At 71.4% G+C, this 57,441-nt stretch carries 55 protein-coding genes (2 of these 55 running past the window's edge); 32 read left to right on the plus strand and 23 right to left on the minus strand.

Features of this window, described 5'->3' with window-relative positions:
* On the minus strand, positions 1 to 825 hold the 5' portion of the coding sequence (locus EDF51_RS02385) for an aldehyde dehydrogenase family protein (RefSeq protein WP_134193779.1). It extends 591 nt beyond the left edge of the window; only the first 825 of its 1,416 coding nucleotides appear in the window; it begins with the start codon at positions 823 to 825; its stop codon lies beyond the left edge, outside the window.
* Positions 826 to 970: 145 nt separating this feature from the next.
* On the opposite strand from EDF51_RS02385, the gene EDF51_RS02390 reads away from it, so the two are divergent.
* Complete coding sequence (locus tag EDF51_RS02390) at positions 971 to 2,068, plus strand: glycosyltransferase family 9 protein (RefSeq protein ID WP_134193781.1); 1,098 nt, start codon at positions 971 to 973, stop codon at positions 2,066 to 2,068.
* 514 nt (positions 2,069 to 2,582) lie between these two features.
* Here EDF51_RS02390 and EDF51_RS02395 read toward each other — a convergent pair.
* The 7 genes from EDF51_RS02395 to EDF51_RS02425 form a co-directional block, all read right to left on the minus strand.
* Positions 2,583 to 3,287, minus strand: a complete 705-nt coding sequence (locus tag EDF51_RS02395) for an SDR family oxidoreductase (protein ID WP_131880057.1) — start codon at positions 3,285 to 3,287, stop codon at positions 2,583 to 2,585.
* Between the two features lie 35 nt (positions 3,288 to 3,322).
* Entirely contained in the window at positions 3,323 to 4,705 is a 1,383-nt protein-coding gene (locus EDF51_RS02400; protein ID WP_134194017.1) for a PfkB family carbohydrate kinase, read from the minus strand.
* Between the two features lie 77 nt (positions 4,706 to 4,782).
* A complete protein-coding gene (locus EDF51_RS02405; RefSeq protein WP_131880059.1) occupies positions 4,783 to 5,403 on the minus strand; it encodes an SIS domain-containing protein in 621 nt (206 codons plus the stop codon).
* Positions 5,400 to 6,758: a glycosyltransferase gene (locus EDF51_RS02410; RefSeq protein ID WP_131880061.1), complete on the minus strand. Its 1,359-nt coding sequence runs from the start codon at positions 6,756 to 6,758 to the stop codon at positions 5,400 to 5,402. The genes EDF51_RS02405 and EDF51_RS02410 overlap by 4 nt, the downstream gene beginning before the upstream one ends.
* Positions 6,755 to 7,804: a glycosyltransferase gene (locus EDF51_RS02415; RefSeq protein WP_133936625.1), complete on the minus strand. Its 1,050-nt coding sequence runs from the start codon at positions 7,802 to 7,804 to the stop codon at positions 6,755 to 6,757. The genes EDF51_RS02410 and EDF51_RS02415 overlap by 4 nt, the downstream gene beginning before the upstream one ends.
* Positions 7,805 to 7,857: 53 nt before the next feature.
* A complete protein-coding gene (locus EDF51_RS02420; RefSeq protein ID WP_243833987.1) occupies positions 7,858 to 8,934 on the minus strand; it encodes a glycosyltransferase family 9 protein in 1,077 nt (358 codons plus the stop codon).
* On the minus strand, positions 8,931 to 9,497 hold the full coding sequence (locus tag EDF51_RS02425) for an HAD family hydrolase (RefSeq protein ID WP_133936624.1): 567 nt from the start codon (positions 9,495 to 9,497) through the stop codon (positions 8,931 to 8,933). Before EDF51_RS02425 ends, EDF51_RS02420 begins: the two co-directional genes overlap by 4 nt.
* Positions 9,498 to 9,597: 100 nt before the next feature.
* Here EDF51_RS02425 and EDF51_RS02430 point away from each other — a divergent pair, with 100 nt between their 5' ends.
* From EDF51_RS02430 to EDF51_RS02440, 3 genes are all read left to right on the plus strand, one after another.
* Positions 9,598 to 10,590, plus strand: a complete 993-nt coding sequence (locus EDF51_RS02430; protein ID WP_133936623.1) for a glycosyltransferase family 9 protein — start codon at positions 9,598 to 9,600, stop codon at positions 10,588 to 10,590.
* Positions 10,591 to 10,640: 50 nt separating this feature from the next.
* Positions 10,641 to 10,997 (plus strand): PRC-barrel domain-containing protein, encoded by a 357-nt coding sequence (locus EDF51_RS02435; protein WP_111084060.1) that lies wholly within the window; start codon positions 10,641 to 10,643, stop codon positions 10,995 to 10,997.
* 152 nt (positions 10,998 to 11,149) lie between these two features.
* Positions 11,150 to 12,076, plus strand: a complete 927-nt coding sequence (locus EDF51_RS02440; protein WP_165932376.1) for an SGNH/GDSL hydrolase family protein — start codon at positions 11,150 to 11,152, stop codon at positions 12,074 to 12,076.
* On the opposite strand, the gene EDF51_RS02445 is transcribed toward EDF51_RS02440, so the two are convergent.
* Positions 12,024 to 12,920, minus strand: a complete 897-nt coding sequence (locus EDF51_RS02445; protein ID WP_131880070.1) for a universal stress protein — start codon at positions 12,918 to 12,920, stop codon at positions 12,024 to 12,026. The two genes, EDF51_RS02440 and EDF51_RS02445, sit on opposite strands and share 53 nt — an antisense overlap.
* Before the next feature lie 191 nt (positions 12,921 to 13,111).
* On the opposite strand from EDF51_RS02445, the gene EDF51_RS02450 reads away from it, so the two are divergent.
* Positions 13,112 to 13,579 (plus strand): NUDIX domain-containing protein, encoded by a 468-nt coding sequence (locus tag EDF51_RS02450; RefSeq protein WP_347876519.1) that lies wholly within the window; start codon positions 13,112 to 13,114, stop codon positions 13,577 to 13,579.
* Between the two features lie 116 nt (positions 13,580 to 13,695).
* The gene (locus tag EDF51_RS02455; protein ID WP_134193783.1) at positions 13,696 to 15,780 is read left to right on the plus strand and encodes a carboxypeptidase regulatory-like domain-containing protein; all 2,085 of its coding nucleotides are present in this window, start codon (positions 13,696 to 13,698) and stop codon (positions 15,778 to 15,780) included.
* Positions 15,781 to 16,216: 436 nt separating this feature from the next.
* On the opposite strand, the gene EDF51_RS02460 is transcribed toward EDF51_RS02455, so the two are convergent.
* Entirely contained in the window at positions 16,217 to 17,569 is a 1,353-nt protein-coding gene (locus tag EDF51_RS02460) for an MFS transporter (protein WP_131880076.1), read from the minus strand.
* A gap of 211 nt (positions 17,570 to 17,780) precedes the next feature.
* On the minus strand, positions 17,781 to 18,764 hold the full coding sequence (locus EDF51_RS02465; protein ID WP_131880078.1) for a hypothetical protein: 984 nt from the start codon (positions 18,762 to 18,764) through the stop codon (positions 17,781 to 17,783).
* 95 nt (positions 18,765 to 18,859) lie between these two features.
* On the opposite strand from EDF51_RS02465, the gene EDF51_RS02470 reads away from it, so the two are divergent.
* Positions 18,860 to 19,075, plus strand: a complete 216-nt coding sequence (locus EDF51_RS02470; RefSeq protein ID WP_131880080.1) for a hypothetical protein — start codon at positions 18,860 to 18,862, stop codon at positions 19,073 to 19,075.
* A gap of 27 nt (positions 19,076 to 19,102) precedes the next feature.
* On the opposite strand, the gene yidC is transcribed toward EDF51_RS02470, so the two are convergent.
* Together yidC and EDF51_RS02480 are read right to left on the minus strand one after the other, a co-directional pair.
* Complete coding sequence (yidC, locus tag EDF51_RS02475) at positions 19,103 to 19,846, minus strand: membrane protein insertase YidC (protein WP_131880082.1); 744 nt, start codon at positions 19,844 to 19,846, stop codon at positions 19,103 to 19,105.
* A 63-nt stretch (positions 19,847 to 19,909) separates the two neighbouring features.
* Positions 19,910 to 20,215, minus strand: coding sequence for a DUF6412 domain-containing protein (locus EDF51_RS02480; protein WP_131880084.1), 306 nt, complete (start codon positions 20,213 to 20,215; stop codon positions 19,910 to 19,912).
* Between the two features lie 66 nt (positions 20,216 to 20,281).
* On the opposite strand from EDF51_RS02480, the gene ybaK reads away from it, so the two are divergent.
* The 17 genes from ybaK to EDF51_RS02565 all read left to right on the plus strand — a co-directional run bounded on the left by ybaK (position 20,282) and on the right by EDF51_RS02565 (position 38,615).
* Positions 20,282 to 20,767: a Cys-tRNA(Pro) deacylase gene (ybaK, locus tag EDF51_RS02485; RefSeq protein ID WP_134193785.1), complete on the plus strand. Its 486-nt coding sequence runs from the start codon at positions 20,282 to 20,284 to the stop codon at positions 20,765 to 20,767.
* A 96-nt stretch (positions 20,768 to 20,863) separates the two neighbouring features.
* On the plus strand, positions 20,864 to 23,473 hold the full coding sequence (locus EDF51_RS02490) for an ATP-dependent Clp protease ATP-binding subunit (RefSeq protein ID WP_131880086.1): 2,610 nt from the start codon (positions 20,864 to 20,866) through the stop codon (positions 23,471 to 23,473).
* A 648-nt stretch (positions 23,474 to 24,121) separates the two neighbouring features.
* Positions 24,122 to 24,355, plus strand: coding sequence for a hypothetical protein (locus EDF51_RS02495; protein WP_131880088.1), 234 nt, complete (start codon positions 24,122 to 24,124; stop codon positions 24,353 to 24,355).
* A gap of 220 nt (positions 24,356 to 24,575) precedes the next feature.
* The gene (locus EDF51_RS02500) at positions 24,576 to 25,118 is read left to right on the plus strand and encodes an adenine phosphoribosyltransferase (protein ID WP_123292807.1); all 543 of its coding nucleotides are present in this window, start codon (positions 24,576 to 24,578) and stop codon (positions 25,116 to 25,118) included.
* A 103-nt stretch (positions 25,119 to 25,221) separates the two neighbouring features.
* On the plus strand, positions 25,222 to 27,210 hold the full coding sequence (gene thrS, locus EDF51_RS02505; RefSeq protein WP_123292876.1) for a threonine--tRNA ligase: 1,989 nt from the start codon (positions 25,222 to 25,224) through the stop codon (positions 27,208 to 27,210).
* A complete protein-coding gene (locus EDF51_RS02510) occupies positions 27,210 to 27,779 on the plus strand; it encodes an HIT domain-containing protein (protein WP_123671781.1) in 570 nt (189 codons plus the stop codon). The genes thrS and EDF51_RS02510 overlap by 1 nt, the downstream gene beginning before the upstream one ends.
* A 13-nt stretch (positions 27,780 to 27,792) precedes the next feature.
* Positions 27,793 to 28,713 carry a pyridoxal 5'-phosphate synthase lyase subunit PdxS gene (pdxS, locus tag EDF51_RS02515; RefSeq protein WP_123292809.1) on the plus strand — a complete coding sequence of 307 codons (921 nt, stop codon included), beginning with the start codon at positions 27,793 to 27,795 and terminating at the stop codon, positions 28,711 to 28,713.
* Positions 28,703 to 29,314: a pyridoxal 5'-phosphate synthase glutaminase subunit PdxT gene (gene pdxT / locus EDF51_RS02520; protein ID WP_131880090.1), complete on the plus strand. Its 612-nt coding sequence runs from the start codon at positions 28,703 to 28,705 to the stop codon at positions 29,312 to 29,314. Before pdxS ends, pdxT begins: the two co-directional genes overlap by 11 nt.
* A 141-nt stretch (positions 29,315 to 29,455) precedes the next feature.
* Positions 29,456 to 30,223 (plus strand): YebC/PmpR family DNA-binding transcriptional regulator, encoded by a 768-nt coding sequence (locus EDF51_RS02525; protein ID WP_111084044.1) that lies wholly within the window; start codon positions 29,456 to 29,458, stop codon positions 30,221 to 30,223.
* Positions 30,224 to 30,225: 2 nt separating this feature from the next.
* Complete coding sequence (gene ruvC / locus EDF51_RS02530) at positions 30,226 to 30,870, plus strand: crossover junction endodeoxyribonuclease RuvC (protein ID WP_111084043.1); 645 nt, start codon at positions 30,226 to 30,228, stop codon at positions 30,868 to 30,870.
* Positions 30,867 to 31,487, plus strand: coding sequence for a Holliday junction branch migration protein RuvA (gene ruvA / locus EDF51_RS02535; protein ID WP_111084042.1), 621 nt, complete (start codon positions 30,867 to 30,869; stop codon positions 31,485 to 31,487). The genes ruvC and ruvA overlap by 4 nt, the downstream gene beginning before the upstream one ends.
* Positions 31,484 to 32,527, plus strand: a complete 1,044-nt coding sequence (gene ruvB, locus EDF51_RS02540) for a Holliday junction branch migration DNA helicase RuvB (protein ID WP_111084041.1) — start codon at positions 31,484 to 31,486, stop codon at positions 32,525 to 32,527. Before ruvA ends, ruvB begins: the two co-directional genes overlap by 4 nt.
* 91 nt (positions 32,528 to 32,618) lie before the next feature.
* On the plus strand, positions 32,619 to 33,017 hold the full coding sequence (locus tag EDF51_RS02545; RefSeq protein ID WP_111084040.1) for a preprotein translocase subunit YajC: 399 nt from the start codon (positions 32,619 to 32,621) through the stop codon (positions 33,015 to 33,017).
* Positions 33,018 to 33,109: 92 nt separating this feature from the next.
* Positions 33,110 to 34,861, plus strand: a complete 1,752-nt coding sequence (gene secD, locus EDF51_RS02550; RefSeq protein ID WP_123292812.1) for a protein translocase subunit SecD — start codon at positions 33,110 to 33,112, stop codon at positions 34,859 to 34,861.
* Entirely contained in the window at positions 34,861 to 35,874 is a 1,014-nt protein-coding gene (gene secF / locus EDF51_RS02555; protein ID WP_131880092.1) for a protein translocase subunit SecF, read from the plus strand. The genes secD and secF overlap by 1 nt, the downstream gene beginning before the upstream one ends.
* On the plus strand, positions 35,874 to 36,221 hold the full coding sequence (locus EDF51_RS02560) for a rhodanese-like domain-containing protein (RefSeq protein WP_131880094.1): 348 nt from the start codon (positions 35,874 to 35,876) through the stop codon (positions 36,219 to 36,221). The genes secF and EDF51_RS02560 overlap by 1 nt, the downstream gene beginning before the upstream one ends.
* Before the next feature lie 69 nt (positions 36,222 to 36,290).
* A complete protein-coding gene (locus EDF51_RS02565) occupies positions 36,291 to 38,615 on the plus strand; it encodes a bifunctional (p)ppGpp synthetase/guanosine-3',5'-bis(diphosphate) 3'-pyrophosphohydrolase (protein WP_228505676.1) in 2,325 nt (774 codons plus the stop codon).
* A 380-nt stretch (positions 38,616 to 38,995) separates the two neighbouring features.
* Here EDF51_RS02565 and EDF51_RS02570 read toward each other — a convergent pair whose 3' ends face one another.
* From EDF51_RS02570 to deoC, 3 genes are all read right to left on the minus strand, one after another.
* Positions 38,996 to 39,586 (minus strand): type IV toxin-antitoxin system AbiEi family antitoxin, encoded by a 591-nt coding sequence (locus tag EDF51_RS02570; RefSeq protein ID WP_207913254.1) that lies wholly within the window; start codon positions 39,584 to 39,586, stop codon positions 38,996 to 38,998.
* 136 nt (positions 39,587 to 39,722) lie between these two features.
* A complete protein-coding gene (locus EDF51_RS02575) occupies positions 39,723 to 40,676 on the minus strand; it encodes an ROK family protein (RefSeq protein ID WP_123294427.1) in 954 nt (317 codons plus the stop codon).
* A gap of 137 nt (positions 40,677 to 40,813) precedes the next feature.
* Entirely contained in the window at positions 40,814 to 41,545 is a 732-nt protein-coding gene (gene deoC / locus EDF51_RS02580; protein WP_131880096.1) for a deoxyribose-phosphate aldolase, read from the minus strand.
* Positions 41,546 to 41,588: 43 nt separating this feature from the next.
* Here deoC and EDF51_RS02585 point away from each other — a divergent pair, with 43 nt between their 5' ends.
* From EDF51_RS02585 to EDF51_RS02600, 4 genes are all read left to right on the plus strand, one after another.
* Positions 41,589 to 43,121, plus strand: a complete 1,533-nt coding sequence (locus EDF51_RS02585) for an SDR family oxidoreductase (RefSeq protein ID WP_123294425.1) — start codon at positions 41,589 to 41,591, stop codon at positions 43,119 to 43,121.
* On the plus strand, positions 43,118 to 43,702 hold the full coding sequence (locus EDF51_RS02590; protein ID WP_123294424.1) for a GDSL-type esterase/lipase family protein: 585 nt from the start codon (positions 43,118 to 43,120) through the stop codon (positions 43,700 to 43,702). The genes EDF51_RS02585 and EDF51_RS02590 overlap by 4 nt, the downstream gene beginning before the upstream one ends.
* A complete protein-coding gene (locus EDF51_RS02595; protein WP_207913255.1) occupies positions 43,702 to 44,136 on the plus strand; it encodes a DUF6804 family protein in 435 nt (144 codons plus the stop codon). The genes EDF51_RS02590 and EDF51_RS02595 overlap by 1 nt, the downstream gene beginning before the upstream one ends.
* 97 nt (positions 44,137 to 44,233) lie before the next feature.
* On the plus strand, positions 44,234 to 45,787 hold the full coding sequence (locus EDF51_RS02600) for a stealth conserved region 3 domain-containing protein (RefSeq protein ID WP_131880098.1): 1,554 nt from the start codon (positions 44,234 to 44,236) through the stop codon (positions 45,785 to 45,787).
* 526 nt (positions 45,788 to 46,313) lie between these two features.
* Here EDF51_RS02600 and EDF51_RS02605 read toward each other — a convergent pair.
* The 5 genes from EDF51_RS02605 to EDF51_RS02625 all read right to left on the minus strand — a co-directional run bounded on the left by EDF51_RS02605 (position 46,314) and on the right by EDF51_RS02625 (position 51,692).
* Positions 46,314 to 47,273, minus strand: coding sequence for a phosphodiesterase (locus EDF51_RS02605; protein ID WP_131880100.1), 960 nt, complete (start codon positions 47,271 to 47,273; stop codon positions 46,314 to 46,316).
* A gap of 163 nt (positions 47,274 to 47,436) precedes the next feature.
* Entirely contained in the window at positions 47,437 to 49,125 is a 1,689-nt protein-coding gene (locus EDF51_RS02610) for a ubiquinol-cytochrome c reductase cytochrome b subunit (protein ID WP_131880102.1), read from the minus strand.
* Positions 49,125 to 50,189: a Rieske 2Fe-2S domain-containing protein gene (locus EDF51_RS02615; protein WP_133936620.1), complete on the minus strand. Its 1,065-nt coding sequence runs from the start codon at positions 50,187 to 50,189 to the stop codon at positions 49,125 to 49,127. Before EDF51_RS02615 ends, EDF51_RS02610 begins: the two co-directional genes overlap by 1 nt.
* 33 nt (positions 50,190 to 50,222) lie before the next feature.
* Complete coding sequence (locus tag EDF51_RS02620; RefSeq protein ID WP_123294420.1) at positions 50,223 to 51,032, minus strand: cytochrome c; 810 nt, start codon at positions 51,030 to 51,032, stop codon at positions 50,223 to 50,225.
* A gap of 21 nt (positions 51,033 to 51,053) precedes the next feature.
* Positions 51,054 to 51,692 carry a heme-copper oxidase subunit III gene (locus EDF51_RS02625; protein WP_111084027.1) on the minus strand — a complete coding sequence of 213 codons (639 nt, stop codon included), beginning with the start codon at positions 51,690 to 51,692 and terminating at the stop codon, positions 51,054 to 51,056.
* A 70-nt stretch (positions 51,693 to 51,762) separates the two neighbouring features.
* Here EDF51_RS02625 and trpD point away from each other — a divergent pair, with 70 nt between their 5' ends.
* Positions 51,763 to 52,827 (plus strand): anthranilate phosphoribosyltransferase, encoded by a 1,065-nt coding sequence (gene trpD / locus EDF51_RS02630; protein ID WP_133936619.1) that lies wholly within the window; start codon positions 51,763 to 51,765, stop codon positions 52,825 to 52,827.
* Positions 52,828 to 52,923: 96 nt separating this feature from the next.
* Here trpD and glpK read toward each other — a convergent pair whose 3' ends face one another.
* Positions 52,924 to 54,435 carry a glycerol kinase GlpK gene (glpK, locus tag EDF51_RS02635; RefSeq protein ID WP_111084025.1) on the minus strand — a complete coding sequence of 504 codons (1,512 nt, stop codon included), beginning with the start codon at positions 54,433 to 54,435 and terminating at the stop codon, positions 52,924 to 52,926.
* Between the two features lie 74 nt (positions 54,436 to 54,509).
* Complete coding sequence (locus EDF51_RS02640) at positions 54,510 to 55,235, minus strand: MIP/aquaporin family protein (RefSeq protein ID WP_123294418.1); 726 nt, start codon at positions 55,233 to 55,235, stop codon at positions 54,510 to 54,512.
* A gap of 318 nt (positions 55,236 to 55,553) precedes the next feature.
* Here EDF51_RS02640 and dhaK point away from each other — a divergent pair, with 318 nt between their 5' ends.
* The 3 genes from dhaK to dhaM all read left to right on the plus strand — a co-directional run.
* Positions 55,554 to 56,555, plus strand: a complete 1,002-nt coding sequence (gene dhaK / locus EDF51_RS02645; RefSeq protein ID WP_133936618.1) for a dihydroxyacetone kinase subunit DhaK — start codon at positions 55,554 to 55,556, stop codon at positions 56,553 to 56,555.
* Between the two features lie 74 nt (positions 56,556 to 56,629).
* Complete coding sequence (gene dhaL, locus EDF51_RS02650) at positions 56,630 to 57,271, plus strand: dihydroxyacetone kinase subunit DhaL (RefSeq protein ID WP_133936617.1); 642 nt, start codon at positions 56,630 to 56,632, stop codon at positions 57,269 to 57,271.
* Positions 57,268 to 57,441: the 5' end (the start) of a dihydroxyacetone kinase phosphoryl donor subunit DhaM gene (gene dhaM, locus EDF51_RS02655; protein ID WP_133936616.1), read on the plus strand. Its footprint extends 549 nt past the window's final position; the window shows 174 of its 723 coding nt (coding positions 1–174); the start codon lies at positions 57,268 to 57,270; its stop codon lies beyond the right edge, outside the window. Before dhaL ends, dhaM begins: the two co-directional genes overlap by 4 nt.

A 57,441-nucleotide genomic window follows, 5' to 3' on the forward strand; every position in this document is an offset into this window, starting at 1 on the left:
GACGCTGGTGCAGATCTGCCCGGTGTTGGCGAACGCGCCGAGCGCCACCTGGGCGGCCGCCCACGCCGGGTCGACGTCGGCATCGACGACGACCGCGTCGTTCCCGCCGTTCTCACGGACCACGTGGGCTCGGGTCGCGACGGCGACCTCGGACAGCCGGTCACCGGTCGCGGTGGACCCGACGTGCGCGTACGCGTCGATGCCCTCCTGGGCGAGCAACAACTCGCCGGTGGACCGGTCCCCGTCCACGCCGACGAGCACGCCGTCGGGCAGGACCTCAGCGAGCAGGGCGTTCAGGCGCGCGATGGTGGCGGGGGACCGCTCGCTGCCCTTGTGCACCACGGTGTTGCCGGTGACGATCGCGGCACCGAGGATGCCGCAGGCCACGGCGACCGGGTCGTTCCACGGCGTCAGGGCGAGCACGACGCCGCGGGGTTGCGGGACGGCCCAGTCGGCGGCCCCGAACTGCCCGCGCAGCGCCTCGCCGCGGTGCACCGGTCCGAGCTCGGCGTACTGCACGAGCGTCCCGACGCCGGCCTCGACCCCACCGAGTGCGTCACCCGGCACCTTGCCGGTCTCGCGGGTGTTCAGGTCGGCGAGTTCCTGGGCGTGTGCGCGCACGTGCTCGGCCGCCGCGTGGAGAAGCGCCCCGCGCTCGGCCGGGGCGGTGCGCGCCCAGGGGCCCGCAGCTGCCCGGGCGCGGGCGACCGCATCGCGGACGTCGGCTTCGGAGGCACGGGGCACGGTCGACGCGACCGTCCCGTCGACGGGGTCGGTCACCACCAGGTCCCTGGCGGCGTCGGCAGCAGCAGGTGCGATCGTCATGGTGTCCTTCCGGAGGGCGGGCGGGGGTCAGACGGTGCTCGGACACCGCTGTGTGCCGACTCGACTCCGCGCTTCGTGTCCATCGGTGGCTGTCCGCCGCCCGGTGCTGGACGTCCCACCGGGATCCGACCGGTAGACGAGAGGCGTGCAGCAGATCGGTGTGGGCGGAGAACGGTTCGACGGCGTGACCGAGATCGCGGTGCTCCGCGGCGGGGGCCTCGGCGACCTGATGTTCGCCGTGCCGGCCCTCGAGGCCCTCGCCGCTGCCTACCCGGACGCGCGCACCACGCTCCTCGGCACGCCCGCCGCGGCAGCGGTCCTGGGCGGCCGGACCGACGCCGTGCACGCCTTCGAGGAACTCCCGCTCGCACAGGGTGTCCGCGATACCGGCGACGACGCTCCTGATGCCGAGGACTTCTTCGCGCGGCTGTCCGGCCGGTTCGACCTCACGGTGCAGCTGCACGGTGGGGGTCGCAACTCGAACCCGTTCCTGCTCCGCCTCGGCGCCCGGCACACCGTCGGCACCGCGACCGAGGACGCCGAGGTCCTCGAGCGCTGGGTGCGCTACGTCTACTACCAGCACGAGGTCCTGCGTGCCCTCGAGGTCGTGTCGCTCGCGGGGGCCGCCCCCGTCACGCTCGACCCGCGGGTGCGCGTGTCCGACGACGAGCGGGCAGCGGTCCGCGAGCGGCTCGGCGTCGCCGGGGACGGCACCCGGCTCCTGGCGATCCACCCCGGAGCGACCGACCCGCGCCGGCGCTGGAGCCCCTCGCGCTTCGCCGAGGTCGCCCGTGTCCGGCTCGCCGCCGGGGACGACGTGGTGCTCGTCGGCGACGCGTCCGACGTGCCGGCGTCGACCGCCATCGTCGAGGCGCTGCCCGCCGACCTCGCCGGACGCGTGCACGACCTGACCGCCGCCGTGCCGCTCCGCGAGCTCCCCGCCGTGCTCGCCGCCGCCGATGTCATGGTCGGCGACGACTCCGGCCCGCGGCACCTGGCGGTCGCCGTCGGGACGCCCACCGTCGGCGTGTTCTGGTTCGGCAACGTCGTCAATGCCGGACCGTTCGACCGCGGGCGCCACCGCGTGCACCTGTCCTTCGTCACGCGCTGCCCGGTCTGCGGGATCGACGTCACGCAGGTGGGGTGGACGGCCGAGCGCTGCGCGCACGACCCGTCCTACGTCGACGAGATCGACCCGCAACTGGTCCTCGACGACGTCGCCGACCTGCTCCGCACCGTCTGACCGCGGCACCGTCTGACCGCACCGTGCGCACGTCCCCACCCCGTGCGCGGTTGACCGCTGCGTGCTGCGCTGCAAGCGCGCACCACGCCGTCAACCCCGCACCAGGCAACGCAAGCCGCACCGTGCGCAGGTCCCCACCCTGTGCGCGGTTGACCGCTGCGTGCGGCGCTGCAAGCGCGCACCACGTCGTCAACCCCGCACCAGACGACGCAAGCCGCACCGCGCAGGCAACGTGACAAGACCGACGGACGGGAGGCCCGGCGCATGACCGGCACCGCGCCTCCCGTCCGCACCGTGCGCACGTCCCCACCCCGTGCGCCGTTGACCGCTGAGTGCGGCGCCACAGGCGCGCACCACGCCGTCAACCCCGCACCAGTTGGCGCACGCCGCACCGCGCAGGCAACGTGACAAGACCGACGGACGGGAAGCCCGGCGCACGACCGGCACCGCGCCTCCCGGCCGCACCGTGGCGACGACCAACGCGCCTGGCAGCGGCGCGGCGCGCAGCGAGCGCCTACGGCCAGCTCGGCTCCGTCGCGGGCATGATCGACAGCTCCCGGATCTCGCAGCCGGCCGGCTGCGACAACGCGAAGAGGATCGCGTTCGCGACGTACTCGGGCTCGATGAGCTGCGCGTCCGGACCCGGTTTGTACTGCTCGGTGCGGTCGGCGAAGAAGTTCGTGCGCATGCCGGCCGGGATCACGTTGGTGACACCGATGCGGCCGGCGGTCTCGGCGGCCAGGGCCTGCGAGAAACCGCGGACGCCGAACTTCGACGCCGAGTACGCGGTGCCGTCGCCGACGCCGCGCAGGGCGAGCGACGACGAGATCGTGACCACACGTCCGTGCGCTGCCTCGAGGGCGGGCAGTGCGGCGCGGACGACCGAGGCGGTGCCGATGAGGTTGACCGCGACGATCTTCTCCCAGTTGCCGGACGAGATCGCGTCGATCGGTGCCGGGGTGTCGATCCCCGCGGCGGTCACGACCGCGTCGAGTCCGTCGTGACGGTCGGCCGCCTGGCGGACCGCCTGCTCGACCGCGTCGGTGTCCGACACGTCGACGGCCACGGCGTCGATGCCCTCGGACACCGCGTCGACGCGCAGGTCGAGGACGATCGGGGTGCCGCCGGCCTCGACGACCGCGGCGACGACCGCCGCGCCGAGTCCGGAGGCGCCGCCGGTGACGAGGACGCGGCCGATGGGGGTGGTGGGGACGGGCATGGACTTCCTTCCGTAGGGGCGTGGGTCCGTCGGGTTCAGCCGACGTGTTCGAGGGCTGCAGCCAGGCGGGTCGTCGAGCGGCCGGGGTGGAACGGGACGGTGACGACTCGTCCGCCCCACTCGGCGAGGGTTGCGGCCTCGGGCAGCTCACTCGCGGTGTAGTCGCCGCCCTTCGCCCAGACGTCCGGGCGGAAGCGGCGGAGGGCCTCGTCGGGGGTGTGCTCGTCGAACACCACGACGGCGTCGACGCAGTCCAGGGCGAGCAGGAGTTCGACGCGGTCGTCCTGGGTCATGATCGGTCGGTCCGGACCCTTGAGCGCCCGGACCGAGGTGTCCGAGTTGAGGCACACGACCAGGCAGTCGCCGAGTGCCCGCGCTGCCGAGAGGGTGCGCGCGTGCCCGGCGTGCAGCAGGTCGAAGCAGCCGCCGGTCGCGACGACGGTGCCGCCGGCGCTCCGGACCTCGTGCACGGTGCGCAGCGCGTCGCGGTCGGCTCCCGGTACCCGCAGCGGCGCGGGGCCGTCGTCGGCGAAGAGCGCGGTGACTCCGCCGGCGGCCAGGTACTCGGAGGCCGCGACCACGCCGGCGGCGACGGCGTCGGGGACGTCCGCTCCACCGGCCAGTGCGACGGCGACACCGGCCGCCAACCGGTCGCCGGCGCCGCACGGGTCGCCGGCGGTGACGGAGGGTGCCGGCACGAAGCGGCTGTCCGAACGGTCGTCGGCGAGGAGTGCTCCGCGATCGCCGAGCGTCACCGCGACGGCGCCGACGCCCCACTGCTCGACGAGGGCCGCCGCGGCCACGGTCGCGAAGGGCACGGTCGCGACGGGCACGCCGTGGCCCTCGACGTCGGTGAACCGGCGGGCCTCGGCGGCGTTCGGGGTGGCCACGGTGATGCCGGGAACGGGTGCGGCGCCCTTCGGGTGCGGGTCCCAGACCACGGGGGTGTGCTCGGCGACGCGCGCGAGAGCCTCCCGCAGCGCCGGAGCCGCAGCGACCCCGCGGCCGTAGTCGGCGACGACGATCGCGTCGGCGTCGTCGAGGGCAGCCGTCATGGCGTCGGTGGCCTCGGGCACGGGCGGGGTCGCACAGCCCTCGTCGATGCGGATGAGCGCGTGGTCGACGACGCGCACGCGGGTCTTCACCGGCGTCGGGGCACCGGAGGGCCCGGCGACCACGGTGACGTCGGGGAGCAGGTCGCGGAGTTCCTGCGCGCGGCTGTCGTCGCCCAGGACGGTGACCAGGGTGACGTCGTGTCCGTCACGCACCAGCATCGTGGCGACGAGTCCGGCACCCCCGGCGCGGCGGTCGTCGGTCGTGACGTCGACGACGGGCACGGGTGCGTCCGGGCTGAGCCGATCGCTGGTGCCGGCCACGTCGACGTCGAGCAACGTGTCGCCGACGACGACGATCCGCAGGCGACGACCCGCCGCGCGGTGCTGCGCTGCCGGTCGCTGCGCTGCCGGCGGCTGCGGCGCTGCCGGCCGCTGCGGCGTCATCGCCGGACCCCGCGGCGCAGCGCGGGCTCCATCGCCCGGCACAGGGCGTGCACGAGCACGAGCTGCGCCTCCTGCACGTTGGCGGACTGCCCAGCGATGCAGATCGCGTCGTCCACGGCCTCGGCCAGGGGGTTCGGCCGGGGCCCGGTCATGGCGATCGTCCGGGCGCCGACGGCACGGGCGGCCTCCGCGGCGCGGAGCAGGTTCGGGCTCCTGCCGCTCGTCGACAGCAGCACGACGACGTCACCCGCCCGTGCGTGCGCCGACACCTGTCGGGCGAAGACCTCGTCGAAGCCGTAGTCGTTGCCGATCGCCGTGACGGCCGAGGTCTCCGCGTGCAGCGAGATCGCGGAGTAGGCGGGGCGGTCGCCGTCGAAGCGTCCGGTCAGCTCCGAGGTCAGGTGCTGCGCCTCGGCGGCCGACCCGCCGTTGCCCGCAGCGAGCAGGCGCCGACCTGCGACGAGTCGGGCCGCGATGTCGTCGGCCCAGGCGGCGATGTGGTCGTGGTGGTCGACGAGCGAGGCGATCACGGGGACCGAGGCGGCGACGTGGTCGAGCACGATGCGCGCACTCGCGGTGGTGTGCTCGTCGATGCCGGGCTGCTGGTCGATGGTCATCGGGCGGTCCTCTCGGTCTGCTGTGCGGCACGCGGGACCCGTCCGGCGTGGGTGGCGGCGCGCTGCGGTGCGCCCGCCGTGGCGGCGCGCTGCGGTGTGCCCGCCGTGGTGGTCGGCGCGGCCACGGCGACGGCACCGGCCAGCAGCCGCTCGTACACGCGCTCGCTGTCCGCGGCCACCTTCTGCCACGTGTACCGCGACTCCGCGCGTGCACGGCCGGCCCGGCCGAGGGATCCGCGGCGGTCCGGGTCGTCGAGCAGGGCGCCGACGGCAGCGGCGACCTCGGCCTCGTCGCGCGGCGGGACGTGCAGGCCCGTGCCGTCCTCGACGACGGTGTCGATGAGCCCACCGACACTCGACGCGACGACGGGTCGACCGCAGGCCATCGCCTCGAGCGGGACGATGCCGAACGGCTCGTACCAGGGTGCGCAGACCACGACGTCGGCGCTCCGGTACACGGCGGGCATCTCGTGCTGCGCCAGCTGTCCGCGGAAGGTCACGTGGTCACGGACCCCGAGCGACCGGGCGAGGGCGTCGAGCCGCTGGTACTCGGGGTCGTCCACCAGGTCGGCCCCGGCGACACCGGCACCGCCGACGACCACGAGTTCGACGTCGCGCCCCTCGGCGACCAGGGCGGCGAGTGCGGCGATGGTCGTGCCGACGCCCTTGCGCCGGACCAGCCGCGACACGGTGAGCACCCGCTGCGGACGGCCGCGCTCCTCGACGGGTCCGTCGGGGCGGAACAGCGCCACGTCGACGCCGCACGGCACGACGGAGATGCGCTGCAGGGGGACGCCGAGGGCCTTGAGCTCGAAGGCCTCGTCGGAGCACGTCGCGACGACCTGGTCGGCGCTCCGTCCGACGGCCGGTTCGAGCCACTCGCGCTCGGCGGGACTCGTGTCGGCCGAGCCCTGGTGCCGACGCTTCACGACGCCGAGCGCGTGGAAGGTCTGCGCGACGGCGATGCGGGTGCCGCCGGTCCGGGCCTGCACCTGCGCGACGGCGTCGAGTGCCGCGTGCCCGGACATCCAGAAGTGGGCGTGCACGACGTCGGGCCGGTCCACGAACCACTCCGCGGCGAGCACCGACGCGAACGTCCCCATGAAGGGGAACAGCTCGTCCTTCGGCACGTGCCGCGCCGGACCGGCGTCGACGTGCACGACGTCGACCCCGGGTCGCAGCGGCACCCGGACCGGCGCGGATGCGTCGTCACGCCGGGTGTAGACGGTCACCTGGTGCCCGCGGTCCGCGAGCGCCCCGGACAGTTCGGCCACGTGGACGTTCTGTCCACCGGCGTCGACGCCGCCGAGCACGGCGAGCGGGCTCGCGTGCTCCGACACCATCGCGATCTTCATCGAAGGCTCCCCTCGAACGTGGCCGAAGTCGTGGCCGAAGTCGCGGCCGAAGTCGTGGCCGAAGTCGGGGCCGACGCCGCCCGGTCGCGCCGGGCGCCGCGGGTCACGGCGTCGTCGAGCAGGTCGTCCCAGTCGGCGGTGAAGCGGCCGAGCGCATGCCGTGCGAGCACGGCCTCCCGCGCCACGGCACCCCGTCGGCGCGCCTCGTCGGGGTCCTCGACGAGGATCCGGGAGGCCCGCACCAGCTCCTCGACGTCCGTCGCGATCGCGCCGGCCTCGCCCGGCACCGTGCGGGCCGCGTCCGTCGTCGCGAGCACCAGCACCGGCATCGCCAGGTGCATCGCCTCGAGGAGCGACAGGCCGAGCGAGGTCCACCGGTTCGGGTGGACGTACGCGCGGCGTTCGGCGAGGGCCGTGTGCATCGGGTCCGAGGGCACGTCACCGCGGGCGACCACGGCGTCCCCGAAGCCGAGCTCGGGCAGCCGTTCGGTGCCCATGCCCCAGACGTCGACGGGTGCCACGGCCGCGAAGCGGGGGAGCAGGTCGGTGCCGACGACGCGGTCCCGACGGACGGGCTCGTTGATGACGACGCCGAGGCGGTCGAGCGAGCCGGTGTAGCGCGGGCCGGGGTCGACGACGCCGTGTTCGACGACCGTGGTGCGCGTGGTGCCGCAGTCCCACATGAGCGCGTTCCAGTGCGTGACGTGCGCGATGGTCAGGTCGTCGCGGTCGCGGAACGGGTGCAGGCTGTTCGGCACGTCGACGCGGGGCGCGTTGTGCTCGACGAAGACGATCGGCACGTCGCGTCCGGCGAGCAGGCGCTTCGCCGCGTCGAGTTCCTCGGTGCGTTGCAGGACGACCACCTCGACCTCGGCGTCGGCGACGTCGGCGGGGTCGATCTCGATCGCCGACGCCGGCCAGGCGCGCCCGCCACGACCAAGGCCCCAGGCGTCGCGCGCCGGCGTGGTGGGGATCAGGTACTCGTGCGGGCCGCGGACGAACGCGTCCATCCAGCCGCCGTGCACGTGCCAGACGAGGATGCGCATGCGGAGCCTTTCGGTCGGTCGGGCACGAGCAGAAGGGGGAGCAGTGGCGGACGCTACGCAGCACCTTCTGGCGCGCTCCGCAGACTTCTCGGTTCCATCCGCGAAGCGCGGTCGAGCAGCCGTTCGTGGGCCGCGAGCACGTCCTCGATGCGCACCGTGGACAGGCACGGGTGCCCCGCGACGGGGCACTCCCGGGCCCGGCTGAGCCGGCACGGCGCGGCCTGGTCCCCGAGCAGTTCGACCAGCGGTGCGTACGGTGCCCACCGGACGGCGGGGACGACGGGTGAGAAGAGGCTGACGATCGGTGCGCCGACCGCCGCGGCGAGGTGCGCCGGCCCGGTGTTGCCGACGACGACGACCTCCGCACCGGCCAGGACCGCAGCGAGCTCGGCGGGCGTGGTCCGACCGCCGAGGTCGATGCCGGTGGCACCGGCGACGGCCGCGGTCAGGTCGCGTTCCCCGGGCGAGCCGGTGACGACGACGGGCACGCCACGCTCGGCGTACGCGGCGACGAGCTCCCGGTGGTGCGATGCCGGCCACGACCGGGCGGGGACGCTGGCGCCGGGGTGCACGACCACGTACCGTCCCAGCCCGGCCACGGACCGGGGTGCGACGGCGTCGTGACGCACCACGAGCCTCCCGTCGTCCTCCGGCGGCAGCCGGAACCCGGCCGCGTCGGCGATCCGCAGCGCACGCTCGGGTTCTGGGATGTCCTCGGGCAGGTCCTCGCCGGGTCGCAGGCGGACGTCGAGGAGCGCCCCCGGGTGGTCGACCGAGGCCCCGGAGACGCGGGGGACACCGGCGAGGCGCAGGAGCAGCGCCAGGGGCAGCGGCGACTGGTGGAACGAGGTGAGGACGACCGCTTCGTCGGGTCGCTCCTCGGCGACGAGCGCGCGGAACTCGGCGAGCACGGCGTCGTCGATCGGCCGCGCCGTCTCGGTGACCCAGGGCGCTGCCCACACCCGGACGCGGTCCACGCCGGGCAGCAGCTCGGCGGCCGGGGCGCCCTGCGGCCCGCACAGCATCGTGACGTGCGAGGCCCCGGCGGCGACGGCGCGGACGGCGGGGCCGGCGACCAGGACGTCGCCGAACGAGTCGAGGCGCGCCACCAGGACGCGGGGACGGCTCACGTGCGGTCCGTCTCGACGGTCGACGGTCCGGCCGCGGCGATCACCAGGGCGACGGCCTCGGCGAGGGTCGCCGCGACGGTCTCGGCGTCGTCGACCTCCTCGGGCCGCGTGCGCGGGGTCGGCACGAGCACGCCCTGCGCCCCTGCGGCCCGCGCCGCCTGCACGTCGGCGCCGATGTCGCCGACCAGCACGAGCGCCTCCGGCGGGACCCCGAGTCGCTCGGCGGCGTCGAGGACCATGCCCGGCCGCGGCTTCCGGCACGCGCAGTCGTCGCCGGCGTCGTGCGGGCAGACGCACCAGACGTCGAACGGCCCGACGAGCGCGTCCACGCGGGCGTTCGTCGCGTCGACCTGCTCGCGCGTCGCGAGGCCCTTCGCGATCACGGACTGGTTCGTGACCACGCCGAGCAGCAGCCCGGCTGCACGAGCCCGCTCCACGGCACGACGGGCACCGGGGACGGGCACCACCAGGCGCGGGTCGGCGTTGTACGGGACGTCCACGACGAGGGTGTCGTCGCGGTCGAAGAGCAGGCCGCGGATCGCGCGGTCCGGTGCGAGGGGCATGGCACCGGAGTACCGGTCGGCGGCCGCGTGCCGGCTCAGGACAGCCGGGGAACGCGCCCGCTGCCGACGCCACCAGCGGGCACCGCCTACCGTCGCGCCCGTGACCGCACTCGAGACCCTGCCCGCCGCCGACGGACGCCCGGAACTCGTCGTCCTGCGCGCCATCAAGCTCGGCGACCTCCTGGTCGCCGTCCCCGCGCTCCGCGCCCTGCGACGGGCCTTCCCCGACCACCGCATCACCCTCGCGACGACGGCGTGGCTGGCGCCCGTCGTCGAGCTCGTCCCCGCCGTGGACGTCCACCTGGCGCAGCACGGCCTCGACCACCCGATCATCTTTCCCGCCGGCACGGTCGACGTCGCGGTGAACCTGCACGGCGCCGGCCCCGAGTCGTCCGACCTGATCGCCGCCCTGCAGCCCCGTCGGGTCATCGGGCACGCCGACCCGACCCACGGACACGACGGTCCCGAGTGGCCGACGGACGTGCACGAACGCGACCGCTGGGCAGACCTGCTCACCTGGCACGGCGTCCCCGCCGACGCCGACGACGTGGCCGTCGACCGCCCGGCGGCACCGCCCGTGGTCGCCGACGCCGCGGTCGTCCACGTCGGTGCCTTCCACGGGGCGCGGCACTGGCCCACGGACCGCTTCGCCGACGTGGTGCGCGGACTGCGGGAGCGCGGTGCCGACGTGGTCCTGACGGGAGGCGCGGACGACGTCGCCCGTGCACGTGCCGTCGCGGACGCAGCCGGCCTGGCGCCGGGGGCGGTCCTGGCCGGCTCCCTGGAGCTGCAGGAGTTCGCGGGCGTCATCGCCGCGGCGCGGCTCGTCGTCACCGTCGACACCGGTGCGGCGCACCTCGCGACCGCCTACGGCGTGCCGTCGGTGGTGCTCTTCGGACCGGCGCCGCCGGAGGCCTGGGGACCGCCCGCATCGGGTCCGCACATCGTCCTCACCGATGCCTCGGTCCGGCGCGGCGACGTCTTCGCCGAGGACCCCGACCCGGCGATCCTGGCGGTCGGCGCGGCCGACGTGCTCGCCGCGGTGGACCGGCTCGACGTGCTCGGGGTGACCGCACAGGCGACCGACCGGTAGCGTCGACCGAGAGCCACCCGGACCCACCGGGCACTCGGAAGGAGTCCTTCGTGTTCGAAGCCGCCAACATCCGTGACTGGATCGGCCTGCCGGTCGTCGACGAGGCCGAGGACAAGGTCGGGACGCTCGAGAGCATCTACTACGACACCGCCACGTCCGAGCCGGCGTTCGGTGCGCTCACGACCGGGATGGTCGGCTTCCAGAAGCTCGTGTTCGTCCCCCTCGTCGGGGCGACCGTCGCACCGAAGCACCTGCGCGTGACCTTCCCGAAGAAGCTCGTGAAGGACGCGCCCTCCATCGCGACCGACGGTGAACTCGACGCCGCGACCGAGCCCGAGCTGTTCCAGCACTACGGCCTCGAGTACCGCACGGGCAGCGGCGGCGAGCGTCGTCTCGGACGCCGCTGAGGCCGGGACTGCTCCGGATCGCCCGCCGACCACTGCGCACTGCCCTGGCGGTGGTCGGCGCCGTCTGTCTCGTGGCGGCGGGCCTCGGCGGGTCCGTCGGCGCGCCGCCGGCCTCCGCGGCGCCGATGTGGCCGGTGCCCGAGCCGTACCCCGTGACCGCCGACCCCACCGAGACGCTCGACGCGATCCCGCCGGGCAGTGAGTACGTGGCGCTCGGCGACTCCTACTCGGCCGGGTACGGCCTGAGGGACCGCACCGGGCTGCCCACGAACGCCTGCGTGCAGTCGGCGCGCGACTACCCGCACCGGCTCGCGGCGCAGTTCGGGCTCACCCTGACCGACGTCACGTGCGCCGGCGCGACGAGCGACGACGTCACCACGGGCCACCAGTTCAAGGGCGTCCCGCCGCAGATCGAGTCGTTGTCCGACCGCACCCGACTGGTGACCCTGACGATCGGCGGCAACGACGCCGACCTGTTCGGCACGGCGGCCTCGTGCCTGGCGATCTCCGCGAACGGCCCGGTGTTCTCTGGCCGCGACGCCCCGTCGTGCGAGAGCACCCTCGTGCAGGACGGCGTCGACCAGCTCGCCGTGAAGATCCAGTCGCGCGTGGCACTCGGCATCGCCGACACACTCGGCGCGGTGCAGCGGGCCGCCCCGAACGCCGTCGTCGTGTTCCTCGGGTACCCGGCGATCTTCCCGGACGCCGAGGACACCCCCGCGAAGGGCTGCTTCCGGTCGGCACTCGACCTCGGCACCCTGGCGGGCTCGTTCCCGTCGGACACCTACCCCTTCACGGACACCGACGTCGAGTACCTGCACGGTGTCCAGGACGAGCTCAACGAGGTCTCCCGGTCCGCTGCCGCCGCCGCCGGGGTGCGGTTCGTCGACGTCTTCGCGAGCACGCAGGACCACTCGCCGTGCGCCGCGTCGAAGCGCTACGTGGCCGGTGTGACCCTCACTGGTTCCGGCGACCTGCGGAAGATCGACCTGAAGGCCGGCGCCCTGCACCCGAACGAGCGCGGCGTCACGTACCTGACCGCGCGGATGGCCGCCGCGATCCGCGCCCTCGCCGGCTGATCCCACCGGCGGTCTCGGTCGCCGTGGCCGCTCGGCTGTCCGGGTGCGCCGCCGGCGGGACCACGCAGACCGGGGCGGCGGTCTCGCGCACGACGTCGTGGAGCAACGAGCCCGAGAGCGCGCGCACGTGCCCGCGACCGAGCACCACCAGCGACGCCCGGCGGGTGTGCGAGGCGATCGCGTGACCCGGGTGGCCCTCGACCAGCAGCGGACGGAGGCGGAGTGACGGGTACCGTGCGGCCAGCACGGACGTCACCCGCTGCAGCAGTTCGGCGTTGCTCGTACGCCACCGGAGCGGGTCCTCGGCGAAGTCGGTCAGCCCGGTCCGGGTGAGCACGGGCATCTCCCACGCGCGCAGCAGCGTCAGCCGTCGGTTCCGCCGGACGGCCTCGTCGACGGCGATCGACACCGCACGTTCGTCGATCGGGTCCTCCACCGCGAGCACCACGTCACCGTCGATCGGGTGCGGACCCTCCGGCACGACCACGGTCGGGACGGCAGCACGCTCGGCGACCCGCGCCGGGTCACCGCCGGCCGTCGATCCGCGCCGGTGGCGGAAGCTCCCGATCACGAGCAGGTCGCCGCCGTCCGACTCCTCGACCAGGGCTGCGGCGAACGGGCCCGCGTGCCGGTGCACCTCGACCGCCACACCGGGCAGAGCGGTCCGCGCGGCCTCGGCGAGCTGGTCGGCGACCGGCGTCCGGCCCTCCAGCGCGTGGTCGGCGCCGATGATCCGCAGCCGCTCGACACCGGCGTCGGCGCGGGCCACGATCCACCGCAGGGCCTCGTCGTGGGGCATCGCCGCATCGGCGGCCAACGTCACCGTCGTCCATCGCTCGTCCATCCCGATCGGCCTCCTCCGTCGCAGGCTTCGGGGGCGTCACCTGGCGCTCCGTGCGCCACACGGTACTCCGGTCGGGGGCGGTGGAACCGACCGTGCGCAGCGGTGGAACCGGCCGTGCGCGGTGGTGACCGCGAGCGGCGGACGTGAGCCGGGCCTCCCGTCCGACGCCGCGTAGTCTCGCAGGCGTGGTGGTGAGCGCCGGACTGTTGCTGCACCGGACCGGTCCGGCCGGGCCGGAGGTCTTCGTCGCGCACATGGGCGGGCCGTTCTGGCGGAGCCGGCCACGTGCCTGGTCGGTCCCGAAGGGACTCGTCGAACCCGGCGAGGACCCGCTCGAGACGGCCCTGCGTGAGTTCGGTGAGGAGATCGGGGTCCCCGCACCCGTGGCCGCCGACGACGTCACGGACCTGGGCGAGTTCCGGCAGGCCTCGGGCAAGCGCGTCCGGGTGTTCGCCGCCCCGGCCCCGGCGTTCGAGGTCGTCGTCGTGCGGAGCAACACCGTCCGGCTCGAGCTGCCACGCGGTTCAGGACGGTTCGTCGACGTGCCGGAGGTCGACGACGCCCGGTGGGTGCCGGTCGCCGAGGCGCGGGAGCTGCTCGTCGCGGGCCAGGTCGCCGCGGTGGATGCACTGCTCGATGGGCCGGATGCGGCCCGGTGAGCGCATCGCCCGTTGCGGGTGAGTCACGATGTGGTGACGGTGCGGACAGGGTCACGGGGGCGTGGATAACCTGACCGGGTGTCGGGTGGGCCGGCGCGACCACCAGGGGAGTACACATGCGGCGCTGGCGCACGGTCACAGCAGGGTTCACCGCCCTCGCGCTCGGAGCAGGACTCGCGATCGGCGGCGCGACGAGCGCCTCGGCGGAGCCCGCGGGCAACTGGGGCACGTTCACCCTGAGCGGGGCGTCGAAGGCGTACACGGGCACGATGACGTTGCCCGGGTTCCCCGCCACGACGTTCACCTCGAACTCGCGGCAGTCGACCGTGATCAGCGGGGCGTCGACGTGGCAGTCCGCGGGGACGCCGGTCGGTGGGGTCTACGGCACGAGTCGTGCGCAGACGTACATGAACCAGCGGCCCCAGGCTGATCGTCCCAACGGGGACTCGGCCTCGACCACCACCTACACGTTCGACGGCGCGACGCCCGGCGCGCAGAGCTGGTCGTTCGTCCTCGGGGACATCGACGCCGACCAGGCGACGATCTCCGCCACGGTGGCCGGCGGTGGTGCCGCGACCGCCGAGCAGCTCGGGTACCAGGGCTCCTACAACTCGTGCTCGGCTGCTCCGACGGCCGGCGGCTGGTCGTGCACCCCCGACCCCGACGGCACCACCGGCAAGGACCAGCCGACCTGGGACGCCGCCACGCGTACGCTGACCGGCAACGCCGCCGCGTCGGACACCGCGGGCGCCTCGGCCTGGTTCACGCCGACCGCGTCGCTGACGAGCCTGACCATCACGTACCAGCAGCGCAGCGGGTTCCCGGTGTACCAGACCTGGTTCGCCAACCGCACCGCGGCGATCAGCGGCACCGCGACCCTCGACGGCACGCCGATCCCGGGAGCCACCGTCACCGTGACCGCACCCCGCGGCACCGTCTACACGACGACCACCGACGCCGACGGCAACTACGTGTTCCCGCAGTTGCCGGTGATCGCGAACTACCGCGTCGAGATCACCCCGCCCGCTGGTGCTGACGGTGACGCCACGGTGACGGGTGTCTCGCTCGCCGTCGCCGGCACACCAGGTGGCGTCGACAAGACCGCCGACTTCGCGTTCACGTCGCCGGACGACACGACGTCCGTCATCGGGACGGTGACCGACGACGACGGCAACCCGGTCTCGAACGTCCCGGTCGTCATCACCGACCCGGACACCGGCGACACGCTGGTCGACACCACGACGAACAGCGACGGCGTCTACACCGGTTCCGACCTGCCCGCCGGCACCGAGCTGGACGTCTCCGTCGCCGACGAGCCGCCCGTGTCGATCACCACCGGTGACGCCGATGCAGCACCGGTCGAGCCGGAGCCGATCGTCGCCCCGCCCGCCGTGATCGCGACGATCACCGGCGTCGTCTCCCTCGACGGGACGCCCGTGCCCGCCGGCGTGGTCGTCGAGCTCCTCGACGAGAGCGGCGCCGTCGTCGGATCGGACACCACCGACGCCGACGGCCGCTACACGTTCGCCACGTCCGCCGGTACCTACACGGCCCGCACGGTGGTCCCCGCTGCGGGTGCCACCGGTGACACCGCGAACACCGGCATCGCCGCGGTCGCGGGCACCAGCGTCACGTCGGACCTGCCGTTCACGTCCGCCGCCGCGCCCGAGGTCATCACGACCGACCAGCCCGGCACCGTGGTCGACACGAACGGCGACCCGGTCGCCGGCGTGGACGTCGTCGCGACGCCGACCGACCCGGAAGCCGGCCCGCCGGTGACCGTGGCCACCGACTCCGACGGCGCGTTCGACCTGGTCGACCTGCAGCCGACGACCGAGTACACGATCACGGTCGACGTCGACGGCGCCACCCCGGTGACCGTCGTCACGCCCGAGGACGGCGCTGCGACCCCGCTCGCCTTCGTGGTCGAGGCCGCGGTGACCCCGGTTCCGTCGCCGTCGCCCAGTGCACCGACGCCGAGCAACTCGCCGACCGCGGTGCCGACCGTGCCGGCTGCCGGAGGATCGGGCAACGCGCCGGCCGCTGGTTCGGGTGACGTCGGTGACGGCGGGCCGCTGGCCTACACCGGTGCGGACCTGAAGCCCGGGCTCATCGCGGCCGGGGTGCTCGTGCTGCTCGGTGCGGCGCTGCTGACCTACCGCGCGGTGCGCAACCGTCGCCGGAGCCACCTGCAGGACTGATCGGTCACGACGAGGGGCGGGCCCGGCGCGATGCCGGCCCGCCCTTCGTCGTTGGTGCACGACCCGAGGCCCCGCCGTCGCCCGCGACACGCCGCCGCCCCACCCCCGAGGTTCCGAAATCTGCCCATCTCGGCGTCCCGAACGGCAGTTCGTGGAACCTCAGCGCAACGCGAACGGCAGTTCGTGGAACCTCGACGCCGCGCGCATGGCATGTCGCCGCGGCCCCTCGCCACACGCCGCCACGCGCCGCCGCGACGACGCCACGCCCGGGCCTCGACGCCGAGGTTCCACGGCATGCCGCCGCTGCACCGCCGAGGTTCCACGGATCGCCGCCAGGACCGCCGAGATGCCGAGATTTCGGAACCTCGGCGCAGCGCGAGGCCGACGAGGACGACGACGACGACGCCACCCGACGCCGCGCCGCCCGCGCGCCGCGCTACTGCGTGCGGTGCGAGCCCGTGACCGTCGCGACCGAGCCCGTCAGGGTCTGGATCGCCCGACCGACGACGGGCACCGACGTGGTGACCACCGCGAGCGAGGACGTGATCGCCTCGATCGACGACGTCGACAGGTGCTCCTGCCCGACCGTGTGCACCGGGAAGCCCCGACGCGCCAGCACGACGACCCCGAGCGACCCCAGCAGCACGGCACCACCGGCGAACGGCAGGTACTGCAACCCGACGATCCCGAGCGCCTGCCCACCGATGGCTGCACCGCCCGCGATGCCGATGTTCGACGCACCGTTGATGAGCGCGCCGGCGATGTCGGGGGAGACGCCTCCGGAACGGATCGCGGCAGCCATGAAGAGCGTGCCCGTCGTGCCGTTCGCGGCCATCCACACGCCGGCGACGACCATCGTGCCGACCAGGGAGCCGTGCACGAACGGCATCGCGGCGAACGCGACGGCCATCACGGCGACGGCGGCGATGAGGGTCTGGCGGGGCGCCCGGTCGACGAACATGCCCGCGAGCCAGAGGCCGATCACCCCGGTGCCGCCCAGGACGAGCAGCGCACCGCTCACCATCGAGGCGTCGAGTCCCGCGTCGATCGCGTAGGGCCCGACGTAGGTGTAGACGACGTAGTGCCCGGCGAACAGGAGCAGGTCGGCGATCACGACGGACAGCAGCCCGGTGCGTGCCCAGGCCTTCGGGGACCCGATGTGCGGCGACGAGGCACCACTGACGGCGGGCAGGAACAGCAGCGCCACGGCGGCGAGCACGGCGGCGGCGACACCGATCGAGAACACGGCGGGACGCCAGCCGATGTGCTGCGCGACCCAGGTGGCGACGGGCACGCCGAGCACGAAGCCGAGCGAGCTGCCCGAGTACACGAACGCGATGGCGCGACCGGCCAGGCGCGGCGGCACGATCCGGGTGGCGTACGCCGAGGCGACCGAGAAGAACAGCGCGTGCGCGATGCCGCCGACGACCCGGCCGGCGCAGACGACGGCGAACGACGGTGCGAACGCGATCATGAGGTTCGACACCGTGTAGCCGACGAGCGTCGACACGAGCACGGCCTTGCGGGGGAGCTTGGCGGTGAAGGCGGTGAGCGGGAGCGCCAGGAGTGCCACGGCGCCCGCGTACACGGTGACGACGATGCCCATGGTGGCCTCGGACACACCGAGGTCGGCGCTCATCGTGCCGAGCAGCCCGACGGGCATGAGCTCGGTGGTGATGGCGAAGAACGTCGCCAACCCGAGGACGGCGATGCCGACGATGGACTGGGTGGTGACGGTGATCGGCCGCGTGTTCGTCGACACGGCCGAGGTGGTGGTGTTGGTGGACACGCTGCTGACCTCCTCCGGGGCACGGGCGAGCGCGCGACGGTGCCGTTCGGGGGAACGACGATGACCGGGAGGTCTGCGGGGCGCGCTCGCTGTGGATGTGGGTGATGTGGGTACGACTCCACGGCGAGTGCGCTCATCCAGTGTGGCACGATGGACCGCAGCCCGCGAGGGGTCAGCGGAGATTCTCGGAGCGCTCCAACAATCCGCGCCCTCAGTTCTCGTTCGTCACCCGACCCTGCACGCCGCCGCCCCGGAGCGCGATCGTCAACGTCCCGCTCATCGACTGCGCGGACATCGACACCGAGCCGTGCAGTGCCGCCTCGCGGGGGAAGCACGCCGTCGACGACTCGATCCGGTTCGCCGTCGCCACCAGGCAGATCGTCGACCGGTCCGTGCCGACCCCGGCCCACACGGCCCACGGCGTGTCGAACGAGCCGCCGTCCAACGCACGGTTCGTGAACAGGAGCCGCGTGGAGTGCAGGCTCACGGGTGCCTCCACCGGCCCCGGCAGCTGGTCGGCGTACGTCTGCGGCACGTCGAGCAGCTGCTCGAGCGTGACCGTGCCCGCCGTCGGCGTGACGCTCGGTGCCGCTGCGACGTCGCCGCGCACGGGCCCGACGACGGTGCCGGCGGCGAACGCCACCCCGACCGCCGCTGCCGCGCCGAGCGCGATCCAGACGCGTGGCCGCTCCGTCCAGAGCAGCGTGCGCCACCGGGACCGTCGCGTCGGTCCGACCGGGAGGCCCGGCTCACCCCCGCCGTCGTCACCCGTGTCGTCGGGACGGTCGGGTTCTCGGGCTTCGGTCGCCGCCCACGGTCCGGCATCCGTTCGCGGGGTCGGGTCCGTTCGCAGCGATGGATCCGGCTCGGCAGCAACCGTCGCGCGCTGCGGGGCCGGGCGCTCCGGCGAGGGCACGGACGGTGGAGCCGACCGTTCTGGCGACGAGCCGGGCAGTGGAGCCGACCGCTCGGGGGACGCGACCTGCCCGCTGGCCGGGGCCGTGCCTCCCGGCCGCCCGTCGGGCCCCGTGTCGGAGGCGACTCCCGCGACCGCTCGCCGTCCACCCGGCCGCCGCCCGCTCGCCAGGTCCTGCAGCGCGATCCGGGCGCGCGCCGCGTCGGCGGGGCTCGATGCCGCTCCCCAGGCGACGGCCTCGAGCCGTGCCCGTTCCGCTGCCACGTCGTCGTGGGCCATGCGCACTCCCGATCTGCCGGTCGCGTGGACTCCCTTCATCGTGGCACTGCCGGGGCGGCGGCGCGCACCCAGAACGAGGGGAGTAGGCGTGACGCATGAGCACCGAACCCGAACCGCGACACGACGTCGCCCCGGAGACCCTCGAGCCGCTGAGCCACGACACCCAGTCCGGCGAGGCCGACTACGTGGCCACGAGCCCCGGCGGGACCGGCACGGAGCGCCACGTGCCGACCGCCGACGAGGAACAGGGTCGCGGCACCGAGTACGACCCGGTGGACCAGGGGCCGCAGCAGGAGGGCCAGGGCGGCTGACGCCGGGCCCGACGTCACGCGCCCGCGCTACCGGATCACCCGGCGCAGCACGGCCCGCTCGCCCGCCGTCCACGCGGCGCTCGTCACGACGTACAGCGCGGCGGCGAGTGGCGCGAGCGCGGCGAACACGACCGTGATGAACGGCGCGAACCGTCCGATCGCGGTGGTCGCTGCCGCACCGGGCACCTGGGCGCCCCGCTCGGGTGTCGGCAGCGGGTTCCAGCGCAGGTTCGCGCGGCGGCTGAGCTCCACGACGACGGCGAGCACGGCCAGCAGGAGGATGACGACCCAAGCGTGCACCCAGAGCGGCGACGTCAGCGTGACGACGAGCGAGTGCCCGAGCGGGACCCCGACCAAGGTGGCCTCGAGCAGGGCATTGGCCGTTCCGCCGATCGACGCGTGCGTGAACAGGGCGTAGACGAGGGACAGCACCGGAGCCTGCGCGAGGACGGGCAGGCATCCGGCCAGGGGTGAGACCTTCTCGTTCGTGTAGAGCTGCTGGACGGCGCGCTGCAGCTGCTCGGCGTTCTTCCCGTGGCGCTTCCGCAGGGCGGCGAGCTGCGGCGCGAGCCGACGTCGGTCGCGCTCCGCTCGGACCTGCAGGACGGACAGCGGCACGAGCACGGCCCGGACGGCCAGGGTGAGGAGCACGACGGCGATCGCCGCGGCGAACGATCCGGTGGCGGGGGAGAGGGCCGCGGTCAGGGCGGCGACGAGGTCCGCGCCGCCCTGCAGCAGCGGGCCGACGAGGGGCAGGGTGGACAGGTCCATGACGGTTCCGATCGGTGGTGGTTCGCAGGAGGGGTCACGAGGGGCCCGGCCACCGGTCGGTGGTCAGGCCGGGGCGACGACTCCCGGAGCACGCGATCGGACGTGCCCGTCGGCATCGGGGTGGCTCCACGCGATGCGGGTGACGAGATCCGGTACCGCAGCGGGTTCGACGCCCGTCGACCGCAGCCCGAGCACCGTCGCCAGCACCGTGGCCAGGACCTGTGCAACGACGACCGCCACGGCGACGGCCGTCAGGCCGAGCGCGGCCACTGCCAGCAGCGGCAGGGCGCCGGCTGCGGGGTCGCCGACCGCGGGCGCCCCGAGCACCAGCGCGGCGGCGGCGCGGAGGATCAGCAGGGCGACGGTCATGGTCGGTTCAGCGTAACGCCCGCGTGCCGCCACGGACAGGACGGCAGCGCGGGAGAGGATCGCCGCATGACCGCAGGTTCGCCGAGCACCCCAGCGACCGTCGCGCTCGACCGAGCCGGGGTGTCGTACACGCCGCACGTGTACGACCACCACGAGAGCGCCACGAACTTCGGCGAGGAGGCCGCCGCCGCACTCGGCCTCCGCGAGGAGCAGGTCTTCAAGACCCTGGTCGTCTCGGTCGACGGCGCACTGGCGGTGGCGATCGTGCCGGTGGCGAACCGGCTCGACCTCAAGGCCATCGCAGCGGCGGTCGGGGGTAAGAAGGCGACACTGGCCGATCCGGCCCTCGCCGAGAAGCGCACCGGGTACGTCGTCGGTGGCATCAGCCCGGTCGGCCAGAAGTCCTGGATCCGGACCGTGCTCGACGAGTCGGCCCTGGCGTACGACAGCATCTTCGTCTCCGGCGGGCGCCGCGGGTTCGACATCGAGGTGGCTCCGGCCGACCTCGCGCGGGTCACCGAGGCGATCTCGGCAGCGATCGCGCGGACCTGAGTCGAGTCGCCGCAAGTTTCTCCCGTGACCGGGAATGACCCCGGCACTCCTGCGTTGCATTGAGTCGAAGGCACTCAAGTTCCCCAGGAGGTCCCTTTGCCAGAGACGTTCGGCCCGACCGGCGGCAGTGACTCGTTCGACGAGTTCCTCGCCCGCCTCCTCGCGGCGCAGAACACCGGTGACCCGCAGCGCCCCCGTGCGTTCGGCCGACCGGTGGACATCACGCGGCTCCTCAGCCGCCGTACCCACGAGCTGCTCCAGCACACCGCCGAGTACGCGGTGTCGCAGGGGCAGCACGAGCTCGACGCGCTGCACCTGTTGCACCTGCTCGTCCGCACCGAGCCGTTCGACGCCGTCGTCCGTTCCGCCGAGGTCGACCCCGAGCGCCTCGCCGCCGAGATCGAGCAGCGCCTGCCGATGGCCCGCGAGCCGCAGCCCGAGCAGACCGGTCGTCCTGCCCTGACCGGCACGGCGCAGCGCATCCTCGTCGAGGCCACCCAGGCCGCGCGGGGCTTCGGCAGCACCTACACCGACCCCGAGCACGTCTTCTTCGCGCTCGTGACCGACCAGGAGACCGTCACCGGGCAGCTGCTCGCCAGCGCCGGTGTCACCCCGCAGGCCATGCAGGACTACGCCCAGCAGGCCGCGGCAGCAGCACGAGAGGGGCGCCCCATGCCAGGAACCGGTGCAGCGACCGGAACGGCCGACACCGACGGCGACAGCGACACCCCGACCCTCGACCAGTTCGGCACCGACCTCACCGCGCGGGCCCGTGACGGTCGCATCGACCCCGTCATCGGTCGTGCCGACGAGATCGAGCAGGCGGTCGAGATCCTGCTCCGTCGCACCAAGAACAACCCCGTCCTGATCGGCGAGCCCGGCGTCGGGAAGACCGCCATCGTCGAGGGACTCGCCCAGCGCATCGTCGACGGCGACGTCCCGTCGCTGCTGCAGGGCAAGCGGGTCGTCGCCCTCGACCTGCCCGGCATGCTCGCCGGCACCCGGTACCGCGGCGACTTCGAGGAGCGCCTGACGAAGGCCATGGACGAGATCGCGGCGCACGCCGACGAGCTCATCGTCTTCGTCGACGAGCTCCACACCGTCGTCGGCGCCGGTGGGGGCGGTGAGGGCGGCTCGATGGACGCCGGCAACATCCTCAAGCCCCGGCTCGCCCGCGGCGACCTGCACCTGGTCGGCGCGACCACCCTGAACGAGTACCGCCGGATCGAGAAGGACGCCGCACTCGAGCGTCGCTTCCAGCCGGTCACGGTCGGGGAGCCGAGCGTCGAGGACGCCGTCGCGATCCTGACCGGCCTCGCACCCCGGTACGAGGAGCACCACGGCGTCGTCTACACGCCGGAGTCGCTGCGCGCCGCCGTCGAGCTCTCGCACCGGTACGTCACCGACCGGCACCTGCCGGACAAGGCCATCGACCTCATCGACCAGGCCGGCGCACGGCGCCGGCTCGCCCGCTCGGGTGCCGTCGACGTCGAGGCCCTGCGCGACCAGGTCGCCGAGCTGCTCGCCGAGAAGGACCGCGCGGTCGCCGAGGAACTGTACGAAGAGGCGTCGCGCCTGCGCGACGAGACGGTCGGACTGGAGGCCCGGATCGCCGCCGCCACGTCGGCGGACGTTCCCCGCGCCTCCCGTCCGGAATCCGCGGGCACCTCGATCACGGAACGCGACATCGCCGGTGTGGTGTCGCGTGCCACCGGCATCCCGGCGACGCGCCTGACCCAGGGCGACCGCTCGCGGCTCGCCGTGCTCGAGCAGGAACTGCACGAGCGCGTCGTCGGCCAGGACGACGCCGTCGCGGCGATCGCGAAGGCCGTCCGACGCAGCCGGACCGGCATGGGCGACCAGCGTCGACCCGTCGGGAGCTTCCTGTTCCTCGGCCCGAGCGGCGTCGGCAAGACCGAACTGGCGAAGGCCCTGGCGTCGTCGCTGTTCGGTGACGAGTCCGCCATGCTCCGCTTCGACATGAGCGAGTTCGGCGAGCGGCACACCGTCTCGCGGCTGGTCGGGGCGCCTCCCGGGTACGTCGGCTACGACGAGGCCGGGCAGCTCACCGAACGCGTGCGCCGGAACCCGTACTCGGTGATCCTGCTCGACGAGGTCGAGAAGGCGCACCCCGACGTGTTCAACCTGCTGCTGCAGGTGCTGGACGACGGTCGACTGACCGACGGCCAGGGGCGCACGGTGGACTTCCGGAACACGGTCGTGATCATGACGTCGAACATCGGCTCGGAGTTCCTGGCCTCGCGGTCGGGCGCCCTCGGCTTCGCGCCCGTGGGTTCCACTGACGGGTACGGCGAGGACGACCTCCGCGCCCGGGTGATGGGCAAGCTCCGCGAGGCCATGCGGCCGGAGTTCATCAACCGCATCGACGAGATCGTGCTCTTCCGCAAGCTCGACCGGTCGCAGATCACGTCGATCGTGTCACTGCTGCTGCAGGACACGGCGCTCCGGCTCGTCGCGCAGGACATGGTGCTCTCCGTGTCCGACGCCGCGGTCGACTGGCTCGCCGAGCACGGGTACGAGCCCGAGTACGGCGCCCGTCCGCTCCGCCGGCTCATCCAGCGCGAGGTCGACGACCGCATCGCGACGCTCGTGGTCGACGGTGGCGTGACCGCCGGGGACACCGTGCGGATCGACGTCGTCGACGGCGTGCTGACGGCAGCGGTGGTGGAACCCGCGACGCTGTAGCAGCCGTTCGCCCACGAAGGCCCGGTACCGATTCGGTACCGGGCCTTCGTGGCGTCCGGGTGCGCTGCGGGGTGTTCGGGAATGCAATTCCGGAGAAATCGGAGAAAGGGGTTGCGCTGCGAATTGCGGGGCCGATAGTGTTCACTCGTCGCGAACCGCTGCAGTGCAGCCGGGGGACGACTCCGACAGCTCGAGACCGAAAGGGGGCCGACCATGATGATCACCGCAACCACTCCGTTCCGTGGAATCCGTGGACGCGTCGGCACCCCGTTCCGCGTCCGCTGACCCGGAGCGTTCCGCCTTCTGCCGACATCTGTGTCCTTCGATCCTCGTCTCGTGACGAGTCCGTCGCCTGACACTTCGCGCTGAGCCGTTCTGGCTCGCGTCAAACCGGCTCCGTCGATCGCCGATCGGTCCCGATCCGTGTGCTCCGTGCACGCGATCGGACTGCGTCGATCGTGGCCGGAGAATGTCGGCGGTCGGTGCGACGCTCTCGGTACCGGAAGTCATTCAGTACCGCGTCGTCGGACATTCCTCCGGTGACCGCGGAATGCATTCTCACGCATTCATTTTGTCCTGCCCGTGTTCCGGGCGATCCACTCCTGCCCGTGTGCCGGGCAGCTCCGTCATGCCCTGAAAGGGATCACCGTGTCATCGAAGACCGCCACCCGTCCTCCCGATACCCGCGCAGCGCGCCACCGGGTCTCCCTCACCGACCGCATCGCGCTGCGCATCGGCATGTCGCTCATCATCTGGAGCCGCCGGACCCGCCGGGACCGTCCGGTGATCGACCACGCAACACGGCTGCAGCTCGACCGCGAGCGGCAGCAGCGCGAGAACGACCTGCTCCTGCAGGCCGCACTCATGCGCGCCTGGCGCTGAGCCGGATCGGACACCCCACCGTCGCACCGTGCGACCGTCGCCGTCCCGTGCCCGCTTGGTGGCTCGGTGCGAGGGGACAACCCCGCACCGAGCCACCGTCGGCGCACCGGCCGACGTAACCCCCACCGTGCGCCGCACCGACGACCGGGCACGGCGCGACCGAGCTCGCACCGTGCGCCGATGTGTCGGACGCACCCCGGGCCTCCCGTACCGTTGGCGGGTGACCGAAACCGCAGCTGCACTCGTCGAACGCCTGACCGCCGTCGTCCCGGACTTCCCGAAGCCGGGGGTGCTGTTCCGCGACGTGACGCCGGTGTTCTCGGACGCCGTCGCGTTCGGCCGCGTGTGCGAGGCACTCGCCGCGCCGTTCGCCGTCGGTGCCGGGTTCGACGCCGTCGCTGGCATCGAGGCGCGGGGCTTCGCCCTCGCCGGCGGGATCGCCGCGCAGCACCAGGTGGGCGTGCTCACCGTGCGCAAGGCCGGCAAGCTGCCGGGCGAGGTCCTCAGCGAGCAGTACGCACTCGAGTACGGCGAGGCCGAGCTCGAGCTGCGTCCGGGCCAGCTCCCCGCGGGCACCAGGGTCCTCGTCGTCGACGACGTCCTCGCCACCGGTGGGACCGGCGCCGCCACCATCACGCTGCTCGAACGCGCGGGCTACCAGGCGGTCGGGTTCGCCGCGCTGCTCGAGCTGGACGGGCTGAACGGACGCGAGCGACTCGAGCCGCGCCTGCCCGTCACGACGCTCGGCGCCGTGCCCGCCTGAGCCCAACGCGCGCACTAGTCTTGACGCACCATTTCGATCGAGGAGTCCCATCATCGTGACCGAGTCAGTCGCCGCAGCGCCGGAGAGCGCCGAGCCCGCAGCCGTGCCCCAGGCACCCGAGCCCCGCACCGCGACGACGACCACGACGGGCACCGAGCTCTTCGACGGTGAGCGCGGCGTCGTCGCGATCCGCGTCGACGGTGTCCTGAAGGACCTCGCTGCCGACGTCGCCGCCGGCGAGACCGCCGAGGCCGTCACCCTGCAGGAGCAGGACGGGCTCGACATCCTCCGCCACTCGGCCGCGCACGTGCTCGCGCAGGCCGTCCAGCAGATCAACCCCGAGGCCAAGCTCGGCATCGGGCCGCCCGTCACCGACGGCTTCTACTACGACTTCGACGTCGCCGAGCCCTTCACCCCCGAGGACCTCAAGGCCATCGAGAAGGGCATGGACCGCATCGTCAAGCAGGCCCAGCGTTTCCGCCGCGTGGTCGTCACCGACGAGCAGGCGCGCGAGCTGATGGCGGGGGAGCCGTACAAGCAGGAGCTCATCGGGCTCAAGGGTGCGGCGACCGACGGCGACTCCGGCGAGAGCGTCGAGGTCGGCGCCGGCGAGCTCACCGTGTACGAGAACGTCGACCCGAAGTCGGGCGAGGTCGTCTGGCAGGACCTCTGCCGGGGCCCGCACGTGCCGCACACCCGCTGGATCGGCAACGCCGCGAAGCTCATGCGCGTCGCCGCTGCCTACTGGCGCGGCTCCGAGAAGAACCCGCAGCTGCAGCGCATCTACGGCACCGCGTGGCCCGACAAGGACCAGCTCAAGGCCTACCTGGTGCGCCTCGAAGAGGCCGCCAAGCGCGACCACCGCAAGCTCGGTGCCGAACTCGACCTGTTCTCGTTCCCCGACGAGATCGGTTCCGGCCTGGCGATCTTCCACCCGAAGGGCGGCATCATCCGCCGCGAGATGGAGGACTACTCGCGCCGTCGGCACGAGGAGAACGGTTACTCGTTCGTCTACACGCCGCACATCACCAAGGGCGACCTGTTCGAGACCTCCGGGCACCTCGGCTGGTACAAGGACGGCATGTTCCCGGCCATGCACATGGACGAGGCGAAGGACGAGGACGGCAACGTCACGCGTCAGGGTGCCGACTACTACCTCAAGCCGATGAACTGCCCGATGCACATCCTGGCGTACCGCTCGCAGCCGCGTTCCTACCGCGACCTGCCGCTCCGGATGTTCGAGTTCGGCACGGTCTACCGCAACGAGAAGTCGGGCGTCATCCACGGCCTCACCCGGGTCCGCGGCATGACCCAGGACGACGCGCACATCTTCACCACGCAGGAGAAGATGAAGGAGGAGCTGACCACCACCCTCGAGTTCGTGCTCTCGCTGCTGCGCGACTACGGCCTCGACGACTTCTACCTCGAGCTCTCGACGAAGGACCCGGAGAAGTACGTCGGTGACGACGAGGTGTGGGACGTCGCGACGAACACCCTGCGCGAGGTCGCCGAGGAGTCCGGTCTCGAGCTCGTGCCCGACCCCGCCGGAGCCGCCTTCTACGGCCCGAAGATCTCGGTGCAGGCCCGCGACGCCATCGGCCGCACGTGGCAGATGTCGACCGTGCAGCTCGACTTCAACCTGCCCGAGCGCTTCGGCATCGACTACACCGCGGCCGACGGCTCCCGCCAGCGCCCGGTGATGATCCACCGCGCGCTGTTCGGCTCGATCGAGCGGTTCTTCGGCGTGCTGACCGAGCACTACGCCGGCGCGTTCCCGGCCTGGCTGTCGCCGGTGCAGGTCGTCGGCATCCCCGTCGCGGCTGAGTACGGCGACTACCTCGACGAGGTCATCGCGAAGCTCCGGTCGCACGGCGTCCGCGCCGAGGTCGACCACTCGGACGACCGCATGCAGAAGAAGATCCGCACGCACACCAAGGCGAAGGTGCCGTTCCAGCTCATCGCGGGCGGCGACGACCGCGACGCCGGTGCGGTCTCGTTCCGCTTCCGTGACGGTCGCCAGGACAACGCCGTACCCGTGGACGAAGCGGTCGACCGCATCCTGACGGCGATCCGCGAGCGCGCGCAGGTCTGATGACGGACGAGCAGGACCCGCTGGTCATCCGGGACGCCGCCACCGGTGCGGCCGTCCCGGATGCCTTCCAGCGCCTGTGGAACCCGCACCGGATGGCGTACATCGACGCCGGGCGCGAGGGCACGGGCCGCGGGCACGCAGACGACTGCCCGTTCTGCGAGGCACCGCGGAAGTCCGACGAGGACGCCCTCATCGTCGCCCGGGGCGAGCACGCCTACGTGCTGCTCAACCTGTTCCCGTACAACAACGGACACCTGCTGGTCTGCCCGTACCGCCACGTGCCGCTGTACGACGAGGCCACTCCGGACGAGCTCCGCGAGATGGGCGAGCTGACCCAGACCGCGATGCGGGTCCTGCGCGCCGTGTCGCACTGCGACGGCTTCAACATCGGCATGAACCAGGGCGAGGTTGCGGGAGCCGGCATCGCCGCACACCTGCACCAGCACATCGTGCCGCGGTGGCAGTCCGACGCGAACTTCTTCCCGATCATCGCGCGGACGAAGTCGATGTCCCAGATGCTCGGGGACACCCGCCGACTGGTCGCCGAGGGCTGGCCGGCAGCGGACTAGACTGATCGGCATCATGAGCGACAGCACCAGCACCTCCGGCACCCCTGGCACCTCGATCACCGGCTCCGACCGCGTCAAGCGCGGCCTCGCCGAGATGCTCAAGGGCGGCGTCATCATGGACGTCGTCGACGCCGAGCAGGCCCGCATCGCGGAAGAAGCCGGCGCCACCGCGGTCATGGCCCTCGAGCGTGTCCCCGCCGACATCCGCGCACAGGGCGGCGTCGCCCGCATGTCCGACCCGTCGATGATCGAGGAGATCATCGCCGCCGTGTCGATCCCCGTCATGGCGAAGGCCCGCATCGGCCACTTCGTCGAGGCGCAGATCCTGCAGGAGCTCGGCGTCGACTACATCGACGAGTCCGAGGTGCTCTCGCCCGCCGACTACGTCAACCACATCGACAAGTGGAACTTCACCACGCCCTTCGTCTGCGGTGCCACCGAGCTGGGCGAGGCGCTCCGTCGCATCACCGAGGGCGCTGCGATGATCCGTTCCAAGGGCGAGGCCGGCACGGGTGACGTGTCCGAGGCCACGAAGCACATCCGCACGATCAACAAGGAGATCGCGGCGCTGCGCCACCTCAAGGAAGACGAGCTCTACGTCGCCGCCAAGGAACTGCAGGCGCCGTTCGAGATCGTGCGCGAGGTCGCCCGCACCGGCAAGCTCCCCGTCGTGCTCTTCACCGCCGGTGGCGTCGCCACCCCGGCCGACGCCGCGATGATGATGCAGCTCGGCGCGGACGGCGTGTTCGTCGGCTCCGGCATCTTCAAGTCCGGCGACCCGGCGAAGCGTGCCGCGGCGATCGTCAAGGCCGTCACCTTCCACGACGACCCCAAGGTCATCGCCGAGGTCTCGCGTGGTCTGGGCGAGGCGATGGTCGGCATCAACGTCGCCGACGTCCCCGCGCCGCACCGCCTCGCCGAGCGTGGCTGGTAGCACGACGAGCAGTGCCCGGCCCCGCATCGGGGTCCTGGCGCTGCAGGGTGACTTCCGCGAGCACATCGCCTCGTTGACGGAGCTCGGCGCCGACGTGGTGCCCCTCCGTCGACCCGAGGAGATCGCGGCGCTCGACGGCGTCGTGATCCCCGGCGGCGAGTCGAGCGTGATGGACAAGCTGTCCCGGTCGTTCGGCGTCGCCGAGCCCCTCGCTGCTGCCATCCGCGACGGCCTGCCGACGTACGGCACGTGCGCCGGCATGATCATGCTGTCGTCGCGGATCACCGACGGCATCAGCGGCCAGCAGACCCTCGACGTGCTCGACACCACGGTGCGACGGAACGCGTTCGGCAGCCAGAACGACTCGTTCGAGGTGGACGTCCCGATGCCCGAGCTCGGCGACGCCCCGGTGCACGCGGTCTTCATCCGTGCCCCGGTGGTGGAGCAGCACGGCCCCGGCGTCCAGGTCCTCGGCGCGCTGGCGGACGGGCAGGTCGTCGCGGTGCAGCAGGGCAACGTCCTCGCCAGTGCGTTCCACCCCGAGGTCGCCGGCGAGGACCGCTTCCACCGCCGCTTCCTCGCCATGGTGCGCAGCGCCTGACGCGGCCCCCGGGCTCTGGGCACGACCGCCCGCGGGCCCTGGGCCCGGCCGCCTGCGTGCCCGCACCGGCGGGGCGGGGCGGCGCCGGGCCTCCCGGCTGGGTAAACTGACCCCGACTTTCCGCAAGACGCAAGGAGAACCGTGTCCGGGCATTCCAAGTGGGCGACGACCAAGCACAAGAAGGCCGTCATCGACGGCCGCCGTGCCAAGTCGTTCGCCAAGCTCATCAAGAACATCGAGGTCGCCGCGAAGATGGGCGGCGCCGATCTGTCGGGCAACCCGACGCTGGTCGACGCGATCCAGAAGGCCAAGAAGACCTCGGTCCCGAACGACAACATCGACCGCGCCGTCAAGCGCGGTGCCGGCCTGACCGGTGAGTCGATCGAGTACACGACGATCATGTACGAGGGCTACGCCCCGAACGGCGTCGCGATGCTGATCGAGTGCCTCACCGACAACAAGAACCGCGCAGCGGCCGAGGTCCGGACGGCGATGTCCCGCAACGGTGGCACCATGGCCGACCCGGGCAGCGTCGCCTACAACTTCTCGCGCAAGGGCGTCATCTCGGTCACGAAGACCGACGGCCTCGACGAGGACACCGTCATGACCGCCGTGCTCGACGCCGGTGTCGAGGACGTCATCGACCAGGGCGGCGGCTTCGAGATCATCACCGAGGCGAGCGACCTCGTCGCGGCCCGCACCGCGCTGCAGGACGCCGGTATCGACTACGACTCGGCCGACGCCGAGTTCGTCCCCGGCCTCAAGGTGCCGGTCGACGCCGAGACCGCCCGCAAGGTCTTCCGCCTGATCGACGCGCTCGAGGACAGCGACGACGTGCAGAACGTCTACGCCAACTTCGACGTGCCGGCGGACGTCCAGGCCGAGCTCGACGAGGACGAGGGCGAGTAGCCGTGCTCCGTGTGCTCGGGGTGGACCCCGGGCTCACCCGGTGCGGCGTCGGCGTCGTCGAGGTCGCACCGAACCGGCGCGCACGGCTCGTCCACGTGACGGTCGTGCGCACCCCGGCGGACATGCCGCTCGAACAGCGGCTGCTCCGCATCGCCGACGGCATCGCCGCCGAGATCGACGAGCACCACCCGGACGCGGTCGCCGTCGAGCGTGTGTTCGCGCAGGCGAACGTCCGCACCGTGATGGGCACCGCCCAGGCGGCCGGGCTCGCGCTGCACGCCGCGGCGGCCCGCGGGCTGCCCGTCGGCCTGCACACGCCGTCCGAGGTCAAGGCGGCCGTCACCGGCTACGGCAACGCCGACAAGCGCCAGGTGCAGACCATGATCGCGCGCGTGCTCGGTCTGGCCGAGGCCCCGAAGCCGGCCGACGCCGCCGATGCGCTCGCGCTGGCCGTGTGCCATGCCTGGAGGCTCGGATCACCGGACGTCGCCGGTGAACGTGCCACGAACCTCACCCCGGCACAACGCGCGTGGCGCGACGCACAGGGCGGCACCGTCGACTCCCCGCTCGCCCGTGCGGCCGCTGCCGCGGCCCGACCGCGTGGCTCGTCGGCCGCGTCGGTGGGCGGCCGTAGGCTCGGGGCATGATCGCGAGTCTCCGGGGTACCTGCATCGACATCGCCGGTTCCGGCGTGGTGATCGAGGCCGGGGGAGTCGGGTACGCCGTCACCGTGACCCCGGCCCACGCGCTGACGATGCGCCACGGGTCCGAGGTGTTCGTGCGCACCGCGATGATCGTGCGCGAAGACGAGCACCTGCTCTTCGGCTTCGAGTCGACCGACGCCCTCCAGGTGTTCGACCTGCTGCGCAGCGTCACGGGTGTCGGGCCCAAGTCCGCGATGGGCGTCCTGGCCCACATGGACCCGTCGCAGGTCGCGAACGCCGTCGCGAAGGACGACGACGGCGCCTTCCGCAAGGTCTCCGGCATCGGCCCGAAGACCGCGAAGCTCATCATCCTCGCGCTCACCGGCAAGCTCGCCGCGTTCGAGCAGGCCGCCGTCGTCACCGCCGGCCGCGGCACTGCTGCCCACCCGGCCGCGACCGACGTCGTCTCCGCACTGATCGGCCTCGGCTGGCGCGAGGACGCAGCACAGACCGCCGTCGACGAGACCGTCGCGAACGAGCCAGGGGCCGCGGCCATGGGCACGCAGGCGCTGCTCCGCGCCGCGCTCGGTGCGCTCCGGCCCGCCGGTGCCGGTCGATGAGCGGCATCACGTCCGCCGGAGCCGAGTCGCAGGAAGAACTCGCGTTCGAAGGTGCACTCCGGCCGCGGTCGCTCGACGAGTTCGTCGGCCAGCGGAAGGTGCGTGGGCAGCTCGACCTGCTGCTCAAAGCCGCGGGCATGCAGGACCGCACCCCGGACCACATCCTGATGGCGGGTCCTCCCGGCCTCGGCAAGACCACGCTGGCGATGATCGTCGCGCACGAGACCGGGCGTCCGTTGCGGATGTCGAGCGGTCCGGCGATCCAGCACGCGGGCGACCTGGCTGCCGTCCTGTCGTCGCTCGTGCCGGGCGAGGTCCTGTTCATCGACGAGATCCACCGGATGGCGCGCTCGGCGGAAGAGATGCTCTACCTGGCGATGGAGGACTTCCGGATCGACGTCATGGTGGGCAAGGGCGCCGGCGCGACGAGCATCCCGCTCGACCTCGCGCCGTTCACCCTGGTCGGTGCCACCACCCGCGCCGGCCTGCTGCCGAACCCGCTCCGCGACCGCTTCGGCTTCACGGCGCACCTCGAGTTCTACGAGAAGGACGAACTCGAACAGGTCCTGATCCGCGCCGCGCACCTGCTCGAGCTCGACATCGACCGATCGGCGCTGCGGGAGATCGCCGGGCGTTCCCGGGGCACCCCGCGCATCGCGAACCGGCTGCTCCGCCGGGTCCGCGACTACGCCCTCGTGCACCGCACCACCGACGGAATGGCGGCCGTCCAGGGTGCACTCGATCTGTACGACGTCGACGAGCTCGGGCTCGACCGCCTCGACCGCGCCGTGGTCGAGATCATGCTGACCCGCTTCGACGGCGGACCGGTGGGGCTGAACACCCTCGCGGTCTCGGTCGGAGAAGAGTCCGAGACCATCGAGTCGGTCGTCGAGCCCTTCCTCGTCCGGGTCGGTCTGGTCACGCGAACCCCGCGCGGCCGCATCGCGACCCCGGTCGCGTGGCGGCACCTCGGCCTCACCCCAGGGCAGGGCGTCGGGCCGCTCCCGGGCCTGTTCGACGACACCGACACCACCGACTAGCGGCCGATCGGTCGGGTGACATGCCACGCACAGTGGCGTGCCCTAGACTGCTACGGCCCGAAACCGAGCAACCAGAGAAGGCAACTGCATCATGGGTCAAGAAGTCATCCTCATCGTCATCGTCGTGGCGTTCGCGGCCTTCATGTTCTACAACAGCCGCAAGCGCAAGAAGCAGCAGGGCGAGCTCGCCACCAAGATGGTGCCGGGTGCTCGCGTGATGCTGTCCTTCGGCCTGTACGGCACGCTCCTCTCCGTCGACGACGAGAAGGTCACCGCCGACGTCGAGATCGCCCCCGGCACCGTCGTCACCGTGCACCGCCAGACCCTGTCGCGCGTCGTCGACGACAGCGCCTCCGACATCGAGACCACCGCGACGCCGGAGGACGAGGCCAAGCCCGTCGCCGAACTCAACGGGGAGCCGGTCTACGGCGAGCGGGTCGACAACGACCGCCTCGACGAGACCGACTCGAAGCGCAAGTCCGACGACTGACGCCCTCGGCCGCCGGGTCGTCTGACCCGGCGGCTTCCCTCTGCCGTCGTGCCTGAGCGCCGACGGTCCTGAACAGAAAGACGAGACGACCGGTGGCACGATCGACACCCGTCAAGAAGGCGCTGCGCTCGCTCACCTGGTTGGTGATCCTGATGGCGATCCTCGCCGGCCTGAACACCGCCGCGACGATCCTCGCCGGCAGCTCGAAGGACGACACGGACAAGTGGTACCAGGGCGCGAGCTGGGTACCGGAGCTCGCACTCGACCTGCAGGGCGGCACGCAGCTGACCCTCGCGGCGCAGAACACCGAGGGCGACTCGGTCACCTCGCAGCAGCTGCAGCAGGCGGTGGAGATCATCCGCCAGCGCATCAACGCCACCGGTGTCTCCGAGACCGAGATCAACACGCAGGGTGCGAACAACATCGTCGTGTCGATCCCCGGTCGGCCCGACAAGGCCACGATCGACCGCATCGAGGCAGCGGCGAAGCTGACGTTCCGCCCCGTGCTCTTCACCGAGGCCGCGACGAACTCCGCCGTCGGTGACGACGGGAAGTCCACCGCCTCGCCGACGCCGTACTCGCCGCCCGCATCGCTCGCAGCGACGCCGAGCGCGAAGCCGACGAACGCCAGCGACGTCAACTGGATCACCCCGGCGCTGCAGGACCTGTACACCAACTACAACTGCGCGGCTCCGGACGACGTCACCTCGGCGCCGGACGACGAGCCCCTCGTCACGTGTGACGCCGACGGTGCGTCGAAGTACATCCTCGGCCCGGTCGAGGTCTCCGGTGCGAACATCAGCAACGCCACCTCCGGTCTGGCCACCGACTCGCAGGGCACGTCGACGGGCCAGTGGGCCGTCAACCTGACCTTCGACGGCCAGGGCACGAAGGACTTCCGCACCGTCACGAACCGCCTCGTCTCGCTGCAGGCACCGCAGAACCAGTTCGCGATCGTGCTGGACGGCTCGGTCATCACGGCCCCGTCCACGAACTCCGCCATCACCAACGGCAAGGCGCAGATCACCGGCTCGTTCACGGCCGAGTCGTCGAAGACGCTCGCCGACCAGCTCAAGTACGGTGCGCTGCCGATCAACTTCCAGGTGCAGTCGAACGAGAACATCTCGGCGACGCTCGGAACGGCGCAGCTCATCGGTGGTCTCGTCGCGGGCCTGATCGGCCTCGGCCTGGTGATCATCTACTCCGTCATCCAGTACCGGGCGCTCGCGTTCGTCACGGTGCTCTCGCTCGGGGTGGCAGCCGTCCTGACCTACCTGGTCATCGCGATCATGTCGTGGCGCGTCGACTACCGCCTGTCCTTGGCGGGTGTGGCGGGTCTGATCGTCGCGATCGGCATCACGGCGGACTCGTTCATCGTCTACTTCGAACGCATCCGTGACGAACTCCGCGACGGTCGTGCGCTCGAGAGTGCGGTCGAGTCCGGCTGGAAGCGCGCACTCCGCACGATCCTGGCGTCCGACGCGGTGAACTTCCTCGCTGCCGTCACCCTGTACGTGCTCGCGGTCGCCGATGTGAAGGGCTTCGCGTTCACGCTGCTCCTCACGACGCTGATCGACATCGTGGTGGTCGCGCTCTTCACCCACCCGATGATGCAGCTCATCTCCCGCACCCGGTTCTTCGGCGAGGGGCACAAGTTCAGTGGGCTCGACCCAGCGGCGCTCGGTGCGGTCTACAAGGGGCGTGCGCAGTTCCGCGCCCCCGTGGTGGACGGCAAGCGCCAGCGCAGTGCCGGTGAGGCGCAGCGCCGACAGACGATCGCGGAACGGAAGGCCCAGCAGGCCTCCGGCGACAACGGCTCGACGCCGGACGGGAAGGACGACTGATGGCCAGCTTCAGCCAGTTCGGTAGCGACCTCTACACGGGGAAGCGGTCGTACGACATCATCGGACGACGCAAGACCTGGTACCTCATCGCGCTCATCATGATCGTGATCTCGCTCGCCACCCCGTGGCTGCGCGGCGGGTACCAGCTCGGCATCGAGTTCACCGGTGGTTCCGAGTTCACCCTGTCGGACGTCGAGAACACCGACCAGAGCATCGCGACGGACACCGTCGAGCGTGTCGTCTCGGACGAGATCCCGCGCGTCTCCCAGCTCGGAACGCACGGCATCCGCGTGCAGACCGGCCAGCTCACCGACCGTCAGACGACCGAGGTGCAGGACGCCCTGGCCGAGGCGTACGACGTGCCGGAGAGCCAGGTCGCGGCGACGTTCATCGGTGCCACGTGGGGTGCCGACGTGCTCGCCCAGGCGATCCGCGGTCTGGTGATCTTCCTCGCCCTGGCCGCCGTCTTCATGACGCTGTACTTCCGGACCTGGAAGATGTCGCTCTCCGCGATGGCCGCGCTGGTCCACGACCTGTTGATCACGGCCGGTGTCTACGGCATCGTCGGGCTCGAGGTCACGCCCGCGGCGGTGATCGGGTTCCTGACGATCCTCGGGTACTCGCTCTACGACACCGTGGTGGTCTTCGACAAGGTGCGTGAGAACACCGCGCAGGAGTCGATCCGCACGTTCAAGCAGTCGGTGAACCTCGCGGTGAACCAGACGCTCGTCCGCTCGATCAACACCTCGGTCGTGGCGCTGCTGCCGGTCGCGGCGATCCTGTTCATCGGGTCGTACGTGCTCGGTGCCGGCACGCTCCGCGACATCTCGCTGGCACTGTTCATCGGCATCATCGTCGGTACCTACTCGACGATCTTCATCGCGTCGCCGATGTACGCCCAGCTGCGCGAGAACGAGCCGAAGATCAAGCAGGCCGACGCCAAGAAGATCCAGGCGGCAGAGAAGCGCCAGCGCGAGGTCGACGCCGACGCCGACGCGAAGGCGACCGCCTGATGCCGATCGAGATCACCGAGGTCGACGTCGCCGAGGCGCGTCGTCGGCTGGAGTCGGGGTCGCGGCTGTTCGACGTCCGTGAGCAGGGGGAGTGGGACGAGGTCCACGCTCCCGAGGCCACGCTCGTCCCGATGTCCGAGCTGGTGAACCGCTGGCAGGAGATCGACGGCGGCGACGAACCGGCGATCATCGTCTGCCACTCGGGTGTTCGTTCGGCCCGGGTGGTGGCGGCTCTCGAACAGTCCGGTGTCTCCGCGGTCAACCTGACCGGCGGCATGGTCGCCTGGGAGCAGTCCGGAGCACCGGTGGTCCGCGACGCCCAGGGCGAACCGGGTCACGAGCACTGACCGGACACGCGTAGTGTTGGCGGATCGAGCTCGGATCGAGCTCTCGGACCGAGTCCTGGGAGGCGCATCATGACGGACACCCGCGAAGAGCCGTCCGCGCCGAGCCGCCCCGGCTCCGCCCAGCGGCCGACCAGCCCCCTCGGACCGAACACGACGGGCAACCTCGGTTCCCTCCGGTCGCTGCTGCCGCGCCTGTTCTCCCGCGCCCAGCCGGCCGGTGCCGTGGACACCCTGATCCGCACGGTGCGCTCGCACCATCCCAAGGCCGACGTCACGCTCATCGAGCGCGCGTACTCCGTCGCCGAGCGCGCGCACGACGGTCAGAAGCGCAAGTCCGGCGAGCCGTACATCACGCACCCCGTCGCGGTCGCCCAGATCCTGGCCGACCTGGGCATCGGGCCGATCACGATCGCCGCCGCGCTGCTCCACGACACGGTCGAGGACACCGACTACCAGCTCGACCAGCTGCAGGTCGACTTCGGCGACGAGATCGCCATGCTCGTCGACGGCGTCACGAAGCTCGACAAGGTCAAGTACGGCGACAGCGCCCAGGCCGAGACGGTCCGCAAGATGGTCATCGCGATGTCGAAGGACATCCGCGTGCTGGTCATCAAGCTCGCCGACCGGCTGCACAACGCCCGCACCTGGGGCTTCGTCGAGTCCACCTCCGCCACCCGCAAGGCGAAGGAGACGCTCGAGATCTACGCGCCCCTCGCGCACCGGCTCGGCATACAGATGATCAAGCTCGAGCTCGAGGACCTGTCCTTCGCGGTCCTGCACCCGAAGCTCTACGTCGAGATCGACAGCCTGGTCAAGGAACGGCAGCCGAAGCGCGAGCAGTTCGTCCAGAACGTCATCGGCACGCTCAAGAAGGACCTGAAGGCCGCGAAGGTCCGCGGCGAGGTCATGGGGCGGCCGAAGCAGTACTACTCGATCTACCAGAAGATGATCGTGCGAGGTCGCGAGTTCGACGAGATCTACGACCTCGTCGGCATCCGGGTGCTCGTGCCCACGGTGCGCGACTGCTACGCCATGCTCGGTTCGGTGCACGCGCGGTGGACACCGCTGCCCGGCCGGTTCAAGGACTACATCGCGACGCCGAAGTTCAACCTGTACCAGTCGCTGCACACCAGCGTGCTCGGGCCGCAAGGGCGCCCGGTCGAGATCCAGATCCGCACGCACGAGATGCACCAGCGCGCCGAGTTCGGTGTCGCCGCGCACTGGAAGTACAAGCAGCGTGCCGCCGGCCGAGACGTCGGGACCTCGTCGACCACCGACGACCAGGACATGGCGTGGCTCGCGCACATCACCGACTGGCAGGCCGAGACGAGCGACCCGGGGGAGTTCCTCGACTCGCTCCGCTACGAGATCGGCGCGAAGGAGACCTACGTCTTCACGCCGCAGGGCAAGGTCATCGGCTTGCCCGCCGGCGCCACCCCGGTGGACTTCGCGTACGCCGTGCACACCGAGGTCGGGCACCGCACCATGGGCGCCAAGGTCAACGGTCGCCTCGTCCCGCTCGAGAGCTCGCTGTCGAGTGGCGACGTCGTCGAGATCTTCACGTCGAAGAACCCCGACTCCGGTCCGTCGCAGGACTGGCTGAAGTTCGTCAAGAGCCCGCGGGCGCGCAACAAGATCAAGCAGTGGTTCACCAAGGAGCGCCGCGAAGAGGCGATCGAGCAGGGCCGCGACGCCATCGCCCGGGCCGTGCGCAAGCAGAACCTGCCGCTCCAGCGGATCATGAGCCAGGACACCATCGCCGAGGTCGCCTCGTCGATGCGCTACGACGACGTCTCGGCCCTGTACGCCGCGGTCGGCGAGGGGCACGTCTCGACGCAGTCCGTCATCGAGAAGGTCCTGGGAAGCGTCCAGAGCGACACGGAGACCGACGAGCCGGAGCTCACGTTCCCGCGGCAGGTCACGAGCCGTCAGCTGCGCACGAGCGACAGCGGCGTGCTGGTGCGCGGTGCGCCGGACATCCTGGTGAAGCTCGCGAAGTGCTGCACGCCGGTGCCGGGCGACCAGATCGTCGGGTTCATCACCCGCGGGCAGGGCGTCTCGGTGCACCAGTCGTCGTGCACGAACGTCAAGTCCCTGATGAACGAGCCCGACCGGATGATCGAGGTCGAATGGGCCCCGTCGTCGAAGTCGGTGTTCCTCGTGCAGATCCAGATCGAGGCGCTCGATCGGTCGGGGCTGCTCAGCGACGTCACCCGGGTGCTCACCGACCACCACGTCAACATCCTGTCGGCGACGGTCTCGACCTCGTCCGACCGGTTGGCGCTCAGTCGGTTCGTGTTCGAGATGGGTGACACCATCCACCTCGACCGGGTGCTGAACGCGGTCCGACGCATCGACGCCGTCTACGACGTCTACCGCGTCAGCGCCGGCTGAGCACGGCCACCGCCGCGGCAGTGCCCCGCGCGGCACGACCATCCGTCGGTCGCGACACGTCGCGCGGGCCCCGTCGACCGGTCACAAACCGTCGGCTGCGGCCCCGCCGACCGACAGTTCGCGACCACTCGGCGGACGCGAGCGGGGTGTATTGACCGCTCGCACGCTCCGGACGGGAGGCCCGTGGCGCCCCCGCCCCGCGCCTCCCGCCCGACGTCCGGCCGACGTCCGGCCGACGCCCGACCATCCGCCGGTCGTGACTCGTCGCGCGTGCCCCGTCGACCGGTCACGAACCGTCGGCTGCGGCCCCGCCGTCCGACAGTTCGCGACCACTCGGCGGACGCGAGCGGGGTGTTGTGACCGCTCGCACCCGCGACGCACTACCGGACAGCGCCCCCAGCGCCCCCAGCGGCCCCAGCGGCGTCCTGCAGCCCCCGCAACCGCCGCTCGGCCTGCCGCACCATCGGGATCGTCCCGAGGGCGCTCAGCCGCACCTGCAGTTCGGCCGCGGAGACCGCCCCGATCGCCAGCAGCCCGTGCACGGCCGTCGCCTCGGCCTCCCCGAACGCGCCGGCCGAGAGGCCCGGCATCCGGAGCAGGTCGACCGCGGTCCGCGCCGGCATCGTGACCCGCAGCCCTCCGAGGACGACGCTGTCGTCAGCCTGGATCCGGACCTCCCGCAGGCGCACGTCCGGCCCGACGTGCACTCGGACCTGCGGCGGGATGCAGGCCTCGAGCGGCGCCGGCAGTCTGGACGCCGCACCCCAGATCCACGCGGCCGTCAGGGTGCAGGCGATCAGCCGCCCATCCCGCAGGACCCAGGCGGCAGCGGCGGCACGCAACGACGGCGTCTGCGGCTCGGCAGGGGAGGCCCAGCACGGTCCGACTGGGACGAGTTCGCCGGCGAGGACCGCCGCACGCAGCTCGGGCTCCGGCCAGTCGTCACTGGTCAGCAGTCGCGGGCGGGGCACCCGCACATCCTGCCCGACCTGCGCACGCGACCGACATGCCTGTGGACAAGCCGCGGACCGGCCTGGAGGCCCGTGCGGGCCCGCACCGCGCCTCCAGGCCGTCGCCGGTCACTTCCACGGCGCGGGCCGCTCGCGCTCAGCGCAGGACGTCGGCGCGGTGCACGAGTGCCGCGGCGCCGATGAGCGGGCCGTCCTGCGACAGCGCCGTCGGCACGATGCGTACCTTCGTCACGAACCCGAACTCGACGCGCTCCGCCACCGCTTCGCGTGCGTACTCGAACAGGTCCGGCGTGACGTGGGAGAACCCGCCGCCGATCGCCACGACCTCGAGGTCGACGAGGCTCGTCGCCGCCGCGATCGCCTGCCCGAGCGCCCGGCCGCTGCGCTTGACCGCGGCGACCGCGATCTCGTCGCCGGCCGCGTACGCCGCCGACAGTTCTTCGCCGGTGGACCCGTCGAACCCCTGGCGCTGCGCCCAGGCAACCGTCTTCGGGCCGCTGGCGATCGCCTCCAGGCAGCCGGTGCCGCCGCACGCGCACGGATCGTCGTAGCCGCCACACTCCACGTGCCCGATGTGCCCCGCGTTGCCGGTCGGGCCGCTGACGGTGCGGCCGTGCAGGATGAGGCCACCGCCGACGCCGGTCGACACGATCATGCCCATGACGTGGTCGTACCCCTGGGCCGCACCGACCCAGTGCTCGGCCAGCGTGATCGCCAGGCCGTCCATGCGCAGCGTGACCGGCACGCCCTCGGGCACGAGCGCGGCGATGCGGTCGCGCAGCGGGTGGCCGCGCCACACCGGCATGTTGAGCGGGGAGACGAGGCCGTGCTCCTCGTCGACGGGGCCGGCCGAGCCGACCCCGACGCCGACCAGGGTCGCGTCGGTCGGGACCGTGGCGAGCGCGCTCGTCACGACCTCGTCGACGGCTGCCTGCAGCTCGTCGGACGTGCGCTGCGGCCCGGTGGGGCTGCGGAAGCGCGTGCCCGGCAGGACGACGCCCTGGTCGGTGACGAGCGCGGCCTCGACCTTGGTGCCGCCGAGGTCGACGGCGAGTGCGAGGGCGGGGGACTGGGGTGCGGTGCTGGACATGCGCGCTCCGATGCGGCGGTCTGGAGGCCCGGGGCGGCTCCCGGACGCGGCATCGCGTCCGGTGGGCCCCGGCCTGGCAGGTGGTGGGTCGGTCGGGTCAGGTCGTCGTGCGGTGGATCAGGTCGTGTCGCGGTGGGTCAGTAGGAGCTGGTGTCGTCGCCCTGCGAAGACGCGGCGCCGGTCTCGACGCGGTGCGCGACCTCGTCGAGGATGCGCGCGGACGCACTCGTGCCGATGCGGTTGGCCCCGGCGTCGACCATCTCGAGCAGGGTGTCGAGCCCGCGGACACCGCCCGAGGCCTTGACGCCCGTGTCGGCTCCGACCGTGCGGCGCATCAGCGCGATGTGCTCGGTCGTCGCCCCGCCGCCGGCGAACCCGGTGGAGGTCTTCACGAACGCGGCACCGGCGGACTGCGCGGCACGCGAGGCTGCGACGATCTCGTCGTCGGTCAGGAACGCGGTCTCGAGGATCACCTTGACGACGGTGGACCCGGCGGCGTCGACGACGGCGCGGACGTCCTGCTCGACGCGCTCCCAGTCGCCGGACTTCGCGGCGCCGATGTTCTGCACCATGTCGAGCTCGAAGGCGCCGTCGGCGAGGGCCTGCAGCGACTCGGCGACCTTGGCCGCGGTGGACGTGGTGCCGTGCGGGAAGCCGATGACCGTCCCGACGCCGACGCCGGTGCCCCGGAGACGCTCGACGGCGTAGGCGACGTCGCTGGGCCGGACGCACACGCTGAAGACCCGGTACGCGGCGGCTTCGTCGAGCTGGGCGTCGACGTCCGAGCGGGTGAGCTCGGGCTTCAGGATCGCGTGGTCGATGAGGCCGCGGACGGCATCGGCGGTGACGGGGAAGGCTGCGTTGTCCACCCGGCAAGCCTACCCGTCAGGCGTGCCGCGTAGCGTTCCGGGCATGCAGGTCCTCGTCACCGGCGCCACCGGGTACATCGGCGGTCGTCTCGTCCCCCGTCTCCTCGAAGCCGGACACTCCGTGCGCGTGTTCGTGCGCAACCCCCGGAAGCTCCAGGACGTCCCGTGGAGCAGCGACGTCGACGTCGCCGAAGGAGACCTGCAGGACGCCGACGCGGTCCGCGCCGCGGTCGACGGCGTCGAGGCCGTGTACTACCTCGCCCACGCGATGGGTGCCGACGGCGACTTCGAGTCCGCGGAACGGCAGGCGGCCGAGACGATGGCGCACGAGGCGAAGCGTGCCGGCGTCAGCCGATTCGTCTACCTGGGCGGCCTGCACCCCGACGGCGACCTGTCGAAGCACCTGCGCAGCCGGAAGGAGGTCGGGGAGATCCTGCTCCACTCCGGCGTGCCGACGATCGCCTACCAGGCCGGCGTCGTCATCGGTTCCGGCAGCACCTCGTTCGAGATGATCCGGCACGTGACCGACGTCCTGCCGTGGATGCCCGCACCGCGGTGGGTGCGCAACCGCATCCAGCCGATCGCCGTGCGCGACGTCCTGTACTACCTGGTCGCGGCGCTCGACGTCCCCGCCGACGTCAACCGCACCTTCGACATCGGCGGGCCGGACGTCCTGCGCTACGGGCAGATGCTCAACGGCTACGCGGTCGAGGCGAAGCTGCGGCAGCGCCCGATCACGGTCCTGCCGGTGCTCACCCCGCGCCTCGCCGCACACTGGTTCAACGCCGTCACCCCGATCCCGCGGAAGCTCGCGACGCCGATCATCGAATCGCTGCAGTTCGAGTGCGTCCAGCGCGAGCACGACATCGACGACGTCGTCCCGCAGCCCGAGGGCGGGCTCACCTCGTACCGCCGCGCGGTCCGACTCGCACTGAACAAGATGCGCTCCGGCGAGGTGCAGACGAGCTGGCGGAGCGCCACCCTGTCGAGCGCCTCGGCCGACCCGATGCCGACCGACCCGGACTGGGCCGGCCACACCGTCTACGTCGACGACCGGAAGCGGCACTCGACCGCCTCGGCGGAGGACGTCTGGCGCGTCGTCGAGTCGATCGGCGGCGAGAACGGCTGGTACTCGTTCCCGCTGGCCTGGGTCGCCCGCGGCTGGATGGACAAGGTCGCCGGCGGCGTCGGGCTCAGCCGTGGTCGTCGTGACCAGGACCGACTCGAGCAGGGCGACGCCCTCGACTGGTGGCGCGTGGAACGCCTCGAGCGCGGTCACTACCTGCGGCTCCGCGCCGAGTTCAAGTCACCCGGGCGCGCCTGGCTCGAGATGACCGTGACCCCGAACCCCGAGGGCGGCAGCGACTACCACCAGCGGGCGATCTACTTCCCGCAGGGCCTGCCCGGACGGCTGTACTGGTACGGGATCCTGCCCTTCCACGGGATCATCTTCCCCGGCATGGTCGAGCGCATCACCGCGGCCGCCGAGCGCGAGTCGGACAACACCGAGTCGACGCAGCGCAACCGGACCCAGCACAATGGGAGTCCGGAACCGGCGAACGAGGAGGCAGCATGACCGAGGAACGCAGTCCCGTCCTGTTCCTGGGGGACAGCATCACGGCCCAGGGGTCGTGGGACAGCTGGCTCCCCGACGAGCAGACCCTGAACCAGGGCATCAGCGGCGACACGACGGACGGCGTGCTCGCACGGCTCGACGCGGTCGTCGCCGAACAGCCCGAGGTGATCGTGCTGCTGATCGGCACGAACGACTTCGGCAACCACCGCGCGAGCGCCGAACACGTCGTCCGCAACGTCGAGACGATCCTCGTCACCCTGCGGCGCGAGCTGCCCGGTGTCCGCCTGCTGCTCGTCTCCGTCCTGCCCCGCCAGGCCGAGTACACGGCGAAGATCGAGGAGGCGAACCGGCACCTGCGGCAGTTCGTCGCGACCTGCCACGCGCAGTACCTCGACGCCTGGCCCGCGCTGGCCGACGGCGACCACCTGGACGACCGCTTCACCGACGACGGCCTGCACCTCACCGACGAGGGCTACCGGGCCTACCTCGGCGAGCTGGTCCCCGCGCTCGAGCGTGTGCGGGGTCTCCCGCCGATGTCCCGGTCCTTCACGGCCATCGACCTCGACGAGGCCCCCGCCTGATGGCTGCCCGCAAGGGACGACCCCCGGTGGGGTCGTCGCAGAACGGCGCGCCCGCCGCACCGGTCCGACCGACCGCGGGGACGACGAACACCCGTGCCACCCCGGGGTTCACCCGGCCGGCACTCGCGCCGTCGCTCATCGCCGCGATCGTCCTGCTCGCCTGCGTCGCGATCATCGACTCGTCCGGCTTCGTCTTCGCCCGCTGGGGCATCACGGTGCTGTCCCTCATCGTGCTCGTCTTCGCGGTGCGCGGGAAGACGTGGTGGGCCGCCGTGCTGATGGCCGCCGTCGCCGTCTGCTGGAACCCACTGGTCACGGTGCCGATCCCCGGCCAGGTGTGGGCCGCGTTGCAGATCCTGGCTGCCGCCCTGTTCATCGTGGTGGGCATCGCCGTCAAGGTGCCGCGCGAGGCGGACGCACCCCGGGCCTCCTGACCGGCTCCGCTGACCGCCTGCGGAACCGACCGGGCGGGCGGACGGTAGGATCGCAGGGTCGGGTACAGGACCCGGCAGCACGACCCGAAGGGCATGGATGAACGACGAGACCGAGCCGGTGACCGAGAGTCCTCTGCTGACCCCTCGACCGTCCTCCGGCGGTCTCGACCGGCCCGACGTCGTCGTCCGCAAGGGGCGACTGACGCTGCTCAACGGCCACCTGACGCCGCAGCAGTCGATGATCGAGGACCTGTTGTTCCTGGACGACGCGCTGACCGAGGCGGACGTCGACCACCTGCTCATCCGCGGCAACGACGAGCGTCCGGTCATCGCGATCGACGAGCGGGACCGGCAGCGTGCCGAGAGCGCCGTCATGGCCGCCGCCGTCAACGAACCGTTCTACGCGAAGCCGCCGGGCGAACCGGCCGTGCTCGTGCAGGACGACGGTCTCGGGCCGGTCGACGAGCCGGTGCTGCGCGTCTTCCGTCCGCGTCTCGAGCCCCTCGGGCGCCTGCGCTACGGCGCCGAGACGAGCGTGCAGCTCGAGTTCTGGCGACTCACCGACACCGAGGTGCTCGCGCCCGTCGAGAACGCGCTGATGCGCCGCAGCCTGCCGGTCGACGAGTTCGTGCTCGTCGACATCGAGCGCTACGGCCGCACCTGGCGCACCGTCGAGCACATGTTCGACGACCACGTCTCCGACATACGGTTCCCGATCGACATCGTCTTCTCGTGGGTCGACGGCAACGCCATCGAGTACCAGCGCGCCCGCCAGGCAGCGCAGGCGACGGCCGTCCTGGGCGAGGGCGACGACGCCCCCGCACGGTTCCGCCAGATCGACGAGCTGAAGTACGCACTCCGCTCGGTGCACACGTTCGCACCGTGGATCCGCCAGATCTACATCGCCACCGATTCACCCGCTCCGCACTGGCTCGCCGACCACCCCAAGGTCCGCATCGTGCGCAGCGAGGAGTTCTTCGCCGACCCGTCCGTGCTGCCGACGCACAACTCGCAGGCCGTCGAGTCGCAGCTGCACCACATCCCGGGCATCAGCGAGCACTTCATCTACTCGAACGACGACATGTTCTTCGGCCGCACCGTCGACCCCTCGGTGTTCTTCAGCCCGGGGTCGGTGTCGAAGTTCATCCTCGCCACCACCCGCATCGGCCTCGGCGTGAACAACGCCGCGCGCAGTGGGTTCGAGAACTCCGCGCGGGTCAACCGTCGCCTGTTGCAGCAGCGGTTCGGTGCGGTCACCACCAGGCACCTCGAGCATGCGCCCACCCCGCTCCGGTCGTCCATCATGACGGAGATGGAGCACGAGTTCGCCGACGAGTTCCGTGCCACGGCGGCGTCGCGCTTCCGTGCTGCCGAGAACATCTCGGTGACCAACTCGCTCTACCACTACTACTCGTTGCTCACGGGTCGGGCGATCACGCAGGAGAACGCCGACGTCCGCTACATCGACACCACGATGCAGTCCGGGCTGCGGTCGCTCGACGAGTTGCTCAAGAAGCGGAACGCGGACTTCTTCTGCCTGAACGACGGCAGTTTCCCGGAGGTCAGCGACGAGGAGCGGACGCAGCGCGTGACCGACTTCCTCGAGCGCTACTTCCCCTTCCCCGCGCCGTGGGAGCGCGACAGCGTCTAGAACGCGCCAGCGTTCTGCTGTCGCGCTCCGGGCGAGCCTGCGAGCCCGGCGCCGAAACCCAGCCACGGCTCCGGGCGAGCCTGCGAGCCCGGCGCCGAAGCCCAGCCACGCGCTCCGGGCTCGGCGCCGACCGCCGTCCGCCGACCGGTCACGGCCTGTCGGCGCCCGCCCCGTCAGACGACGCAAGCTGACCACTCGACACACGTCTCGCGGTGGGTCATGACCACCGGCCGGACGGGAGGCCCGTGGCGGCCCCGCCACGCGCCTCCCGACCGCCCCGCCCCGTCGCCGACCGCCGACCGCCGACCGGTCACGGCCTGTCGGCACGCGCGCCGTCAGACGACGCAAGCTGACCGCTTGACACACGTCTCGCGGTGGGTCGCGACCACCGGCCGGACGGGAGGCCCGTAGCGGCCCCGCCACGCGCCTCCCGTCCGCCCCCGCGCACGCCCACCGCACATGGTGAGCACAAATGGTCGGGTCCGCACTGCGGACCCGACCATTGCTGCTCACGAAGTGCGGCGACCTACCGGTGGACGGGGGAGACCGGCACCGAGTCGAGCGTGAAGACCGGGATGCTCGAGGTCACCGGAGCCGGCTCGACCGCGGGCGGGATCGTGACCCCGTGCGCTGCGAGTCGGGCCTCGGTCTCGACGGCCGAAACGGGTTCGCCGACCGTGGAGTAGTGCCCGATCGGGACGACCGAGTGCACGACGTTGTGGCCGTACACGTGCACCAGGTTGAACGACTGCGCGCCGTCCCGCCCACGCGTGCCGCCCTGGAACTCGGTGAGGTCCTGCGTGTAGCACGTGGCACTGGCGACCGACACGGGGATGCCCGCGAAGACCGCGCTGGTCGAGTAGTGCAGGTGTCCGGCGATGATCGACAGGACGTCACTGCCCTCGACGACCTCGGCCAGGGCATGCTGGTCGCGGAGCTCGACGAGGACGGTCAGGTCCTGCACACTCGGCACGGGCGGGTGGTGCATCGCCAGGATGGTGCCGTGCGGCGCAGCCTCGGACAGGACCTCGGCCAGCCAGTCGAGCTGCTCGGGGGAGACCTCGCCGTGGTGGTGGCCCGGGACACTCGTGTCGAGAGTGATCACCCGCAGACCGTTGACGTCGTAGACGAAGTCGACCGGACGGTCGGTGGGGTGCAACCCGAAGAGCTCCTGACGGAACGCGCCGCGCTCGTCGTGGTTGCCCATCGCCCAGATGACCTGGGCACCGATCCGGCGGGCAGCTGGCTCGACGATCTCGCGGACGCGGGCGTAGGCACCCGGTTCGCCCTTGTCGGCCACGTCGCCGGTGACGACGATCGCTTCCGGCCGGGTGCCTGATGCTTCGATGTCCGCGACGATCTCGGTGAGCCGTGCGGCGGAGTCGACCCCGCCGTACAGATCACCGTCGCCGGAGACGAGGTGGGTGTCGCTGAGGTGGAGGAGGAAGTGGTTCGGCCTGGGGTGTTCGGCCGTCCGGCTGTCCATCGGGGTCTCATTCCGTTGGCGGATGCGTGGTGCAACACGTTGCCACACCGTCCTGGATGAGTCCAGCACGTGTCGGTGAACCAGCCGTGAACTGGGGGCGGCGTTTCGCCCATCGCACGAAGAAACCCCCGCCACGTGGTGGCGGGGGTTCCTGTCGTCGTGCTTAGTGCTTTTCCTCGACCTGCGGGGCCTGGTGGCTGCCCTCGAGGTCCGGGCCGTGGTGGGCGGCGTGCGCTGCCTCGAGCTCGGCCTTCGAGACCGGCTCGATGCGGTCTTCGAAGAAGAAGCGGGAGACGCTCGCACGGGCCTTCTGGACCACGGTGATCTGCCCCTTGGCGTTCGGGCGGATCATGAGCGGCTTGTACTCGTTGAACTGCAGCAGCTTCCAGCGCTCGTACTCGTCGAGCTGCTCGTGCACCTCGATGTACTCACCGTGGGGGAGTCGGACGATGCGACCGGACTCGTAGCCGTGCAGGACGATCTCGCGGTCCTTCTTCTGGAGTGCGAGGCACACGCGCTTCGTGATCCAGAAGGCGACGAACGGGCCGAGGACCGTCGTTGCCTGGATCACGTGGATCACGTGTTCGATCGACACCAGGAAGTGGGTCGCGATGATGTCCGACGACGCCGCAGCCCAGAGGCTGGCGTAGAGCGTGATGCCGGCGGCACCGATCGCCGTGCGGGTCGGGGCGTTGCGCGGGCGGTCCAGGATGTGGTGCTCGCGCTTGTCGCCGGTGATCCACGACTCGAGGAACGGGTACAGCAGGATCGCGAGGATGAGCAGCACCAGGACCGCGATGGGCGCCAGGATGTTGAACGACACCGTGTAGCCGAACCACACGACCTCCCAGTGCGGCGGCACCAGACGCAGTGCGCCGTCGGCGAAGCCGATGTACCAGTCGGGCTGGGTACCTGCTGAGACCGGCGAGGGGTCGTACGGGCCGTAGTTCCAGATCGGGTTGATCGTGAACATCGACGCGATGAGGGCGATGATGCCCGCGACGATGAAGAAGAACCCGCCGGCCTTGGCGGCGAACGCCGGGAGGATCGGGACACCGACGACGTTGTCGTTGGTCTTGCCCGGGCCGGCGAACTGGGTGTGCTTGTTGATCACGACGAGCACGAGGTGGACACCGAGCACCGCGACGAGGATCGCCGGCAGCAGCAGGATGTGCAGCGTGTAGAGGCGGCCGACGATGTCGGTGCCCGGGAACTCGCCACCGAAGAGCAGGTAGGCGATCCAGACGCCGATCACCGGGACACCCTCGATCATGCCGACGATGATCCGCAGACCGTTTCCGGAGAGCAGGTCGTCGGGGAGCGAGTAGCCGGTGAAGCCCTCACCCATGGCGAGGACCCAGAGCAGGAAGCCGAAGACCCAGTTGAGCTCACGCGGCTTGCGGAAGGCACCGGTGAAGAACACGCGGGCCATGTGCAGCATGATCGACGCCACGAACAGCAGGGCTGCCCAGTGGTGGACCTGGCGGACGAAGAGCCCGCCGCGGATGTCGAACGAGATGTCCAGCGTGGACTGGAGCGCCGTCGACATCTCGACACCCTTGAGCGGGACGTACGAGCCGTTGTAGACGACCTCGGCCATGGAGGCCTGGAAGAAGAACGTCAGGAACGTGCCGGAGAGCAGGACGACGACGAAGCTGTACAGCGCCACCTCGCCGAGCATGAAGCTCCAGTGGTCCGGGAAGATCTTCCGGCCGACTTCCTTGACGAGCCCCGAGATGCTGGTGCGCTCGTCGATGTAGTTGGCGACCCCGCCGATGATGCGGGATCCGCGCTCCGGAGCCGGCTTGTTGGCCGTGCTGCTCGGTGCCGTGGTGGTGGGGGTGCTGGTCATCAGCGTTCACGCTCCCAGAAGGACGGTCCGACCGGCTCGTGGAAGTCGCTCTGGGCAACCAGGTAGCCGTCGTCGTCGATCGCGATCGGAAGTTGGGGGAGGGGGCGTGCGGCCGGACCGAAGATGACCTCGCAGTTGTTCGAGACATCGAAGGTGGACTGGTGGCACGGGCACAGCAGGTGGTGCGTCTGCTGCTCGTAGAGCGCGACCGGGCATCCGACGTGGGTGCAGATCTTGGAGTACGCGACGATGCCGTCGTAGCCCCAGTTCTCGTGGCCCTTGGACGGGTTGAGGTCCTTCGGGTCGAGACGCATGAGGAGGACGGAGGCCTTGGCCTTCTCCTCGAGCATGTGCTCGGAGTCGAGCATGCCGTCCGGGATGACGTGGAACACCGAACCGATGGTCACGTCCGAGGCCTTGATCGGCAGACCCGTCGGGTCCTTCGTCAGGCGAAGGCCCTGCTTCCAGAAGGTGTGGCGCAGGAGCTCGTTCGGGTCTTCGGCCGGGGCGAGGTCGCGGACCAGGACGATGCCCGGCAGCGGGAACGCGGCCAGCGCACCGATCATCGAGTTGCGGATCAGCTTGCGACGGCTGAAGCCGGACTCCTTGTCGGCCAGCTGGAAGGCCTCGACGGCCTTGGCGCGCGTCGCGTCCGTGCCGCGGGTGCCGTGGCGGAGCTCGGTGATCTCGCGGTCGACGACGAGCGACTTCGACCAGTAGACCGCGCCGAGGCCCAGAGCGATGAGCGCGAGGGCGATCGAGAGGCCGAGGAAGAGGTTCGCGGTGCGGACCGTCCCGAAGTCGTTCGAGTCGATCGGGAACGCGACGTAGGCCGCGATCGAGAGGACGCTGCCGACGATCGAGAGGTAGAAGAAGGTCGCGACCTGACGCTCGGCCAGGCGCTGCTTCTTCGGGTCGACGTCGGTGCGGCGCGCGCGGTGCGGCGGCTCACCCGGGTTCTCGAACGGGTCGGCGGGCAGCACCGCGATCCCGGGGGAGGTGGTCGTGCCGTGCTTCTCGACAGCCGAGGACGAGTTCAGCGTCTCGTCGTCGTGCTCTGCCATGGTGTTCCCTTCAGTGTCGTTCGACACGGACGATCAGTTGGACTTCGCGGTCAGCCAGACGGTCATCGCGACGACCGCGCCGAGTCCGAAGATCCAGATGAACAGACCCTCGGCCACCGGGCCCAGGGAGCCGAGTGCGAACCCGCCGGGCGACTTGTTGTCCTGCACGTACTTGAGGTACGTGATGATGTCGGCCTTCTGCTCCGGCGTGAGGTTCAGGTCGTTGAAGACCGGCATGTTCTGCGGGCCGGTCTGCATCGCCTCGTAGATGTGCTTGCCGGAGACCGTCGACAGGTTCGGTGCGTACTTGCCCTCGGTCAGCGCACCACCGGCGCCGGCCACGTTGTGGCACATGGCGCAGTTGATCCGGAAGAGCTCGGCACCCTCGGCCGCGTCGCCGTCCTCACCGTTGGTGAGCTCGGTGGACGGGACGGCCGGGCCGGGGCCCAGCGAGGCGACGTACTCGGCGAGGGCGTCGACCTGCTCGTCCGTGAACTGCGCGGGCTTCTCTTCGGCCTGCGGACCCTGGGCGGCCATCGGCATGCGGCCGGTGCCGACCTGGAAGTCGACCGAGGCGGCGCCGACACCGATGAGGGACGGACCCTCGCTCGTGCCCTGGGCGGAGAGGCCGTGGCAGGTCGCGCAGTTCGAGGCGAAGAGCTTCTGGCCCTCGTTCACCTTCGACTGGCTGGTCGCCGCGACGGTGCTCGTGCTGTCGTCGGCGTTGGCCGTGGAGCTGAAGAGCGCGTACGCACCGCCGGTGGTCATGAGGCCCACGACGATGAGCGAGACGGTCGCCATCGGTGAACGGCGGCCCTTCTTGGTCTTGGTTCTGTTGAACATGTGCTCGGGGGTGTCCAGTTCCTACTTGAGAAGGTAGATGACGGCGAAGAGGAAGATCCACACGACGTCGACGAAGTGCCAGTAGTACGACACGACGATGGCGGTGGTCGCTTCCTTGTGACCGAAGTTCTTCGCGGCGAAGCCGCGGCCGAGCGTCAGCAGGAAGGCGATGAGGCCACCCGTGACGTGGAGGCCGTGGAACCCGGTCGTCATGTAGAAGGCCGAGCCGTAGGCGCTGGAGGAGAGCGTGACGCCCTCGTGCCAGAGGTTGGCGTACTCGAAGATCTGGCCGCAGACGAAGATCGCGCCCATCGCGTAGGTGACGAAGAACCACTCCGTCATGCCCCAGTGGCGCGGGTTCCAGCTCGTGCGGTGCACCTGGAAGCGCTCTGCAGCGAACACGGCGAACTGGCACGCGAAGCTGGACAGCACCAGGATGATCGTGTTCACCGAGGCGAAGGGCACCTCGAGCTTGGAGGTTTCGGCCGCCCACAGCTCGGGGGACGTGCTGCGCAGCGTGAAGTAGATCGCGAACAGGCCGGCGAAGAACATGACCTCGCTGCCCAGCCACACGATCGTCCCCACGGCAACGGCGTTCGGCCTGTTCAGGGCCGGACCGCTGGCGGATCTGGAGAGAGGGGTGCTAGTCACGTCCTCCATTATGGCCGAAACCCCAGACAGTGTTTTCGCAGGAGACTGGCGGGTCTCTCGAATTCACTACGATCGAGCCATGCCTGACGCACTCTCTTGGCCTGCAGTGATCAGCGCGCTCATGGCGCGCGAGGACCTGACGATCAGGCAATCCACATGGGCCATGGAGGAGATCGTGCACGGGCGCGCCACCCAGGCACAGATCGCCGCGTTCGCCGTGACGCTCCGCGCGAAGGGCGAGACCGTCGACGAGGTGGTCGGGTTCCGCGACGCGATCCTCGACGCCGCCGTTCCGCTGGACGTCGACCCGATGGCGTTGGACATCGTCGGCACGGGTGGGGACGTCGTCGGCACCGTGAACGTCTCGACGATGGCGGCGATCGTCATCGCCGCCGCCGGGGTGCCCGTCGTGAAGCACGGCAACAAGGCGAGCTCGTCGAAGTCCGGTTCGAGCGACGTGCTCGCCGCACTCGGGCTCGATCTCACGATGGACGCCGCGCGTGTCGCGGACACCTTCCGGCGTGTCGGACTGACCTTCGCGTTCGCGAACGCGTTCCACCCGGGCTTCGCGCACGCCGGGCCGGTCCGCCGCGAGATCGGCGTGCCCACGGTGTTCAACTTCCTCGGGCCGCTCGTCAACCCCGCACGGTGCGAAGCGAACGCCGTCGGCGTCGCGCAGCTCGACCTCGTGCCGATCATCACGGGCGTGTTCCAGACCCGCGGCGCGACCGCCCTGGTGTTCCGCGGGGACGACGGCCTCGACGAGCTCACCACCACCGGCCACAGCCACATCTGGGAGGTCACCGGCGGGCGCATCATCGAGCACGACCTCGACCCGCGCGACCTCGGCATCGCACGTGCACGCACCGAGGACCTCCTCGGTGGCGACCCCGAGCACAACGCGGCCGTCGTGCACCGCGTGCTGTCGGGGGAGACGGGCCCGGTACGCGACATCGTGTTGCTCAACGCCGCAGCGGGACTGGTCTCCTTCCGTCTGGCGCAGGACCCGGCCGAGTCCGACCGACCGATCCTGCAGCGCTTCCGCGAGCAGCTCGCGGTCGCGGCCGAGGCGATCGACTCCGGCGCCGGTACCCGCAAGCTGGCGGACTGGATCGCGGTCCCGACCGCGACCGACGCGGAGTAGACGCAACCGACGGGAGGCCCGGTGCCGGTTCCTGGAACCGGCACCGGGCCTCCCGTCGGTGCGTTCAGTGCACGCGGTCAGCGTGCGCGTGCGTCGCTACTGGACGTCCTCGTCGACCCAGTCGAAGGTCTTCGTGACGGCCTTCTTCCAGAGACGGAGCGTGCGCTCGCGCTCCGCAGCGTCGAGCTGCGGCTCCCAACGCTTGTCCTCCTGCCAGTTGGCACGGAGCTCGTCGAGGTTGGCCCAGAAGCCCACCGCGAGACCGGCCGCGTAGGCCGCGCCGAGCGCCGTCGTCTCGGCGACGACCGGACGCACCACCGGCACGTTGAGGATGTCGGCCTGGAACTGCATGAGCTCGTTGTTGGCGGTCATGCCGCCGTCGACCTTGAGCTCGGTCAGGTCCACGCCCGAGTCGGCGTTCACCGCGTCGAGGACCTCGCGGGTCTGCAGCGCCGTCGCCTCGAGGGCCGCACGTGCGATGTGCCCCTTGTTGACGTAGCGGGTCAGGCCGACGATGGCTCCGCGAGCATCCGGACGCCAGTACGGCGCGAAGAGCCCGGAGAACGCCGGCACGAAGTACACGCCGCCGTTGTCCTCGACGGTCTTGGCCAGTGCCTCGACCTCCGGCGCACTGCCGATGAGACCGAGGTTGTCACGGAGCCACTGGATGAGCGAACCCGTGACGGCGATCGAGCCCTCGAGTGCGTAGTGCGTCTCCTGGTCGCCGAGCTTGTAGCCGACGGTGGTGAGCAGGCCGTTCTCGGAGCGGACGATCTCGGTACCGGTGTTGAAGATGAGGAAGTTGCCGGTGCCGTAGGTGTTCTTCGACTCGCCCTGGTCGAACGCCGCCTGGCCGAAGGTCGCGGCCTGCTGGTCGCCGAGGATGCCCGCGATCGGGACCTCGCGGAGCAGGTTGGACGACTCGACGTGGCCGTAGACCTCGGAGGAGCTGACGATCTCGGGGAGCATCGACTTCGGCACACCGAAATCGGCGAGGATGTCGTCGCGCCACTGGAGCGTCTCGAGGTCCATGAACAGCGTGCGGGACGCGTTCGTGACGTCGGTCTTGTGGACGCCGCCGTCGACGCCACCGGTCAGGTTCCAGAGGACCCAGGTGTCGGTGGTGCCGAAGAGCAGGTCCCCGGCCTCGGCCTTCTCACGCGCACCCTCGACGTTCTCGAGGATCCACATGATCTTGGTGCCGGCGAAGTACGTCGCGAGCGGGAGGCCGACGATGGCCTTGTAGCGGTCGGTGTCACCGTCGGCGAGCTTGTCGACGATCGACTGCGTGCGGGTGTCCTGCCAGACGATCGCGTTGTAGATCGGCTTGCCGGTGGTCTTGTCCCAGACGACGGCGGTCTCGCGCTGGTTGGTGATGCCCACGGCGGCGACGTCGTGACGCGTGATGTCGGCACGCGACAGTGCCTGACCGATCACCTCGCGGGTGTTGTCCCAGATCTCGGCGGGGTCGTGCTCGACCCACCCGGCGCGCGGGAAGATCTGCTCGTGCTCCTTCTGCCCGGTCGAGATGATCGAGCCGGAGTGATCGAAGACGATCGCTCGGGTGGAGGTCGTGCCCTGGTCGATGGCGACGATGTAGTCGGCCATTGGTGCTCCTTACGGGTGTTCGGTGCGGTGGGCGGCCCGCGATCGCGGGCCGCTCACCCCGGGGTTGGGTTGGTTCAGCTGACGACGGGCAGCAGCGCGAGCGACAGCACGGCGGCGAGTGCACCGCCGACGAGCGGTCCGACGACCGGCACCCAGGCGTACGACCAGTCGCTCGAGCCCTTGCCCTTGATGGGCAGGAAGGCGTGGGCGATGCGCGGGCCGAGGTCACGGGCCGGGTTGATGGCGTAGCCGGTCGGGCCACCGAGGCTGACACCGATCGCGATCACGAGGAAGGCGACGGGGACGGCGCCGAGTTCGGCAGGTGCCTTGCCGTTCGTCATCGCGAGGATGACGAAGACGAGCACGAAGGTGCCGATGATCTCGGTCACGACGTTCCAGCCGTACGACCGGATCGCGGGGCCGGTGGAGAAGACGCCGAGCTTCGCAGCGGCGTCGGGCTCCTCGTCGAAGTGCTGCTTGTAGGCGAGCCAGACGATGACGGCACCGATGACCGCGCCGATCATCTGCGCGAGCCAGTAGATGAGCATCGTGCCGACACTGATGTTGCCGAGGATGGCCTGGGCGAGGCTGACGGCCGGGTTGAGCTGGCCGCCCGACTTGTAGGACACGAGGACGCCGGCGAAGACCGCGAAGCCCCAACCGATCGTGACCATGAGGAAGCCGGCCCCGAAGCCCTTCGACTTCGTGAGGGAGACGGCGGCGACGACACCGCCACCCAGGATGATGAGCATCGCTGTACCGACGAGCTCGGACAGGAACTTGACGCCGATGTCGTCCATCGGTGACCTCCAGTGCGTGAGGTGGGGGTCCGGTGGTGCTGCGCCGCACTCCCCGTTGAGTGATTGAGGCCGAGCCTAGTGACGAGGCGAACGACGCGGCGATGAATTCCTGAGGGAAGTCCGGGATCGTGCACGAACGTGCAACCGGCGTGCGCTGCGGGGGATCGCGAGCCGGTGACGCGTCCCCATCGCACTGCACGAACGTGCAGACCGGACGAACGAGCGCCCGGGCGTCGGATGTAGATTGGGCGCACTCCGGTCGACGACGGCGGTGTGCAGTTCGCCTCGGCTCGGCCCCGTACCCGTGGAGGCACGCGCATGAAGAAGCTCATCAACGACCCGCAGGCCGTGGTCGACGAGACCGTCCGGGGATTCGCCCGGGCACACGCCGGACACGTCGTCCTGGTCGAGGACCCGATCCACCTGCACCGCTCCGACGCACCCGTCGCCGGCAAGGTCGGCATCGTCAGTGGCGGCGGCAGCGGACACGAGCCGCTGCACGCGGGCTTCGTCGGGTACGGCATGCTCGACGCCGCCGTCCCGGGCCCGGTGTTCACGAGTCCGACCCCCGACCCGATCGTCGCGGCCACCAAGGCCGTCGACGGCGGCGCGGGCGTCCTGCACATCGTGAAGAACTACACCGGCGACGTCCTGAACTTCGAGACCGCCGCCGAGCTCGCCGAGATGGACGACATCCGCGTCGAGGCCGTCGTGGTCGACGACGACGTCGCCGTGCAGGACTCGCTCTACACCGCCGGTCGCCGCGGCGTGGCCGGCACCGTGGTCGTCGAGAAGTGCGCCGGTGCCGCGGCCGAGCGCGGTGACGACCTCGACGCCGTCGCCGCGATCGCCCGCCACGTCAACGACGTCACGCGGTCGATGGGCCTGGCCCTGGCGTCCGGCACCGTGCCGCACGCGGGGGAGCCGTCCTTCACGCTCGCCGACGACGAGGTCGAACTCGGCATCGGCATCCACGGCGAGCCCGGGCGCGAGCGCATCCCGATGGCACCGGCCGACCAGCTCGTCGACCGTGTGCTCGAACCGATCCTGACCGACCTCGACGCCCCGGCCGGCTCGAAGCTGCTCCTGCTCGTCAACGGCATGGGCGGCACGCCGCTGTCCGAGCTGTACATCGCCTACCGCCGCGCCGCCGAGGTGCTGACGGACCGCGGGTACGACGTCACGCGTAGTTTGGTCGGCGACTACGTCACGTCCCTCGAGATGCAGGGGTTCTCGATCACCGTCACGGTGCTCGACGAGGAACTCACGGCACTCTGGGACGCACCGGTGGAGACCCCAGCACTGCGCTGGGGTCGCTGAGCAGCCGACATCGACCGCTCGACCACCGACCACGACACCGAGCCCACCGGGCCGGGAACACGAAGGGAACCGCATTGGCGCTCGACACCGAATGGGCCATCGACTGGGTCCGTCGCACCGCTGCGACGATCGACGAACACCGGGCCGAACTCGTCACACTCGACCGCGAGATCGGTGACGGGGACCACGGCGAGAACCTCGACCGCGGTTTCCGCGCCGTGCTCGAGGCCATCGACGGCGGGTCCTTCGACACGCCCGGCGCCGTGCTCAAGACGGTCGCGACGAAGCTCATCTCGACCGTCGGCGGCGCCGCCGGCCCGCTGTTCGGCACCGCGTACCTGAAGGCAGCCCAGGCTGCTGGCGACGCGACCGAGCTCGACGCCGACACGCTCGTCGCCGTGCTCGCCGCAGCCCGCGACGGCGTGGTCTCGCGCGGCAAGGCCGCCGTCGGCGACAAGACGATGGTGGACGCCTGGACCCCCGCGGTCGACGCCGCCACCGCTGCCGCCGCCGCCGGTGACGACCCGGCAGCGGTGCTCGCCGCCGCGGCCGACGCCGCCGCCTCGGGCGCCGAGGCCACCGAACCGCTCGTCGCCCACAAGGGGCGTGCGAGCTACCTCGGCGAACGTGCCGTCGGGCACCGCGACCCGGGTGCGCAGTCGACGGCGTACATCCTGCGCGCCGCGGTGGACGCGACGACGGGTTCCGCCGCGTGACCGTCGGCATCCTGATCGTCTCGCACAGCGCCGCGATCGCCTCCGGCACCGTCGAACTCGCCCGACAGATGGCGGCCGACGTACCGCTCGTCGCTGCCGGTGGGACCGACGACGGCGGCATCGGCACGTCGTTCGAGGCGATCACCGCCGGCATCGAGGAGCTCGCCGAC

Origin of the sequence: Curtobacterium sp. PhB25 (assembly GCF_004365375.1) — a bacterium.
Classification (GTDB): Bacteria; Actinomycetota; Actinomycetes; order Actinomycetales; family Microbacteriaceae; genus Curtobacterium.

Coding starts and splice junctions, on each gene's coding strand:
- EDF51_RS02465 (WP_131880078.1), bottom strand. CDS start 18,764: ATGGCCCACGACGACGTGGCAGCGGAACGGGCACGGCTCGAGGCCGTC.
- EDF51_RS02415 (WP_133936625.1), bottom strand. CDS start 7,804: ATGCGCATCCTCGTCTGGCACGTGCACGGCGGCTGGATGGACGCGTTC.
- EDF51_RS02410 (WP_131880061.1), bottom strand. CDS start 6,758: ATGAAGATCGCGATGGTGTCGGAGCACGCGAGCCCGCTCGCCGTGCTC.
- EDF51_RS02470 (WP_131880080.1), top strand. CDS start 18,860: ATGAGCACCGAACCCGAACCGCGACACGACGTCGCCCCGGAGACCCTC.
- ruvA (WP_111084042.1), top strand. CDS start 30,867: ATGATCGCGAGTCTCCGGGGTACCTGCATCGACATCGCCGGTTCCGGC.
- EDF51_RS02480 (WP_131880084.1), bottom strand. CDS start 20,215: ATGACCGTCGCCCTGCTGATCCTCCGCGCCGCCGCCGCGCTGGTGCTC.
- EDF51_RS02510 (WP_123671781.1), top strand. CDS start 27,210: ATGACGGACGAGCAGGACCCGCTGGTCATCCGGGACGCCGCCACCGGT.
- ybaK (WP_134193785.1), top strand. CDS start 20,282: ATGACCGCAGGTTCGCCGAGCACCCCAGCGACCGTCGCGCTCGACCGA.
- EDF51_RS02615 (WP_133936620.1), bottom strand. CDS start 50,189: ATGGCAGAGCACGACGACGAGACGCTGAACTCGTCCTCGGCTGTCGAG.
- EDF51_RS02610 (WP_131880102.1), bottom strand. CDS start 49,125: ATGACCAGCACCCCCACCACCACGGCACCGAGCAGCACGGCCAACAAG.
- EDF51_RS02565 (WP_228505676.1), top strand. CDS start 36,291: ATGACGGACACCCGCGAAGAGCCGTCCGCGCCGAGCCGCCCCGGCTCC.
- EDF51_RS02625 (WP_111084027.1), bottom strand. CDS start 51,692: ATGGAGGACGTGACTAGCACCCCTCTCTCCAGATCCGCCAGCGGTCCG.
- EDF51_RS02595 (WP_207913255.1), top strand. CDS start 43,702: ATGGCTGCCCGCAAGGGACGACCCCCGGTGGGGTCGTCGCAGAACGGC.
- EDF51_RS02455 (WP_134193783.1), top strand. CDS start 13,696: ATGCGGCGCTGGCGCACGGTCACAGCAGGGTTCACCGCCCTCGCGCTC.
- EDF51_RS02560 (WP_131880094.1), top strand. CDS start 35,874: ATGCCGATCGAGATCACCGAGGTCGACGTCGCCGAGGCGCGTCGTCGG.
- EDF51_RS02575 (WP_123294427.1), bottom strand. CDS start 40,676: ATGTCCAGCACCGCACCCCAGTCCCCCGCCCTCGCACTCGCCGTCGAC.
- yidC (WP_131880082.1), bottom strand. CDS start 19,846: ATGGACCTGTCCACCCTGCCCCTCGTCGGCCCGCTGCTGCAGGGCGGC.
- secF (WP_131880092.1), top strand. CDS start 34,861: ATGGCCAGCTTCAGCCAGTTCGGTAGCGACCTCTACACGGGGAAGCGG.
- EDF51_RS02445 (WP_131880070.1), bottom strand. CDS start 12,920: ATGGACGAGCGATGGACGACGGTGACGTTGGCCGCCGATGCGGCGATG.
- EDF51_RS02590 (WP_123294424.1), top strand. CDS start 43,118: ATGACCGAGGAACGCAGTCCCGTCCTGTTCCTGGGGGACAGCATCACG.
- EDF51_RS02425 (WP_133936624.1), bottom strand. CDS start 9,497: ATGCCCCTCGCACCGGACCGCGCGATCCGCGGCCTGCTCTTCGACCGC.
- ruvB (WP_111084041.1), top strand. CDS start 31,484: ATGAGCGGCATCACGTCCGCCGGAGCCGAGTCGCAGGAAGAACTCGCG.
- EDF51_RS02620 (WP_123294420.1), bottom strand. CDS start 51,032: ATGTTCAACAGAACCAAGACCAAGAAGGGCCGCCGTTCACCGATGGCG.
- EDF51_RS02605 (WP_131880100.1), bottom strand. CDS start 47,273: ATGGACAGCCGGACGGCCGAACACCCCAGGCCGAACCACTTCCTCCTC.
- dhaK (WP_133936618.1), top strand. CDS start 55,554: ATGAAGAAGCTCATCAACGACCCGCAGGCCGTGGTCGACGAGACCGTC.
- EDF51_RS02395 (WP_131880057.1), bottom strand. CDS start 3,287: ATGCCCGTCCCCACCACCCCCATCGGCCGCGTCCTCGTCACCGGCGGC.
- EDF51_RS02585 (WP_123294425.1), top strand. CDS start 41,589: ATGCAGGTCCTCGTCACCGGCGCCACCGGGTACATCGGCGGTCGTCTC.
- pdxS (WP_123292809.1), top strand. CDS start 27,793: ATGAGCGACAGCACCAGCACCTCCGGCACCCCTGGCACCTCGATCACC.
- EDF51_RS02640 (WP_123294418.1), bottom strand. CDS start 55,235: ATGGACGACATCGGCGTCAAGTTCCTGTCCGAGCTCGTCGGTACAGCG.
- trpD (WP_133936619.1), top strand. CDS start 51,763: ATGCCTGACGCACTCTCTTGGCCTGCAGTGATCAGCGCGCTCATGGCG.
- EDF51_RS02405 (WP_131880059.1), bottom strand. CDS start 5,403: ATGACCATCGACCAGCAGCCCGGCATCGACGAGCACACCACCGCGAGT.
- glpK (WP_111084025.1), bottom strand. CDS start 54,435: ATGGCCGACTACATCGTCGCCATCGACCAGGGCACGACCTCCACCCGA.
- EDF51_RS02600 (WP_131880098.1), top strand. CDS start 44,234: ATGAACGACGAGACCGAGCCGGTGACCGAGAGTCCTCTGCTGACCCCT.
- EDF51_RS02545 (WP_111084040.1), top strand. CDS start 32,619: ATGGGTCAAGAAGTCATCCTCATCGTCATCGTCGTGGCGTTCGCGGCC.